Origin of the sequence: Fulvimarina endophytica, assembly GCF_003403015.1 — a bacterium.
GTDB classification, from domain to species: Bacteria; Pseudomonadota; Alphaproteobacteria; order Rhizobiales; family Rhizobiaceae; genus Fulvimarina; species Fulvimarina endophytica.
Genome location: NZ_QURL01000006.1, coordinates 169,513 through 224,410, shown reverse-complemented (window position 1 = coordinate 224,410; position 54,898 = coordinate 169,513). Strand labels below are relative to the sequence as shown.

At 66.0% G+C, this 54,898-nt stretch carries 57 protein-coding genes, 1 tRNA gene, 1 other RNA gene and 2 pseudogenes (2 of these 61 running past the window's edge); 28 read left to right on the top strand and 33 right to left on the bottom strand.

What is annotated here, in order from left to right; genetic code table 11:
* From DYI37_RS15655 to DYI37_RS15645, 3 genes are all read left to right on the top strand, one after another.
* Positions 1-303, top strand: partial view of a hypothetical protein gene (locus DYI37_RS15655; RefSeq protein WP_116684185.1) — the 3' portion only. The gene continues 297 nt to the left of window position 1, outside the view; 303 of the gene's 600 nt are visible here — the last part of the coding sequence; its start codon lies beyond the left edge, outside the window; the stop codon is at positions 301-303.
* A 187-nt stretch (positions 304-490) separates the two neighbouring features.
* The gene (locus DYI37_RS15650) at positions 491-1,945 is read left to right on the top strand and encodes an MFS transporter (protein ID WP_116684184.1); all 1,455 of its coding nucleotides are present in this window, start codon (positions 491-493) and stop codon (positions 1,943-1,945) included.
* Positions 1,946-2,198: 253 nt separating this feature from the next.
* Entirely contained in the window at positions 2,199-3,734 is a 1,536-nt protein-coding gene (locus tag DYI37_RS15645) for an SLC13 family permease (RefSeq protein ID WP_116684183.1), read from the top strand.
* A gap of 280 nt (positions 3,735-4,014) precedes the next feature.
* On the opposite strand, the gene DYI37_RS15640 is transcribed toward DYI37_RS15645, so the two are convergent.
* Positions 4,015-4,617: a superoxide dismutase gene (locus DYI37_RS15640; protein WP_116684182.1), complete on the bottom strand. Its 603-nt coding sequence runs from the start codon at positions 4,615-4,617 to the stop codon at positions 4,015-4,017.
* A gap of 207 nt (positions 4,618-4,824) precedes the next feature.
* A complete protein-coding gene (locus tag DYI37_RS15635) occupies positions 4,825-5,718 on the bottom strand; it encodes a branched-chain amino acid aminotransferase (RefSeq protein WP_116684181.1) in 894 nt (297 codons plus the stop codon).
* A 312-nt stretch (positions 5,719-6,030) separates the two neighbouring features.
* Between DYI37_RS15635 and DYI37_RS15630 the strand changes: the two genes are divergently transcribed.
* Together DYI37_RS15630 and DYI37_RS15625 are read left to right on the top strand one after the other, a co-directional pair.
* Positions 6,031-6,777, top strand: coding sequence for a L,D-transpeptidase (locus DYI37_RS15630; RefSeq protein WP_116684180.1), 747 nt, complete (start codon positions 6,031-6,033; stop codon positions 6,775-6,777).
* Positions 6,778-6,987: 210 nt separating this feature from the next.
* Complete coding sequence (locus DYI37_RS15625; RefSeq protein WP_245413954.1) at positions 6,988-8,571, top strand: FAD-dependent oxidoreductase; 1,584 nt, start codon at positions 6,988-6,990, stop codon at positions 8,569-8,571.
* Between the two features lie 91 nt (positions 8,572-8,662).
* On the opposite strand, the gene DYI37_RS15620 is transcribed toward DYI37_RS15625, so the two are convergent.
* Both DYI37_RS15620 and DYI37_RS15615 read right to left on the bottom strand, forming a co-directional pair.
* Positions 8,663-8,914 (bottom strand): TM2 domain-containing protein, encoded by a 252-nt coding sequence (locus tag DYI37_RS15620; RefSeq protein WP_116684179.1) that lies wholly within the window; start codon positions 8,912-8,914, stop codon positions 8,663-8,665.
* Complete coding sequence (locus DYI37_RS15615; protein ID WP_116684178.1) at positions 8,911-9,150, bottom strand: TM2 domain-containing protein; 240 nt, start codon at positions 9,148-9,150, stop codon at positions 8,911-8,913. The genes DYI37_RS15620 and DYI37_RS15615 overlap by 4 nt, the downstream gene beginning before the upstream one ends.
* Before the next feature lie 469 nt (positions 9,151-9,619).
* On the opposite strand from DYI37_RS15615, the gene DYI37_RS15610 reads away from it, so the two are divergent.
* The gene (locus tag DYI37_RS15610) at positions 9,620-11,356 is read left to right on the top strand and encodes an HWE histidine kinase domain-containing protein (protein WP_158555192.1); all 1,737 of its coding nucleotides are present in this window, start codon (positions 9,620-9,622) and stop codon (positions 11,354-11,356) included.
* Positions 11,357-11,522: 166 nt separating this feature from the next.
* Positions 11,523-12,569, top strand: coding sequence for a magnesium transporter CorA family protein (locus DYI37_RS15605; protein WP_245413953.1), 1,047 nt, complete (start codon positions 11,523-11,525; stop codon positions 12,567-12,569).
* A gap of 100 nt (positions 12,570-12,669) precedes the next feature.
* On the opposite strand, the gene DYI37_RS15600 is transcribed toward DYI37_RS15605, so the two are convergent.
* The 4 genes from DYI37_RS15600 to DYI37_RS15585 all read right to left on the bottom strand — a co-directional run bounded on the left by DYI37_RS15600 (position 12,670) and on the right by DYI37_RS15585 (position 15,780).
* Positions 12,670-13,866, bottom strand: a complete 1,197-nt coding sequence (locus DYI37_RS15600; RefSeq protein WP_245413952.1) for an extensin-like domain-containing protein — start codon at positions 13,864-13,866, stop codon at positions 12,670-12,672.
* 131 nt (positions 13,867-13,997) lie between these two features.
* Entirely contained in the window at positions 13,998-15,068 is a 1,071-nt protein-coding gene (locus tag DYI37_RS15595) for a 5-(carboxyamino)imidazole ribonucleotide synthase (RefSeq protein ID WP_116684174.1), read from the bottom strand.
* Complete coding sequence (gene purE, locus DYI37_RS15590; protein WP_116684236.1) at positions 15,065-15,538, bottom strand: 5-(carboxyamino)imidazole ribonucleotide mutase; 474 nt, start codon at positions 15,536-15,538, stop codon at positions 15,065-15,067. The genes DYI37_RS15595 and purE overlap by 4 nt, the downstream gene beginning before the upstream one ends.
* Before the next feature lie 38 nt (positions 15,539-15,576).
* Positions 15,577-15,780: a YdcH family protein gene (locus DYI37_RS15585; protein ID WP_116684173.1), complete on the bottom strand. Its 204-nt coding sequence runs from the start codon at positions 15,778-15,780 to the stop codon at positions 15,577-15,579.
* A 232-nt stretch (positions 15,781-16,012) separates the two neighbouring features.
* On the opposite strand from DYI37_RS15585, the gene DYI37_RS15580 reads away from it, so the two are divergent.
* A complete protein-coding gene (locus tag DYI37_RS15580) occupies positions 16,013-16,189 on the top strand; it encodes a YdcH family protein (protein ID WP_116684172.1) in 177 nt (58 codons plus the stop codon).
* Positions 16,190-16,458: 269 nt separating this feature from the next.
* Here DYI37_RS15580 and sciP read toward each other — a convergent pair whose 3' ends face one another.
* Complete coding sequence (gene sciP / locus DYI37_RS15575; protein ID WP_116684171.1) at positions 16,459-16,749, bottom strand: CtrA inhibitor SciP; 291 nt, start codon at positions 16,747-16,749, stop codon at positions 16,459-16,461.
* A gap of 289 nt (positions 16,750-17,038) precedes the next feature.
* Here sciP and mnmA point away from each other — a divergent pair, with 289 nt between their 5' ends.
* The 4 genes from mnmA (at position 17,039) to DYI37_RS15555 (ending at position 20,610) form a co-directional block, all read left to right on the top strand.
* On the top strand, positions 17,039-18,211 hold the full coding sequence (gene mnmA / locus DYI37_RS15570) for a tRNA 2-thiouridine(34) synthase MnmA (protein WP_199520174.1): 1,173 nt from the start codon (positions 17,039-17,041) through the stop codon (positions 18,209-18,211).
* A 181-nt stretch (positions 18,212-18,392) separates the two neighbouring features.
* The gene (locus DYI37_RS15565; RefSeq protein ID WP_158555191.1) at positions 18,393-19,337 is read left to right on the top strand and encodes a DUF547 domain-containing protein; all 945 of its coding nucleotides are present in this window, start codon (positions 18,393-18,395) and stop codon (positions 19,335-19,337) included.
* Positions 19,338-19,572: 235 nt separating this feature from the next.
* A complete protein-coding gene (gene ykgO / locus DYI37_RS15560; RefSeq protein WP_083590251.1) occupies positions 19,573-19,698 on the top strand; it encodes a type B 50S ribosomal protein L36 in 126 nt (41 codons plus the stop codon).
* 99 nt (positions 19,699-19,797) lie between these two features.
* Positions 19,798-20,610: a tetratricopeptide repeat protein gene (locus DYI37_RS15555; RefSeq protein WP_245413951.1), complete on the top strand. Its 813-nt coding sequence runs from the start codon at positions 19,798-19,800 to the stop codon at positions 20,608-20,610.
* A gap of 126 nt (positions 20,611-20,736) precedes the next feature.
* On the opposite strand, the gene DYI37_RS15550 is transcribed toward DYI37_RS15555, so the two are convergent.
* The 3 genes from DYI37_RS15550 to DYI37_RS15540 all read right to left on the bottom strand — a co-directional run bounded on the left by DYI37_RS15550 (position 20,737) and on the right by DYI37_RS15540 (position 22,753).
* A complete protein-coding gene (locus DYI37_RS15550) occupies positions 20,737-22,026 on the bottom strand; it encodes an NAD(P)/FAD-dependent oxidoreductase (RefSeq protein WP_116684169.1) in 1,290 nt (429 codons plus the stop codon).
* 4 nt (positions 22,027-22,030) lie between these two features.
* Entirely contained in the window at positions 22,031-22,198 is a 168-nt protein-coding gene (locus DYI37_RS15545) for a DUF3096 domain-containing protein (protein WP_245413950.1), read from the bottom strand.
* Positions 22,199-22,327: 129 nt separating this feature from the next.
* Positions 22,328-22,753, bottom strand: a complete 426-nt coding sequence (locus DYI37_RS15540; protein ID WP_116684167.1) for a secondary thiamine-phosphate synthase enzyme YjbQ — start codon at positions 22,751-22,753, stop codon at positions 22,328-22,330.
* 205 nt (positions 22,754-22,958) lie between these two features.
* On the opposite strand from DYI37_RS15540, the gene DYI37_RS15535 reads away from it, so the two are divergent.
* The 3 genes from DYI37_RS15535 (at position 22,959) to DYI37_RS15525 (ending at position 25,734) form a co-directional block, all read left to right on the top strand.
* On the top strand, positions 22,959-23,939 hold the full coding sequence (locus tag DYI37_RS15535) for an alpha/beta hydrolase (RefSeq protein ID WP_116684166.1): 981 nt from the start codon (positions 22,959-22,961) through the stop codon (positions 23,937-23,939).
* A gap of 155 nt (positions 23,940-24,094) precedes the next feature.
* A complete protein-coding gene (locus DYI37_RS15530) occupies positions 24,095-24,928 on the top strand; it encodes a L,D-transpeptidase (protein WP_116684165.1) in 834 nt (277 codons plus the stop codon).
* Between the two features lie 119 nt (positions 24,929-25,047).
* Positions 25,048-25,734 carry a L,D-transpeptidase gene (locus DYI37_RS15525; protein ID WP_342634946.1) on the top strand — a complete coding sequence of 229 codons (687 nt, stop codon included), beginning with the start codon at positions 25,048-25,050 and terminating at the stop codon, positions 25,732-25,734.
* A 125-nt stretch (positions 25,735-25,859) separates the two neighbouring features.
* Here DYI37_RS15525 and DYI37_RS15520 read toward each other — a convergent pair whose 3' ends face one another.
* From DYI37_RS15520 to flhA, 6 genes are all read right to left on the bottom strand, one after another.
* The gene (locus DYI37_RS15520) at positions 25,860-26,324 is read right to left on the bottom strand and encodes a hypothetical protein (RefSeq protein ID WP_116684164.1); all 465 of its coding nucleotides are present in this window, start codon (positions 26,322-26,324) and stop codon (positions 25,860-25,862) included.
* On the bottom strand, positions 26,321-26,674 hold the full coding sequence (locus tag DYI37_RS15515; RefSeq protein ID WP_116684163.1) for a flagellar protein FlgN: 354 nt from the start codon (positions 26,672-26,674) through the stop codon (positions 26,321-26,323). The genes DYI37_RS15520 and DYI37_RS15515 overlap by 4 nt, the downstream gene beginning before the upstream one ends.
* A gap of 22 nt (positions 26,675-26,696) precedes the next feature.
* Positions 26,697-27,101 (bottom strand): rod-binding protein, encoded by a 405-nt coding sequence (locus DYI37_RS15510; protein ID WP_116684162.1) that lies wholly within the window; start codon positions 27,099-27,101, stop codon positions 26,697-26,699.
* A gap of 61 nt (positions 27,102-27,162) precedes the next feature.
* Positions 27,163-27,570 carry a hypothetical protein gene (locus tag DYI37_RS15505; RefSeq protein WP_116684161.1) on the bottom strand — a complete coding sequence of 136 codons (408 nt, stop codon included), beginning with the start codon at positions 27,568-27,570 and terminating at the stop codon, positions 27,163-27,165.
* Entirely contained in the window at positions 27,567-28,319 is a 753-nt protein-coding gene (locus tag DYI37_RS15500) for a flagellar biosynthetic protein FliR (protein ID WP_116684160.1), read from the bottom strand. The genes DYI37_RS15505 and DYI37_RS15500 overlap by 4 nt, the downstream gene beginning before the upstream one ends.
* The gene (gene flhA / locus DYI37_RS15495) at positions 28,316-30,415 is read right to left on the bottom strand and encodes a flagellar biosynthesis protein FlhA (RefSeq protein ID WP_245413958.1); all 2,100 of its coding nucleotides are present in this window, start codon (positions 30,413-30,415) and stop codon (positions 28,316-28,318) included. The genes DYI37_RS15500 and flhA overlap by 4 nt, the downstream gene beginning before the upstream one ends.
* Positions 30,416-30,822: 407 nt before the next feature.
* Between flhA and pqqA the strand changes: the two genes are divergently transcribed.
* From pqqA to DYI37_RS15465, 5 genes and pseudogenes are all read left to right on the top strand, one after another.
* Positions 30,823-30,906 (top strand): pyrroloquinoline quinone precursor peptide PqqA, encoded by an 84-nt coding sequence (gene pqqA / locus DYI37_RS20585; RefSeq protein ID WP_199520178.1) that lies wholly within the window; start codon positions 30,823-30,825, stop codon positions 30,904-30,906.
* A gap of 45 nt (positions 30,907-30,951) precedes the next feature.
* Complete coding sequence (gene pqqB, locus DYI37_RS15485; protein ID WP_116684231.1) at positions 30,952-31,872, top strand: pyrroloquinoline quinone biosynthesis protein PqqB; 921 nt, start codon at positions 30,952-30,954, stop codon at positions 31,870-31,872.
* Positions 31,869-32,899 (top strand): annotated as a pseudogene (pqqC, locus tag DYI37_RS15480) (pyrroloquinoline-quinone synthase PqqC). The gene pqqB and the pseudogene pqqC overlap by 4 nt, the downstream one beginning before the upstream one ends.
* A complete protein-coding gene (gene pqqE, locus DYI37_RS15470; protein WP_116684157.1) occupies positions 32,896-34,041 on the top strand; it encodes a pyrroloquinoline quinone biosynthesis protein PqqE in 1,146 nt (381 codons plus the stop codon). The pseudogene pqqC and the gene pqqE overlap by 4 nt, the downstream one beginning before the upstream one ends.
* Before the next feature lie 210 nt (positions 34,042-34,251).
* The gene (locus DYI37_RS15465; protein WP_425365056.1) at positions 34,252-35,568 is read left to right on the top strand and encodes a PQQ-dependent sugar dehydrogenase; all 1,317 of its coding nucleotides are present in this window, start codon (positions 34,252-34,254) and stop codon (positions 35,566-35,568) included.
* Positions 35,569-35,663: 95 nt separating this feature from the next.
* Here DYI37_RS15465 and DYI37_RS15460 read toward each other — a convergent pair whose 3' ends face one another.
* On the bottom strand, positions 35,664-36,506 hold the full coding sequence (locus DYI37_RS15460; RefSeq protein WP_116684156.1) for a tetratricopeptide repeat protein: 843 nt from the start codon (positions 36,504-36,506) through the stop codon (positions 35,664-35,666).
* A 391-nt stretch (positions 36,507-36,897) separates the two neighbouring features.
* Positions 36,898-37,119 carry a 30S ribosomal protein S21 gene (gene rpsU / locus DYI37_RS15450; RefSeq protein WP_116684154.1) on the bottom strand — a complete coding sequence of 74 codons (222 nt, stop codon included), beginning with the start codon at positions 37,117-37,119 and terminating at the stop codon, positions 36,898-36,900.
* Between the two features lie 301 nt (positions 37,120-37,420).
* Between rpsU and DYI37_RS15445 the strand changes: the two genes are divergently transcribed.
* Positions 37,421-38,275 carry a hypothetical protein gene (locus DYI37_RS15445; RefSeq protein WP_147307935.1) on the top strand — a complete coding sequence of 285 codons (855 nt, stop codon included), beginning with the start codon at positions 37,421-37,423 and terminating at the stop codon, positions 38,273-38,275.
* A gap of 81 nt (positions 38,276-38,356) precedes the next feature.
* Here DYI37_RS15445 and DYI37_RS15440 read toward each other — a convergent pair whose 3' ends face one another.
* Positions 38,357-39,130, bottom strand: a complete 774-nt coding sequence (locus tag DYI37_RS15440; protein WP_116684152.1) for an NAD kinase — start codon at positions 39,128-39,130, stop codon at positions 38,357-38,359.
* Positions 39,131-39,289: 159 nt separating this feature from the next.
* On the opposite strand from DYI37_RS15440, the gene DYI37_RS15435 reads away from it, so the two are divergent.
* A tRNA-Thr gene (locus DYI37_RS15435) sits at positions 39,290-39,364 on the top strand.
* A gap of 242 nt (positions 39,365-39,606) precedes the next feature.
* Here the strand turns inward: DYI37_RS15435 and DYI37_RS15430 are convergent.
* Genes DYI37_RS15430 through aztA form a run of 3 tightly spaced genes read right to left on the bottom strand, consistent with a single transcriptional unit; the run spans position 39,607 to position 42,425 of the window.
* Complete coding sequence (locus tag DYI37_RS15430; RefSeq protein ID WP_116684229.1) at positions 39,607-40,731, bottom strand: metal ABC transporter solute-binding protein, Zn/Mn family; 1,125 nt, start codon at positions 40,729-40,731, stop codon at positions 39,607-39,609.
* Positions 40,732-40,752: 21 nt separating this feature from the next.
* Positions 40,753-41,628: a zinc ABC transporter permease AztB gene (gene aztB, locus DYI37_RS15425; protein ID WP_116684151.1), complete on the bottom strand. Its 876-nt coding sequence runs from the start codon at positions 41,626-41,628 to the stop codon at positions 40,753-40,755.
* On the bottom strand, positions 41,628-42,425 hold the full coding sequence (gene aztA / locus DYI37_RS15420) for a zinc ABC transporter ATP-binding protein AztA (protein ID WP_116684150.1): 798 nt from the start codon (positions 42,423-42,425) through the stop codon (positions 41,628-41,630). The genes aztB and aztA overlap by 1 nt, the downstream gene beginning before the upstream one ends.
* Positions 42,426-42,766: 341 nt before the next feature.
* Here aztA and DYI37_RS19820 point away from each other — a divergent pair, with 341 nt between their 5' ends.
* Positions 42,767-42,967, top strand: coding sequence for a hypothetical protein (locus DYI37_RS19820; RefSeq protein ID WP_147307934.1), 201 nt, complete (start codon positions 42,767-42,769; stop codon positions 42,965-42,967).
* Between the two features lie 79 nt (positions 42,968-43,046).
* Here the strand turns inward: DYI37_RS19820 and DYI37_RS15415 are convergent, their stop codons facing one another.
* The 5 genes and pseudogenes from DYI37_RS15415 to cyoA all read right to left on the bottom strand — a co-directional run bounded on the left by DYI37_RS15415 (position 43,047) and on the right by cyoA (position 48,309).
* The gene (locus tag DYI37_RS15415; protein ID WP_116684149.1) at positions 43,047-43,850 is read right to left on the bottom strand and encodes an SURF1 family protein; all 804 of its coding nucleotides are present in this window, start codon (positions 43,848-43,850) and stop codon (positions 43,047-43,049) included.
* Between the two features lie 229 nt (positions 43,851-44,079).
* Positions 44,080-44,487 (bottom strand): annotated as a pseudogene (gene cyoD / locus DYI37_RS15410) (cytochrome o ubiquinol oxidase subunit IV); the annotation flags it as partial.
* Positions 44,487-45,113, bottom strand: a complete 627-nt coding sequence (gene cyoC / locus DYI37_RS15405) for a cytochrome o ubiquinol oxidase subunit III (RefSeq protein ID WP_116684147.1) — start codon at positions 45,111-45,113, stop codon at positions 44,487-44,489. The pseudogene cyoD and the gene cyoC, both read right to left, overlap by 1 nt.
* Before the next feature lie 3 nt (positions 45,114-45,116).
* Complete coding sequence (gene cyoB / locus DYI37_RS15400) at positions 45,117-47,120, bottom strand: cytochrome o ubiquinol oxidase subunit I (RefSeq protein WP_116684146.1); 2,004 nt, start codon at positions 47,118-47,120, stop codon at positions 45,117-45,119.
* 70 nt (positions 47,121-47,190) lie between these two features.
* Positions 47,191-48,309, bottom strand: a complete 1,119-nt coding sequence (gene cyoA, locus DYI37_RS15395; protein WP_116684145.1) for a ubiquinol oxidase subunit II — start codon at positions 48,307-48,309, stop codon at positions 47,191-47,193.
* A 188-nt stretch (positions 48,310-48,497) separates the two neighbouring features.
* Between cyoA and DYI37_RS15390 the strand changes: the two genes are divergently transcribed.
* Positions 48,498-49,811 (top strand): MFS transporter, encoded by a 1,314-nt coding sequence (locus tag DYI37_RS15390; protein ID WP_116684144.1) that lies wholly within the window; start codon positions 48,498-48,500, stop codon positions 49,809-49,811.
* Positions 49,812-50,089: 278 nt separating this feature from the next.
* Here DYI37_RS15390 and DYI37_RS15385 read toward each other — a convergent pair whose 3' ends face one another.
* The 4 genes from DYI37_RS15385 to ssrA form a co-directional block, all read right to left on the bottom strand.
* Complete coding sequence (locus DYI37_RS15385; protein ID WP_116684143.1) at positions 50,090-50,338, bottom strand: ribbon-helix-helix domain-containing protein; 249 nt, start codon at positions 50,336-50,338, stop codon at positions 50,090-50,092.
* Positions 50,335-50,598, bottom strand: a complete 264-nt coding sequence (locus DYI37_RS15380) for a DUF4169 family protein (RefSeq protein ID WP_116684142.1) — start codon at positions 50,596-50,598, stop codon at positions 50,335-50,337. The genes DYI37_RS15385 and DYI37_RS15380 overlap by 4 nt, the downstream gene beginning before the upstream one ends.
* 15 nt (positions 50,599-50,613) lie before the next feature.
* Positions 50,614-51,177, bottom strand: coding sequence for an SspB family protein (locus tag DYI37_RS15375; protein ID WP_116684141.1), 564 nt, complete (start codon positions 51,175-51,177; stop codon positions 50,614-50,616).
* Between the two features lie 55 nt (positions 51,178-51,232).
* Positions 51,233-51,605: a transfer-messenger RNA gene (gene ssrA / locus DYI37_RS15370) on the bottom strand.
* A 180-nt stretch (positions 51,606-51,785) separates the two neighbouring features.
* Between ssrA and DYI37_RS15365 the strand changes: the two genes are divergently transcribed.
* From DYI37_RS15365 to hflC, 4 genes are all read left to right on the top strand, one after another.
* Positions 51,786-52,616, top strand: coding sequence for a thymidylate synthase (locus DYI37_RS15365; RefSeq protein WP_116684228.1), 831 nt, complete (start codon positions 51,786-51,788; stop codon positions 52,614-52,616).
* A complete protein-coding gene (locus DYI37_RS15360; protein WP_116684140.1) occupies positions 52,613-53,146 on the top strand; it encodes a dihydrofolate reductase in 534 nt (177 codons plus the stop codon). The genes DYI37_RS15365 and DYI37_RS15360 overlap by 4 nt, the downstream gene beginning before the upstream one ends.
* 222 nt (positions 53,147-53,368) lie before the next feature.
* Complete coding sequence (hflK, locus tag DYI37_RS15355) at positions 53,369-54,631, top strand: FtsH protease activity modulator HflK (protein ID WP_116684139.1); 1,263 nt, start codon at positions 53,369-53,371, stop codon at positions 54,629-54,631.
* Positions 54,631-54,898, top strand: the beginning of a protein-coding gene (gene hflC, locus DYI37_RS15350) for a protease modulator HflC (protein ID WP_116684138.1). The gene runs 839 nt beyond the window's last position; the window shows 268 of its 1,107 coding nt (coding positions 1-268); it begins with the start codon at positions 54,631-54,633; the stop codon falls past the right edge of the window. The genes hflK and hflC overlap by 1 nt, the downstream gene beginning before the upstream one ends.

Genomic DNA, 54,898 nt, shown 5'->3' with positions numbered 1-54,898 from the left:
GACGAAATCGAGCGTTTCGCCAGCGAGTGGAACAAGGTGAAGGAGATGGCCCAGGGCCTGACCACCTATTCGCGCGACAATCTCGCCCCGGTCGAAGAGATCCAGACCTACGCGAACGCCGTTCTCGAACTCGACGATTACATCGATGCCGCCCTCGTCGCGGCCGGTCTGCCGGACGATGACGACGGCCCCGATGCAACCGGCGCGACCGGTGCAGCCTCGGGTTCCGAGGCCATGCCCCAGGGATCGGCTTCTGGGTCGGCTTCTGGATCGGCCACGACCGGAACCGGCACGACGAACTAAGCGCTCTCCCTTCCGCGACCTTGAAGACGGGTCGCTTCTCGTGAACGGCCATGGCGATCGGTTCGATCGTCATGGCCGCTTCGTTTCGGGATTTCGTCCGACTGCCCGAACGGCACCTCGGCGATCGGCACTTGCGCCCGGTCGGCGCGGGGCTCATGGGTTCCCCGATACGAAGGGACCCGACCGAATGAGCCAGACCTCGCCTTCCGAGTCTTCGAGCCTTGCCGACGACCCGCGCCGCTGGATCGTCCTCGGCGTCCTTCTCCTCGCCGGTTTCATGAACCTGATCGACGTGACGATCGTCAACGTCGCGATCCCGAGCCTCACGCGGGATTTCTCCGCGACGAGCGCCGAGATCGAATGGGTCGTCGCCGCCTATATCCTGTCCTTCGCGCTCGGCCTCCTGCCCTTCGGGCGGCTCGGCGACGTCGTCGGGCGCAAGCGGATGTTTCTCCTCGGCATTTCCGGCTTCACCCTCGGCTCGGCGCTTTGCGGCATCGCCCCCTCGATCGAATTCCTCATCGCAGCGCGCATCGTCCAGGGCGTGTCGGGAGCGATGATGATGCCGCAGGTGCTCGCCCTCGTGCAGGTGACGTTCACCCGCGAGGAGCGCGGCTTCGCCTTCTCCCTCTTCGGCGTCACTGCGGGCATGGCCGCCGTCACCGGGCCGCTCGCGGGCGGAACCCTGATCGCGGCCGACATCTACGGCCTCGTCTGGCGACCCATCTTCCTCGTCAACATCCCGATCGGCCTCTTCGCCCTGTTCATGGGATGGCGCCTCATTCCGGCAACGAGACGGGGGGCCTATCAGCCGATCGATTTCGGCGGCGTCCTGCTCGCCGCCCTGACGGTGCTCTTCGTCGTTTTCCCGCTCGTGGAGGGGCGCGAACTCGGCTGGCCGCTCTGGTGTTTCGCCATGATGATCGCCGCCCTGCCCCTTGCCGCCGGTTTCGTGCGCTGGGAGCGCCGGCGCGAGCGGCTGAACAAGACCCAGCTTCTTCCCGTCTCGCTCCTCACCAACCGGCATTTCCTGCTCGGTCTCACCATGACGGCGGCGCTCTTTGCCGGCATTCCGGGCTTCTTCTTCGTGATCGCGATCTTCCTGCAGGTCGGCTTCGACTTCACCCCGCTCCAGTCCGGCCTGACGACCGTGCCGTTCTCGGTCGGCGTCTTCCTCGCCTCTCTCGTCTCCGGGCGGTTCGGCTCGTCCTATGCCAAGGAGCGGCTGGTCGCCGGCCCCCTCGTTCTTGCGGCCGGCATGGCCTCGCTGCTTTTCGTCGTCTCAACCGTCGGCGACGGGTTCGACCACTGGGCCTTCACCGCGCCCCTGATCCTCGCGGGGCTCGGCATGGGCACGACCGTCGCACCGCTGTTTGCGACGATCCTCACCGTGGTCGAGGACCGGGACGCGGGGTCGGGGTCCGGCGCGCTGCAGACCTTCCAGCAGATCGGCGGCGCACTGGGCGTCGCGCTTCTCGGGCAGATCTTCTTCTCCAGCTTGGGCGACGCCACCACTGCCGATGCCTATCGATCGAGCTTCAGGGCCGCCCTGTTTCTCCAGATCGCGCTCTTCCTGGTGCTCGCCTGTCTCGCAAGCCGCCTGCCGGCACGGGCCGGCGAGGCGAAGCGGGCGGCAGAATGAGCGAGGCGCCCGCTCCCTGATCGGACAGGAGCCGTGGCGGCGGCCTCTCTAGGATCGGGCCGGAAAGTGGAGCCGGTTTTCACACCATCCGATGAGCCAGCATGAAAGCCGGGCCGAGGATCCGGTCCTTGCATGGGGTCCGAGGGTCCGGCCATCGGGCCTACCTGCGATAAAGCGAATGTGTTTTCCGCGAGCGCGCCGCCGCAGCCGGCCGGTCTATAAAAATGACTGGACCGATGAGATGGGAGGGCACATGGCGAAGGGGCACGAGGCACCGGCGGCGCAGGGCGCACCGCAGGAAGGCAAGGCAGTCGCGGAGCGGCCGTTTTCGGTGATCGGCCTGATCGGTCTCGTGGCCGGACCACTCGTCGCCTTCGCGTTCTTCATGACCGAGCCGAGGATTGCCGTCTCCGCGCCGGCCTGGTCGATGATCGGTTTCACCTTGTGGATGGTGATCTGGTGGCTCACCGAAGCGGTGCCGATTCCCATCACCTCGCTTCTGCCCCTTCCAGTGATGCCGCTGGTCGGCCTGCTGCCGATGGACGAGGTTGCCCCGTCCTATTCCGATCCGTTGATCCTTCTGTTTCTGGGCGGCTTCATTCTGGCGGGTGGCCTGGAGCAGGTGGGCCTGCACCGGCGCATCGCCATCAATATCGTGCATCGCATCGGCACGACGCCCAATCTGATCGTGCTCGGCTTCATGCTGGCCTCGGCCTTCCTGTCGATGTGGATCTCCAACGTCGCCACCACCATCATGATGTTCGCCGTCGCCATGAGCGTGATCGGCTTCATTTCCGAGCGCACCGGCGACGAGCGCATCACGCGCAATTTCGGGGTGGCCCTGCTTCTGGCGGTCGCCTATGCCGCCTCGATCGGCGGCGTCGGCACCATCATCGGCTCCATTCCCAACGGACTGATGGTCAGCTTCCTGCGCAACAATCACGGCATCGAGATCGGCTTCTTCGATTGGATGCTGCTGGGCATCCCGATCGTGGCGCTGATGATCCCGATCGTCTGGCTGATCCTGACGCGGCTTCTGTTTCCTGCCGCCATGGACGGCGTGGAGGGGCTCGGGGCGGTGATCGAGCGCGAGTATTGTGCACTCGGCCGCTGGAGCCGGGGGGAGGTCGTGGTGGCCTGCGTGTTCGGCGCGGCGGCCACCCTCTGGGTGCTGCGGCCAGCCATCAACGCTCAGTTCGGCCTCGGCGTGAGCGACACCATGATCGCGATCTTCGCGGCGATCATGATCTTCGTCGTGCCGACGCGCCTGTCGCGCGGCGAGAGGGCGAGCGATGCTTTCGCGGTGAACTGGCAGGTGTCGAGAAAGGTGCCCTGGGGCGTCCTGCTCCTGTTCGGCGGCGGTCTCGCGCTCGCGGCCGGCTTTGCCGCAACGGGGCTGGCCGATGCCATCGGAACGGCTGTCTCCGGCCTGCCGGTGCCGACCTATGTGCTGGTTCTCGTTGCGCTGGCCTCGGTGATGCTGCTGACCGAAGTCACCTCCAACACGGCCACGACCGCAACCTTTCTACCGATCCTCGGCGCGGTCGCGGTGGGGCTCGGCCTGCCCGCCGTCACCCTCGCCATTCCGGTGGCGATCGCTGCCTCCATGGCGTTCATGATGCCGGTGGCCACACCCCCCAACGCCATCGTCTTCGCCTATGACAAGATGCGTCTGGCCGACATGGTGCACGCCGGCGCGCTGGTGAACCTCACGGGTATCGCCGTGAGCTACATCCTGATCCTGCTGCTGGCGCCGTCCCTGTTCGGCGCCACGATATTCGATCGCTGAAGGCCAAGGACCGCTTCGGCCGGTATGTGCGAAGGAAAGCGGACGCCACCTCGCTTCCTCTCGCCGAAGTTACCGTTGCGTCTACTCGACAGGCCCGTCATGGCGGCCCACGCTTCGCCGGCCCGTCATGGACGGTAGCCTGGCGACATCGCCCGCCTCGGACCGGATCATCGCCTTCCGCGATCATGGCCAAGCTTAACACGGACCACATACGAAAACGCGCGACCGGTTTCCCGGCCGCGCGTCGTCACATTCGTCCGAGCATCGAGGCGTTAAGCCCTCAGGCGGTCGCCTTGCGGTACATTTCCTCGACATAGTCCCAGTTGATCAGGTTGTCGACGAAGGCCGAAAGGTATTTCGGGCGGGCATTGCGGTAGTCGATGTAGTAGGAGTGCTCCCACACGTCGACGCCGAGGATCGGGGTCGCGCCGTGGACGAGCGGGTTCTCGCCGTTCGGCGTCTTCATGATCTCGAGCTTGCCGTTCTTCACCGCGACCCAGGCCCAGCCCGAGCCGAACTGGCCGGCGCCGGCGGCCTCGAAATCCGACTTGAACTTGTCGTAGCCGCCGAGATCGCTCTGGAACGCCTTTTCGAGCGAGCCCGGCAGGCTCTTGCCGCCGCCGTTCGGCTTCATCCAGTTCCAGAAGTGGATATGGTTGTAGTGCTGGGCGGCGTTGTTGAAGAGCGCCTGGTTCGAGCCGTGGGAGGCCTTGACCACCTCCTCGACGGACTTGCCGTCCATGCCCGCTTCCTTGGCAAGCTCGTTGCCCTTCGTCACATAGGCATTGTGGTGCTTGTCGTGATGATATTCGAGCGTCTCCTTCGACATATAGGGGTCGAGGGCGTCGTAGGCATAGGGAAGATCGGGAAGTTCGAAAGCCATGAAGGTCTCCTGTGCTTGTCCGTTGACGATGTCGCCCGGCGCCGGGCCCGTCCGAGGGCCCCGCGCGGGTTCGTGCGTCAGAACCTAGAGGCTGAACGAGCGACGGCTACCGATCGCGAACGGCAAAATATCCCGATACGAGCCCTGTTTCGCGCGTTCGCCGGATCTCTCGCTCGCGCCCCGGATCGGCAGCGGTCTGCCCCGCTCTCAAACCGCGTTCGCCTCAGCCGTCCGCTTCGCATAGGCCCAGTAGAGTTCGCGCGCCCGGCGATAGACCGAGCCCGCCGCGAATGTGCGATCCTCGAACCGGGTCACCGGCACAACCTTGGAGTGATTGCCGGTCGAGAAGACCTCGTCCGCCTCCAGGAAATGACGTGGGCGCAGCACCGTCTCGACCACCTCGGCACCATCGGCGCGCAGGAGCTCGATGATGCGCGCGCGCGTGATGCCGGACAGGAAGGTGCCGTTCGCGATCGGCGTCATCACCACGCCGTCCTTGACCAGGAACACGTTGGAGGTCGCCGTCTCGGCCACATTTCCCAGCATGTCGCACAGAAGCGCGTTGTCGAAGCCGCGATTGCGGGCCTCCGTGATCGCGCGGCCGGAATTGGGATAGAGGCAGCCGGCCTTCGCATCCGTCATCGCGACGTCGGGGCTCGGCCTTCGGAACGGCGAGAGACCGAGGGTGAAGCCGCTCGGCTCCATCATCGCGGACTCGAAGAGATAGAGGCAGAACACGGTGCTGGCCGGGTCGGGCGGCACCCCCATGAAGCCGCCATCGGTCGCCCAGTACATGGGCTTGACGTAGATCGCGGTGCGTCCGTCGAACATCGCGCAGCCTTCGTGGACGAGCGCCACGATCTCGTCCGGCGTCATGGTGGGCTTAAGGCCCATCGCGATGGCGGAACGGTTCACCCGGGCGGCGTGAAGATGAAGGTCCGGCGCCATGCCCTCGAAGAAGCGCGCGCCGTCGAAGACGGAGCTTCCGAGCCAGAGCCCGTGGGTCGCGGGACTGACGCAGGCGAACGCGCCCTCATGCCAGGTTCCGTCGAACCAGGTCCGCGCCGCGCGGCCCGCGGGCATTTCGGCTGTCTCACTCATCGCCTTCTCCCTTTCGAGGACGGCCCCATGCTTGAAGCTTTGGACCCGATTCAACGACGGGGTCCGCGGCTCCGGTTTCTGCGTGACGCGTCGGATGGTCCGAAACCGGGCCCCTCTTTCGGTCCGATGCTGTAAGCCCGACAGCGCTTAACTGTAAATCGCCGGACGACGACAACCTGTCCGATCTTCACATGGGCGTGATCGGATGGTGAAGAGCCGGAACCCCCGATGCCTGCCGCCGCTTATGTCCGAAACAATCGCGGATCAGCGCCGCCAAGAGCGCGGTCCGAACATGGCTGGAGAACGACAACAATGGTGTCCCACCAAACGCGCCGCAGATTTCTCATGGGGCTCGGTCTCACCGCGGGTGCGGCGCTGACGGGCTGTGCCTCGTCGGGCTCGCGCGCCCGCATCGTCGGCATGTCCGCCTTCGATGCCCAGGGTGGGCCGAGCGGCTACGACAGCCGCGCGACGGCCTATGATTCCGGTATCGAGCCGCGTTATCGCGAGATGTACGATGCGATGTATGACGGCGGCTTCCGCATTCCCGCGGTCGACCTCTCGCGCGTCAATCCGATCTATTACCGGCAGGAAGTCGCCGATCCGACGGGCGAGGCGCCCGGCACGGTGGTCGTCGATGCCGCCAACAAGTTCGCCTATGTGGTCCAGCCGGGCGGCCGGGCCATGCGCTACGGCGTCGGCGTCGGCCGTGCCGGCATGGACTGGGCAGGCCGCGCCAAGATCCAGTTCAAGCGCAAGTGGCCGACCTGGACGCCGCCGGCCGAAATGATCGACCGCAAGCCGGAGCTTTCCGAATATTCGGCCGCGAACGGCGGCATGGAGCCGGGTGTCGGAAACCCGCTCGGGGCCCGCGCGCTCTACCTCTTCCAGAACGGCAAGGACACGCTCTACCGCCTGCACGGCTCGCCGGAATACTGGACGATCGGCACGAACAGTTCCTCCGGCTGCATCCGCTTCATGAATCAGGACATCATCGATCTCTACAACCGCGTGCCCTCGGGCGCGCAGGTTCTCGTGCGCCAGGGCGGCATCGCCTGAGACAAGGACTGAGACGTGAAGGATGGTCCGGGCGCCGATGGCGGACCGGACCATCACCCCGATCGAATGGCCGCCTCGAGCGGCCATTTTCGTATCCCGTGCCCCGTGTCGGGCTTCTTCGCCCCATCGTTCTGGAACGGGCAGGCGTTCCTCGCAGTTTGGAAAGGATCAAGGATTTCAAAGTGCCGCGAGGCGCGGCACGGATATGGGATGGCGACCATGCAGCACGACGTTCTGGCACTCGATGACCTCGGCGCGGACGAGTTGAAGGAGGTCGAGGTCGGCGAGACCAAGCTGCTGCTTGCGCGCGACGGCGACCGGGTCTTCGCCACCAGCGCGAAGTGCACCCATAAGGGCGCGCCGCTGAAGAACGGAACGCGGGTCGGAAACTCCGTCATCTGCCCGTGGCATCACGCGATCTTCGACCTCAAGACCGGCGATCACCGCGAACCGCCCGGCCAGGGATGCCTCGCCCGCTTCACCGTCTCGGTCGAGGATGGCCGGATCCTGGTCGAGGTTCCGGGCGACGCCCCATCCCAGCGGCCGGAAGTGGACCCTTCAAGCCGCAAGACCGGCGGAGACCGGGTCTTCGCCATTATCGGCACCGGCGCGGCGGGTCTTGCCTGTGCCCAGGAGCTCGTGCGTGCCGGCTTCGACGGCCGCATCGTGATGATCGGAACGGAAGGCGCGCCGCCCTATGACCGGACCGACCTGTCGAAGGCGGTGCTGAAGGGCGAAAAGAAGCCCGGCGAGACGGTCCTCGTCGAGACGGACGATCTCCACGAACTCGGCATCGAACGCGTCCATGCGCGCGTCACGCGGATCGAGGCCGGGGAGCGGCTTCTCGTTCTGGAAGGCAGGGGCGCACCGACGGAGCTCCATTACGACGCCTGCTTCGCGGCCCCCGGCAGCGCCGCGGCCGAGCTTCCCATGGACAATACCGATCTGCCCAACGTCTTCGTCCTGCGCAGCATCGAGGATGCCAAGGCGCTGATGGACGCGGTCGCCGTCGAAACCGAGATCGCCATCGTCGGATCGGGCTTCATCGGCATGGAAGCGGCCGCGGCCCTTGCAGGCGACAAGCGCTCGGTGACGGTGATCACACCCGAGGAGGTGCCGTTCGCATCCAAATGGGGCGAGAAGGTCGGCCGCCAGATCACCGAACAGCACCGCTCGAACGGCGTGACGGTGAAGACCGGGGCGAAGGTCGCCAGCATCGACGCCTCCGACGGCATGGCGTGGAGCGTGACGACCGAAGACGGCGAATCCGTCCGCACGGGGCTCGTTCTCCTCGGCGTCGGCGCCAAGCCCAATCTGGACCTCTTCGGCGATCTGGCGAAGGACGGAAAGGTTCCGGTCGATGGAAGCCTGAAGGCGTCGGACGGTCTCTGGGTCGGCGGCGACGTCGCGGCCTTTCCCCTCGCCGGCCGGGACTACTCGGCGCGCATCGAACACTGGCGGGTCGCCGAGCAGCACGGCCGGCACGCCGCACGCGCGATGCTCGGAGACGACAAGCCGTTTTCCGGCGTTCCCTTCTTCTGGTCGGCCCAGTACGGCCCGATCCATTATGTCGGCCATGCCGAGAGCTATGACGACATCCACTATCTGGGGGATCTGTCCAAGGGCAGCTATACGGCCTTCTACCTGAAGGATGGCAAGGTGGTGGCCGCCATCGGGCGGGGCGAGGACGACGTGACGGCCGACCTCCACGCGGTGATGCTCACGGACCCGACGCCGTCTGCCGAGGCGCTGGAAGGGGCCGGCTGGCGGCCGAAATCGCTCATCCGAGGCTGAACAACAGGCTCCGGCGCGCCATGGCGCGTCGGAGCTTCGCCTTGCGGATTGATGATCCGCCCGCCGGAGCCACCGGACCGGGCCGGCGGTTTCAGCGCAGGCCGCGTTCGCGCCGTGCGATCCGCCGTTCGAGGTTCTGCTCGCGCACATGGCCCGGGATCAGGAACAGGTCGATGATCTGTCCGATGAACAGGAGCCCGAGCGTCAGGAGCCAGATCGTGCCCGAGATCGGGCGTCCGTTGTAGAAGCGGTGAATGCCGCAGACCCCGAAGAAGCACGAGCACCAGAGAAGATAGGAGACCGCCGCCGACTTCTCCTCTTCGATCGGACGCTCAAGGCTCATCGGTCGAGCCGATCGCGATAGGAGGAGGAGAGCTGGCGCTGCATGTTCTGCTCCCGGACCATGCCGGGAATGAGGAACAGGTCGATGAGCTGGCCGATGCCCAGAAGACCGCCGGTCAGCAGCCAGAGAAGACCCGTCCAGGGCCGTCCGAGATAGAACCGGTGAAGCCCGCAGACGATGAACAGGCAACAGAACCACAGGATGTAGGAGGTGGCTTGAGATTTCTCGCCGCTCATCGATGCATACTCCACTGAAAGATCGGGAAACGCCCTGCCGCGAGGCGTGTTCCGGGACTTGATGTGGGATGCCGCCGCGAACAATCAAAGACCGGGATTCGAAGGCCGCGATGCAGGCAGAGACGGCATCCGGGGAGGCGGCGGGGGAATGGCGGGGCGGCCGGCTTCGGTAGCCGGCCACGCAGACGCGGCAACACCCCGTCACAAAAATGGTACAGTCTGGGCAATCTCGGCGGATCGGCGCGATTCCGTGTCGTTTCCCGCGCCGCCGATGCATAATGCTGACGTGATCGCCAGGTAGCGAACCTCTCCCGAGAGGCGTCGATCGCCCTCCCGCCCGACCAGCTCCCGCGTTTCATGGCGGATGGGAGCCGACAACCCTGGATTGACCGTTGACGCGTTCCGCCCTGCCAGTATCCAAGCCGAACGGTCGCGGACCGCGCGTGTCCGATGGGGGAGCGGCGCGCGCATGACCGTCTCCCGGAACGGCGGACCGACCAGACGCAGCCTTCCATGGGGCAAGATGCCGTTCACCGGCACGCGCCTTCGCCCGAGCCGGCTCGTCCATCTCGTGCTGCGCCCGTCCCTGTTCGTCCATCTGACGATGCTGACGCTGATCGTCCTCCTGCCGGCGCTCCTGTTCAGCGCCTTCCTGATCTTCCGCTTCTCCAGCCAGCAGCAGGAACTCGCCCAGAGCCAGGTGGCCGACATGGCCGAGATCGTGTCGAACGCCTTCGATCGCGAGGTCGTCGGATTGATGGCGACGGCGCAGGTCCTCGCCACCTCCGGCACGGTCGAGCGCGGTGAATTCGAGGTGTTCCGCGAGCGTTCCGTGCGCGCGGTGAAGAATACCGGCATCGTCGCCGACCTGATCGACCCGGCCGGCAATCTCGTCGTCTCCACCTCCGACGACCTGACGATCCCCGAGCACGAGCGGGCCGTGATCGCGGCCGCCCGGCGGTCCGGCCAGGCGGGCGTCTCCGGGGTCTCCTACGATCCGAGACTGCGGCGCCTCGTCTTCCTCGTCGCCGCACCCACGACCCAGCTCGTCGGCGAGCCCTATGTCGTCGTTCTCTCCCAGCCGCTCAAAAGCCTGAAAACCATCATCGACGACCGCAACCTGCCGCCCTCCTGGTCGGTCATGGTCGAGGATGCCGACAGCGAGGAGATTTTCTCGGTCGGCGCAAGGAATGGCCGGCTGGTCGGGGTGAGCGGCGCAACGCCGGTCCGCCCGCAGGAGCGGATCTTCGAGACCGACGATCTTCTCGAAGCCTCGAAGATTTCCGAACTCACGGGCTGGCGCTCGACGGTGACCGTTTCCAACGCGATGATCGACCGGCCGATCACCCGCTCGTGGTACGCGCTGCTTCTCGCCGGCCTCGTCCTCACAGCCTTCAGCATCCTCCTCGGCGTTCTGATGGCACGGCGGATCGTCCGGCCGATCCATGCGCTCTCCCAGCAGGCGAGCGCGATCGGGCGCGGCGAGCCGGCCAAGACCGTCACCACCGATATCGCGGAGATCGGCGAGGTCTCCAAGGTTCTGAACCGGGCCTCCCGCGACCGGATCGAAGCCGAGACGCAGACCCAGCTCCTGATGCGCGAGATGACCCACCGCGCGAAGAACCAGTACGCGCTCGTTGCGGCCATCGCCCGCCGCGCGGCCCGCGAGAGCGCCGATACCGGCGAATTTCTCGCAACGCTCTCCGATGCCCTCGCCTCGCTCGCCCGTTCGGCCGAACTCCTGTCCAATCAGGGATGGGAGAGCGTCGAGCTTTCCGCCCTCGTCGAAAACCAGCTCTCCGCCTTCGGTGTCCAGAGCGGCCGTATCCGGCATGACGGCCCGCCTTTGCGCATCAACGCATCGGTCGCCCAGACCATCGGTCTCGCCTTGCACGAGCTCGCGACGAATGCCGCGAAATACGGCGCGCTTTCGGTCGAGGAAGGCATAGTGACGATCGAATGGTCCTATGGCGAGGCCTTCGAGATGACGTGGCGCGAGAGCGGCGGCCCGAAGGTCCGGAAGCCGACGAGGTCGGGCTTCGGCAGCCTCGTCACCCAGAAGATGACCTCGCGCGGCCTCGGCGGGACGGTGGAGATGGCCTTCGAGGAAACCGGCGTCGTCTGGAGCCTCAAGGCGCCCGCGACCAGCGCCGAGCCGATCACGGGCGCCGGCACGGCCGAGCAGCCGTCGGACAAGCCGGCCTGACCGGTCCCGGCCGGGCTGTCGGCGCCTTCCGTCACGCCTATGTCATGCACCGCGCCGATGACCGCTCCGCCGTCATCGGTGCAGCATGGCCCTCGAGGCATTGGGTGCGAGAAGAGGACGAAGGCGACGTGACGACAGCGATCGGTTCGAAAAGCGGGGTCTTCAGGTGATCGCGGTCTATCGCCGGGACGGCCAGCAATTCAGCCGTGAGGTGATCGGGCAGGAGGATATCGCCGAGGACGTGGTCTGGATCGATCTCTTCGAGCCCGGACAGGACGAGATCGCGAAAGTCGAGGCCGTCATCGGCGCCTCGATCCCCTCGCGCGCCGAGATGATGGAGATCGAGATCTCCAGCCGCCTCTACCGCGACGATGCGGCCGAGGTCATGAACATCCCGATCATCCACGGGCTGCACAGCGATACGCCGTCCTTCGCCCCGATCACCTTCATGCTGGCGGCCGGCCGCCTCGTGACGATCCGCTACACCGATCCGGCGAGTTTCCGCATCTTCGCCGCCCGGCTTTGTCACGATCCCCTGCTCGTCGGCATCGAGGACAGCGACAAGCCGCTTCCCGGAACCGCCTACGCGCTCTCGGGGATCGGCGAGGCGCATATCGCCGAGAATCTCCTCATCGGCATTCTCGAAACCGTGGTCGACCGCATCGCCGATCTCCTGGAGACGATTTCCGTCGATCTCGACAAGATCGCGTCCGACATCTTCTCGTCTTCGGCCCGCAAGAAGCCCATCGGGACCGAGGATTTCAAGCGCATCCTCCAGCGCATCGGCGCGGCAGGCGACCTTGCCTCGCGCGCCCGCGAGACGCTGGCGATCTTCGACCGGCTGGTGCCGTTCCTTCAGCTCATCCTGGAGGAACGGGACAAGTCGGCGGCGAACCTTCGCCGGCGCCTGAAGATCGTCGCGCGGGACGTGCGCTCCCTCAACGATTTCTGCTCGTTCCTGTCCAACAAGACCACGTTTCTCCTCGACACCACCGTCGGCATGATCTCCATCGAGCAGAACGGCATCATCAAGATCTTCTCGGTCGCCTCTGTCGCCTTCCTGCCGCCGACCCTGATCGCCTCGATCTACGGCATGAACTTCCGCCTGATGCCCGAGCTCGACTGGTCGTTCGGCTATCCGATGGCGATCGTCATGATGGTGATGTCGGCGCTCCTGCCGACGCTCTACTTCCGCAGCAAGGGCTGGTTCTGACACCCTCTCCGGCTTGCGAGGCCCTTGCGCCCCGGCCGTAAGCCGGACGCGGGATGCGGCGCCCGCACGATGCGAGCGCCGGTGGCGCGGCCATCCGAAGTCAGCGGCAGAACTTCTTCTCGCGCTCTCTGGCATCGAGATGGAAGTGGTTGCGGTGCAGGAAGTCGTAGCCCGGACCGAGGACGGTTCCGAACCAGCGGCAGGCCGAGCGCCGGATTTCGTCCTGGAAGCCCTTCTCGCCGCCCGAGAAGGTGCCCTTCTTCTCCACGTCGATATACTGGCCGTTCGCCATCACGAAGCCCGCCACATCGAGGGCGTTACCCGTGGCGTGCTGGGAAATGCCGCCGCTGCCGGCCACCCGCGAGCAGCGATAGGAGGACGAGTTCTTGAGCGTCGTCACATGGGTGCCGAGATTGGAGCGCGAAGCCGGCTTCACCTCCTGGTCCACCCAGCGCGAGATGCGGAAGGCCGCGTCGCAGTTGAGGGTGGCGGCCGGCGACATCGCCACGCCCTTGGCGATCTTCGTCACCCGAACGGGATGGGGCACGCCGCAGGATTTGCCGGCGCGGATCGGCGAGGGCTCGGTGAACTCCACGCCGAGCTGCAGAAGGGCGGCCCGGCACAGGGCCTCCTTTTGCGACAGGTTGCGCCACCCCGGCGAGGGTTGCCGCGGAACGGACGGGGACTGCTCGACCGGTTCCGGAATGCGCGGCCGGGACTGGGGCTCCAGCGAGGCGAGAGACTGGGTCCGTTTCGGCAAGGCCTGCCTGATCCGCTGCCGGTCGGCCTCGGTGACCGCTCCTGGCGTCACCGATTTGAGTGTCGCCCAAGGGTCGGGGCGCGGCGGCTCGGACATGCTGGTTCCGCCGAACACGCTGTCGGCGCCCGGAACCGGCACCGGCGGGATGGCCGCGACGGCGGGAGCCGGAGCCGGCTCGGGCCGGCGGGCCGCGGAATTCGGGATCGGCGTCGGCACGAGGGTTTCGAGCACCGGTGGCTCGATCGCCTGCGGCGAGGCCTGGGGCATGATCAGATCGTTCGCGAGCGCCCGGGCCGCGTTCGTGGGAGCCGGCGCTTCGCTGGAACGCGGCACCATCGCCTGGGGCGCGGTCGAGCCGGTTCCGATATTGTCCACGGCCGAGGGGCTCGGGCGATAGGCTTCGCCGGGTGCCGGCATCGCGCCGCCCCATACCAGTGTTCCATTGGCCTGTGCCAAGGAGGGCATCGCGACCTCGAGGCTGGCGGTCCCCACCATGCCCCAGGCTACGAGCGCCCCGACGCCTATCCGCAATACCATGCCCCGGGTCCTTCAGAACTGATCGAAGTCCGGTGTCTAGAGCAACGCGGTTAGCGAACTCTGAATCGCATGGTCACGAGAACGTCAGCGCGGCTTCCGGGAGGCCCCGGCGGCGGCCTTCCGAGGCCGCCTCATGCACGGACGAGACGCGTCACATGGCCCATCTTGCGGCCCTGGCGCACCTCGCCCTTGCCGTAGAGATGGACTAGGCAGCCGGGCTCGCGCAGAAGCTCCGGCACCCTTACGACGTCGTTGCCGATAAGGTTCTCCATCACGCAGTCGGAATGGCGGACAGGATCGCCGAGCGGCAGCCCGCAGATCGCGCGGATATGCTGCTCGAACTGGGAGACGACGCAGGCCGCCTCTGTCCAGTGGCCGGAATTGTGGACCCTCGGCGCGATCTCGTTGACGAGGACGCTCTCGTCCTCGCGCACGAAGAATTCGACGCCGATGACGCCCACATAGGCGAGCTTGGCGAGGATCGTGGCGCCGATCTCGCGCATGGCATCCGCCACCTTCGGCGTCACGCGGCCCGGGACGAGCGAGCGGCGCAGGATGCCGAGGCTGTGTTCGTTGTCGGCCGGGTCGAACGCCGCCACCGCGCCGTCGCGGCCCCGCGCGGCGATCAGCGAGGCCTCGTAGACGAACGGAACCTTGCCTTCGAGGATCGCGGGCTTGGAGCCGAGGCTCTCGAAGGCGTCGGCGACCGGTCCCTCGCGGCGGATATTGGCCTGCCCCTTGCCGTCATAGCCGAACCGGCGCGTCTTCAGGATGCAGTCGGTGCCGATGTCGACCAGCGCATGGCCGAGTTCCTCGACGCTGTCGATGGCGCGCCAGGGCGCGGTTTCCACGCCGATGCCGTTGAGGAACGCCTTCTCGACCACCCGGTCCTGGGCGACCTCCAGCGCTTCGGGCGGCGGGAACAGATCCGCGTCGACGATCGCCTGGCGGGCGGGGCCCACCGGCACGTTCTCGAATTCGTAGGTGACGACGTCGCAGCGCCCGGTGAGTTCGGCGAGCGCCTTGCGGTCGTCATAGGCCGCGACGATCGCCTCGTTCGCGACCTGGAAGGCCGGCGCCTCCCGCGAGGGATCGAGGACGACCGTGCGATAGCCGAGGCGGGCGGCCGCCATCGCCAGCATCCGGGCGAGCTGTCCGCCGCCGAGAATGCCGATGGTCGATCCCGGTTGAAGCGCCGTCATTTCGGGTCCTCCTCGTCCGAGGGGAAGATTGCGACGCTCTCGCTCTGGGCCTTGCGGAACGCGTCGAGCCGTTCGGCGAGCGCTGCATCGGACAAGGCAAGCACGCTTGCGGCGAGAAGGGCGGCATTGACCGCGCCCGCCCTGCCGATCGCGAGCGTCCCCACCGGAATGCCGGCCGGCATCTGGACGATGGACAGAAGGCTGTCCTGCCCCTTCAGGGCCTTGCTCTCGATCGGAACGCCGAAGACCGGCAACGGCGTCATCGAGGCGGCCATGCCGGGCAGATGGGCCGCGCCCCCTGCCCCGGCGATCACCACATGGAAGCCTTCCGCCTTGGCGCCGTTCGCAAATTCGTAGAGGCGGTCGGGCGTGCGATGGGCCGAGACGATCCGCGCTTCGAAGGCGATGTCGAGGGATGCGAGGGTGTCGGCGGCGTTCTTCATGATCGGCCAGTCCGACTGGCTGCCCATGATGACGGCGACCCGTGGAGCGGTTGCGGGCTTCTCGGTCACGCGATGATATCCGGGATGATCTGGTCCTCGAGTTCCTGAAGGCGGTCCTTGATCAGGAGCTTCTTCTTCTTCATGCGCTGAATTCTCAGCTTGTCGCATCCGTGCGCCTGCATCGCGTCGATCGCGGCGTCGTAATCGGCGTGCTCCATGCGCAGTTTCGCGGCCTGAAGTCTCAGCCCCGCCTGTTCCTGATCCGCCATCGCGTCTCCTTCGCGTGAGGTCCCCGGCTTTCGCGAATCGGTCGCGAAATCGTGTTCGCGCCGTTTCCCGCGCGCTGTTTAGCAAAAGCCCGGCATTCCCGATAGCGCCGCCCTTGCGAGCCCCCCGCCGCAACCCGATTCGGCGTCGACAAGACTACGGATTTATGACACGCTCCTCCCGTTCTGCCCGGTCGGGTGAGCCCCCCGGGCTTCCAACGGAAGGAGATCACACATGTCCTTGGAAAACCATATCGCGACGCTCGAGCAGCGCCATTCGGCCCTCGACAACGAACTGGTTTCGGCGATGACGAGCCGTCCGGCGATGAGCGATGCGGAGATCAAGGAGATGAAGGTCCGAAAGCTCCAGCTGAAGGAACAGATCGAGCGGCTGCGCGGATCGTCCCAATAGAGGGTGAGCCGGTCCGCAGGACCGCCGAAGACCGATGTTTTTCGGGAGGGGCCGCGGCGCATGTCGCGGCCTTTTCCATTTCAAAGCCCTTCCTCTCAAGAGCTTCGGGCTGTCGCGCCTGTCCGGGACCACGCCCGTCCGCCAGGTTTGCCCCGAAAGATGTCGCGAGGCCGAAAGCAATGTCCGCGTCCCGGCGCTCGAACGAGAAAGGCCGGCGCGAGGGCCGGCCTTTTTTAAATGGCGGGGAAGCCCTACGCTTCCCGGATGGTTCAGTGGAAGTCGTTCTTGCTACGATATTCCTGGATCTGCGTCGTGCGCAGCCCTGCAAGGCCGTGCTGATCGATCGACATCTGCCAGGACAGGAACTCCTCGACCGTCAGCGTGTACTTGCTGCAGGCTTCGTCCAAACTCAGGAGGCCACCGCGAACGGCCGCCACCACTTCCGCCTTGCGGCGAATGACCCAGCGTCTGGTATTGCCCGGCGGAAGGTCCGCCAGCGTCAGCGGCGACCCATCGGGGCCGATGACGTATTTTATTCTTGATCTAACCTGATCGGCCATTGGACTCTCTACTCTACACAGCGACCCAATCGAGACCGAAGTTAGCCAGCGCATCCTAAGAAAGCGTCAAGCCCGGCGTAAGCTTTCGTTGACGCTTCGCCTCTGGTGAACGCACGCCTTCGATTTTGCTTCGCATTGTCGGAAATGTCCGGCGAGGAGAGCCCGGAAGGCGGCCCGCAGCGCCTCTCCTGAGAGCCGGCGGAGCCTTGGCTTTGCGCAGGACGGGCAAAGCACATAGATAGAAGCGTCCGACCCCTCGTTGAAAAGCCGGCGGAGCGCCCGCACCCCCATGACCCAGACCCTGAACAGCCTCGATCTTCCCAAGGCTCCGGAGGATACCCGCGTCATCGTCGCCATGTCCGGCGGGGTCGACTCGTCCGTCTGCGCCGCGCTCCTGAAGGAAGAGGGCTACGACGTCGTGGGCATCACGCTGCAGCTCTACGATGCGGGCGACACGCCGGCCCGGGCCGGCGCCTGCTGTGCCGGTCAGGACATCCGCGATGCCCGGCGGGTCTGCGACATGCTGTCCATCCCCCATTACGTTCTCGACTACGAGGAGAACTTCCGCGAGGCGGTGATCGACCCCTTCGCCGATGCCTATGTGGCCGGCGAGACGCCGATCCCCTGCGTCGCCTGCAATCAGACGGTGAAGTTCCGCGATCTCCTGAAGACGGCGATGGATCTCGGTGCCGATGCCTTGGCGACCGGCCACTATATCGAGAGCCGGGCGAACGGCGCCCATCGCAGCCTTCACCGCCCGTTCGATCTCGACCGCGACCAGAGCTACTTCCTGTATGGCACGACCCAGGCCCAGGTCGACTTCCTGCGCTTTCCCCTCGCCCGCCTCACCAAGGACGAGACCCGGGCGATCGCGGCGCGGCACGGGCTCGCGATCGCTTCGAAGCCGGACAGCCAGGACATCTGCTTCGTTCCGGCCGGGCGCTATTCCGATCTCGTGCGCAAGCTGCGCCCGGAAGCCGGCGATCCGGGCGAGATCGTCCATGTGGACGGCCGGGTTCTCGGCGCCCATGAGGGGATCATCCACTTCACCATCGGCCAGCGTCGGGGTCTGGGGGTTGCGACCGGGGATCCGCTCTATGTCGTGCGGCTCGATCCTGAGACCCGCCGCGTGATCGTCGGCCCGCGTTCGGCGCTTGCGACGAGAGCCGTGCGGCTCCGCGACGTGAACTGGCTCGGCACCCGGTCTCCCGAGGCCTACATGGCCGATGGCGGCGACCTCTTCGTGAAGCTGCGCTCGACGCGGCCTCCGAGCCCCGCGCGGATCGCGTTCGATTCGGACGAGGGCTGGCGGGTGGATCTTCTCGCCGCCGAATACGGTGTTGCCCGGGGCCAGGCCTGCGTCTTCTACGCGGGCGAAGGCGCGGGGGCCGAAGTTCTCGGCGGCGGCGTCATCGCGGGGTCGGTCGAGGCCGGCGAAGCCCGTCTGGCGGCCGCGGAGTAGCGCGGGAGGCAACTGCCTTCCGGCCGTTCGCCGCGAAACCTGCGGGCTCTTCATTCGTAGCTTCGTTCAGGACGCGCCGCAGCCTCCCTGCCTGCCCGGGCCGAAGAGGGGAAGCGACGGCGCGAAGGCGAGACCCAAGGACCGAGGATCCCGAGCCATGTCGCAATGCCCGAGCCGCCGGATGACAGATGACGGGCGATCAGCCCGAAAGACCACTTTCGGCGCCCTCCTCCTCGGCGCGGCGCTTCTCGCACCGTCCATGCCGGGCGCCGCCTTCGAGGCCAAACCTTTCGATGCGGCATCGCTCAACGACCGGGCGGACGCCAGGGTCGCAGAGACCTTTGCCGGCAATGCCGAAAACGCGACGATCGATCTCGACTGGCAGCCCTATCGGCAGTTTCTTGAGCGCTACGTGGTCGACGATCCCGAAGGCCTCAACCGCGTGCGCTATTCGGACGTGAGCGCCGAGGACCACCAGGGCCTCAAGGACATGATCGCGGCCTGGGCGAGGACCGATGTGGCGGCGCTGACGGCGGCCCAGAAATTCGCCTTCTTCACCAATCTCTACAACGCGCTCACCCTCGACGTGGTGCTGGATCATTATCCGGTGAAGACGATCCGCGACATCAAGCCCGAGGAGGACGCCGAGAAGGGCCTCTTCGCCTCGCTTTCGGACGCCTTCACCATCGGCCCCTGGTCCAGCGACCTCGTCACCATCCATGGCACGGGGCTATCGCTCGACGAGATCGAGCATTCCATCCTGCGCCCCATGGGCGACGAGCGGGTGCATTACGCGGTGAACTGCGCCTCGATCGGCTGCCCCGATCTCAAGGCGACGCCCTGGACCGCCGAGACCCTCGACGAGGATCTCGACGAGGCCGCAAAAGGCTACATCAATTCCGATCGCGGGCTCTTTCGCTCGGGATCGGGCGCCCTTCTCGCCTCGAAGATCTTCGACTGGTATGCCGGCGACTTCGGCGGGGCGGGCGCGATCACGGCCTATATGAAACCCTATGCGAGCGGCGAGCGGGCCGAATGGCTGGCCGAGCCGGATGCCTCGATCTCGGGCTATCGCTACGACTGGTCGCTCAACGATGCGACCGAGGATCGGGCCGCAGCGAACTGACGGGCCTTCGCCGGCATTTCTCGCAACCGGCTTCGCCGTGATCGTCGAGCGCCTATGAGGGGGCCGGAGGCCGGATTTGCGACCTGCCATCCGATCCGTTGACAAAACCGGCTTTGCTGGCTACATCGCTCGTCAACATATTCGAATGGACGAGCGCGTCTTATGGCGCGTTTTTTGTTTGAGCGGCGGCAGGCATCTTCGATCCCGTCGCATGAAGAGACGTCTGGAGATCGCCATGAAGATCAAGAACTCGCTGAAATCCCTCAAGGGTCGTCACCGCGCCAACCGCATGGTTCGCCGCAAGGGCCGTATCTACATCATCAACAAGGAAGCCCCGCGCTTCAAGGCCCGCCAGGGCTGAAGCCCGGCGCCTGAGAGGACACGCGGTCGCATAGCCTGCCGCGTGCCTCACGGTATTTTCAGTTTGACGGCTCTCACGAGGTCGGTAATCTCCGGCCTCATGAGAGCCGTTTTTCGTCATGTCACCGCCCTTCTCGTCCTGGGCGCCGCAGGCCTCGGGCTTCAGGCCCTGCCGGCCGGCGCGCAGGAGCCCGGCGACCGGTCGGTCATCGATCCCGATTCCGGACCGCCCGGCACGATGCCGCAGGTGCCCCTGCCGCCCGATCTTTCGCCCGGCGAGGAAGGCCCGATGGTACGCCCGGCGCCCGATGGCGATCTCGACGTGCCGCCCGAGGCCTTCGGCGGACCGCTGAGCGAAGAGAACGAACCGGCGGATGGCACGGCTCCCGGCGCGGCCCCTTCGACCGATCTCGCGGAACCGGGGGAGGCTGGGCCCAGGACCCTCGACGATCTCTTCGCCGAACTGCGCAAGGTCTCCAAGGAAACGGATGCCAAGCGGATCGCGCGCCAGATCCAGCGGCGCTGGCAGGACAGCGGCAGCGCGACGGTCGATCTTCTGATGGGCCGCGCGACCCAGGCCATGGGACACGAACAGGGCGAGACGGCCTTCGATCTCCTCGATCAGGTCCTGGTTCTCGATCCCGATTATGCCGAAGCCTGGAACCGCAGGGCGACCGCCCATTTCGGCAGCGGCGACTACGGCAAGTCGATCTCCGATATCGAGCAGACCCTCGCGCGCGAACCGCGACACTGGGGAGCGCTCATGGGGCTCGCCCTGATCCTGGAGCGCACCGACCGCGAGGAGGACGCGCTCACGGTCTATTCGCGGGTTCTCGAGGTCTATCCCGCCCTCAAATCGGCGCAGGACGCCGTCGGCCGCCTGTCGGAGGATCTCACGGGACCTGCGATCTGATCGCTCCCGCACCGTGTATCGAGAGCCTTGGACCCGATCTCGAAACCGGGTCCGAGGCTCCGCGTCCTCGACGAGACATCTGACGATCCGAAAGCCGGACCCGATTTGTCGTCCGATTCTCCCGCCTCATCCGTGCAGCTTGAGCGCCGGGCCTTTGGTGGGCGAGATCGCGTCGGCGAAGATGGCGACGGTCCCGAGAAGATAGCCGAGCACCGCCCATTGGTGGCGGCGCTGGATGCTGTGATAGGCCGCCGTCGCGAACTGGCCGCGAACGAGAAGATCCTGCTTCGAACGAAAGAGGTTGATGCTGCCGACCGAGCCTCCGCTCGCAAACGAGAGCAGCCGTCCCTGGTCGTTGAACTCGAACTGGCCGGGCCTGCCGCCCGCGACCGCCTCCGGTATCGCTTTTGCGAGATAGGCGGCCTGCTGGCTGGCGCACTGGGCGGTGGGCGGCAGGGGATCTGAATCGGGCGACGGCCTGAAGCTCGCCGCATCCCCCATCACGTAGATGCGCTCGTCGTTCGGCACCTTGAGGCAGGGATCGACGACGATGCGCTGCTTCTTGTCCATCTCGAAATCGCACAGGTCCTTCAGGCACGGATTGCCGACGAGCCCGGCCGCCCAGACCGCGATATCCGTCGGCCAGCGCTCGCCATCCTCGGCAAGGACCGCCTCGGCCTCGATGCCGGCGATCTTGGCGCCCGAGCGGGTCGCGATGTCGAGCGTGCCGAGCCGTTCGAGGACCGCACGGCGCAACTCGGACGATGCGCCAGGCATGATCTCGGGCGCGGCCTCGAGGATGAGGATGTCGAGCAGTCTCTGGTCGCGGCTGAGAACCGCTTCGGTGATGAACCCGCGCTCGGCCATGCGCAGATGGGCGGCGAGTTCCGTTCCGGTCGCGCCCGAGCCGATGATGGAGATGCGCGCCGGCTCCCCCGTCTCGCGCGCCTTCAGAAGCGAGGCGACGAAGCGGTCGCGGAAGATCTCCGCATCCTCCTTCCGGTCGAGCCGGATCGCGTATTCCTTGACGCCCTCGGTGCCGAAGTCTGGCGTGACACCGCCGAGCGCGATCACCAGGCGATCATAGGGAATGCTGCGCCCGGGTCCCTCGATCGCGCCGTCATGGCTCGTCACGGGTGCGAGGCGCACGGTCTGCGCCTTCCGGTCGATGGTCGTGACGCAGCCCTGCTCGAAGCGGAAGCCGCGCTTGGCGGCGAGGAGGTAGAAGCTCATCTCCGACAGCGTCGAGCTCACCGTGCCGGCGGCAAATTCGTGCAGACGCGGCTTCCAGATATGGGTGCCGCAGACATCGACCAGCGTGACGTCGAGCCCGCTCTTCTCGGACAGGGCGCAGACGAGTTCGAGCCCGCCTGCCCCGCCGCCGAGAACGACGATCCGTTCGCGTGAGCGCGCCATCGGCCTAGCTCACGGATCCGGAGGTCAATTGGGCGATGAGATCGGGAAACAGCCCCGTCAGCCCGATGAAGATCAGATAGAGCGCCACGATGTAGCTGAGAAGACGCGGAATGATGAGGATGAGAATGCCGGCGACGAGCGCGACGATCGGCTGAAGGGTGATGATTTCCACGAAAAGACCTTTCGCAAACCGGTTCGGGATCGGGCGAACCAACGGCATCGATATAGAGCGCTTCGCAGGACTGTCGCGCCGGTGGCCGGACGATCCTTGAGCCGGCCCCGCAGGCGGTCGTGCCCCCTCTCAGCCGGCGAGTTCGCCGATGAAATTAACGACGACCTCGCGCCGGTGCGGGCGCGCCCGGTGTTCGGCGAGATAGATGCCCTGCCAGGTTCCGAGCATCATGCGGCCCCTGTCGAAGGGAACCTGGAGGTCGGTGCCGGTCAGCATGGTCTTGATATGGGCCGGCATGTCGTCGGGGCCCTCGATCGTGTGGACATAGTCCCCGCCTTCGGGCGCGAGCCGGTCGAGGGCTGCGAGAAGGTCGTGCCGGACATCGGGATCGGCGTTTTCCTGGATCGTGAGGGAGGCCGAGGTGTGCCGAATGAAGAGGGTGACGAGGCCTTTGACGGCACCGGCGGCCTCAAGTTCTGAGGCAACCTGCCGCGTGATGTCGGTCAGTCCGCGCCCGCGTGTCTCCACCGTGAGGGTCCCGATATGATGCTGCATGCGAACTCCTGCGAAGGCTGCTCGGACACGGGGCGAGGCATGACGCGTGGCCGGCGCACCGCGCGCCTCCTGCCCCCAGGGCCGGATGCGCGGCCCGCTCCTCTTCCAAACTGGCCGCGCGAAGGCCGAGGTCTAGTTCCAGCCTCGTGCGGGCACCTCCCGTCCCGCAGCCCCGCAAGCCCGATGCCGACGAACAGGTCACGCCATGCCGGTCTCACTCCCCATCGATCCATCCGCCTTCGACCCGGCCCGCATCCCGGCCGATCTCGCGAGGCTCAACGAGCACCTGCGGGCCGAGCACGCCAAGCGCCCGGACACCTGGTCCATGCCGATCGATGTCGTTCGCAAGGCGCGCCTCGAGGGCAAGGGGATCTTTCCCTTTCGCGATCCAGACCCCGATGCCGAGACGATCGCGATCGAGGGCGGTGACGGCAGGCGGATCGAACTGCGTGTCCTGAGGCCGAGGACCCGGGAGGCGCGCGGCACCTTCCTTCACATCCACGGCGGCGGCTGGGTGTTCGGCAATGCCGCCGAGAACGATCAGCGCCTTCGAAGGCTTGCCGAGGCGACCGGCCTCGTCACCGTCTCCGTCGAATACCGGCTCGCCCCCGAACACCCCTTCCCCGCCGCCGGCGACGACTGCTTCGAGGCCGCGCTCTTCGTCTCTGCCGGCAAGGTCGACGGCGCTCCGACACGCATGCTCGCCATCGGCGGCGAATCGGCCGGCGCCCATCTGGCGAGCCTCACCCTGTTGAGGCTGCGCGACGAGACCGGACGCCAGCCCTTCGCCGCAGCCCTCCTCGTCGCCGGCTGCTACGATCTGTCGATGACGCCGAGCGTCGCCAATTTCGGGGAGGAGCGTCTGGTGCTCAACACCCGCGACGTGAAGACCTTCGCCTCCCTCGCAATACCCGACGAGAGCCGCATCGCCGATCCCGTGAACTCTCCGCTCAACGCCGATCTCGCCGGCCTGCCGCCGGCCTACTTCTCCTGCGGCACGAAGGATCTTCTCCTCGACGATACGCTCTTCATGGCCATGCGCTGGGCGGCGGCGGGAAATCCGTGCGAGCTCGTCCTCACCAATGGCGGCTGCCACGTCTTCGAGGTGTTCGGAACGGCGAGCGGCGAGGCCTCGCTCGCCCGGGCCGAGGCCTTTCTCAATCAGGAGATCGCCAGGATCCCGTGACCTGAGGCAGGAGGCCTGAGAGCCCGCGGCGCAAAGAAGTATTAACCCTTCGTGACGATGAACCCGGCAGCTTTAAGTTTTCGCATCGAAAATCGAGTCACGTTCGACCCATCCGGCCGGCCGATCAAGCCGGCCCGTTCAAAGGGATCGTTCGCATGCTCCGTCGAACTTCGAAACTCTCGGGCCTCCTCGCCGCAGTCGTCCTTGCGGCCTCGGGTGCCAGTCTCACCATGCCGGCCGAGGCCGGCCAGCGCTATGTCGGACACCAGCCCGTCGAGGTGCCCGCCCATGTGAGGGCGGAGTGGCTGCGCCAGCTGCAGCACGCACCGCGCGTGAACGCGGCGGGCGTCGTCTTCGCCCGTCCCGCTCCCGGTGTCGCGGTGCGCACGCAGGCGCGGACCATCTTCTCACCCTACCCCTTCGGCCAGCCGCCGGTGGCCGAGCCGCGTTATCACCGCGCCGCTCCGCCGCCGCCCGTGCCGCCGGTCGCCCATTACGCACCGCGGCGCGAAGTGGTGCGCTCCGCCGGCATCAGCCCCGAATATCTTCCCCAGCGCGTCGCCTACGCGACCAGCCAGAAGCCGGGGACCATCGTCGTCGATACGCGAGCCCGCTTCCTCTACCACGTCCAGCCGGGCGGCATGGCCATGCGCTACGGCGTCGGCGTCGGCAAGGAGGGCTTTTCCTGGCGCGGCACCCACAACATCACGGCCAAGAAGCAGTGGCCGGGCTGGACGCCGCCCAAGGAGATGATCGCCCGCGAGCGCAAGAAGGGCCGCATCCTGCCCGCCCACATGCCGGGCGGCGAGGCCAACCCGCTGGGCGCGCGCGCCCTCTATCTCGGCTCCACCCTCTATCGCATCCACGGCACCAACCAGCCCTGGACCATCGGACAGGCCGTCTCCTCGGGCTGCATCCGCATGCGCAACGAGGATGTGGAAGCGCTCTACGAGAATGTCGGCGTCGGCACCAAGGTCGTCGTTCTCTAGGGGACACCGCACCCCCGCAGAGCACGGCATCCGCCCCCGCCTTCGGGCCGAGGGCGGCGCCCTTTGGAAAGCACCTCAAGGACCGGGCGACCCGGTCGCTCATCGTTTGGAGAAACCCCATGAGAACTCATGCGAAATGGCTCGCCGGGGCCGCCGTCTGCGCGGTGATGGCCCTGTCCTCGACCGGGGCCGTCATGGCGCAGGAACGGGTCTACAACTACGCGTCCGGAACCTGGGAATCGGCCGACAACCCGCGCGTCATGCAGCGGCTGATCAAGCAGCAGCGCCGGCCGGATGCCCGCTTCAACCGGGCCGAGGTGCGGATCGAGACGCGCGAGCGACCCGGAACGATCATCGTCGATTCCCGCTCGCGCTATCTCTATCTCGTCGGCGCGAACGGGCGGGCCACCCGCTACGGCGTCGGGGTCGGCAAGGAGGGCTTCGGCTGGTCGGGCGCCATGTCCGTGCAGCGCAAGGCCGAGTGGCCGAGCTGGGTGCCGCCGAAGGAGATGGTCGCGCGCGAGCGCCGCAAGGGCCACATCCTGCCTGCCCGCATGGAGGGCGGCCCGAACAATCCGCTCGGCGCGCGCGCCCTCTACCTCTATCGCGACGGGCGCGACTCCCTGTTCCGCATCCATGGCACGAACCAGCCCTGGACCATCGGCAAGCGCCTCTCCTCCGGGTGCATCCGCATGATGAACGAGGACGTGGCCGATCTCTACGCGCGGGTGCCGCGTGGCACCAAGGTGGTCGTCATCGGACCGGAGGGCCAGGGAGGACGCGGCGTCTATCGCGATCTCGGCTGATCGCGGACCCGACCGGCTCGCATTCGAGAATCGAAAGAAAGGCCCGGGACGCGAAGCGTTCCGGGCCATTTCGTCGTGGAAGCGAAGATCTGCCGGTCGCCGCGCGCGGGCGCCATGCGGGCCGGTCAGGTTCCCGAGCGCACCTGGCCCTTCGCGATGTAGTCGAACTGCTGGATCAGCACCTCGTGGATCATCGTATCGCCGTAGCGTTCGTTGACGGCGGTCTTGATGGCACCGAGGAGGCTCGGAAGATCGTAGCGGGCCGGATTGTCGAAGTCGAAATCCTCGCTCGCATAGAGCCGGCGGAAGGCCGCATCGAGGACGAAGGGCTCGGGCGGCACGGCCAGCTTGTCGGCCACCGTGCCGTCGATGGTGTAGACGAAGCGGGCGATGATGTAGCCCTTGATCTTCTCGTCGGCGATCATCGGCACCGTGATCGGATTGGTCGAGCGGTAGTCGAGGCCGGCGTAATAGGTCGGCTCCTTCTCCTCCTCGTGCGCCTCGCCGCCCCCCGTCATGGACATGGCGACGTAGCTCGAGCCGAGGGCGACGAGAACGGCCCATATGCCCACAGCGAGGAGCTTGATCACCGGATGCGTCCTGCAAATTCGGGCCGGCTGGAATAGGTGCCGTCGGATTCGGCGTCCTCGATGGCCTTCGCCATGACACCGGAGACCTCGTGGCTCGCCTTCACATGGCGGGCAAGGATCGACTGGTTCGTCTGAAGGGCATCACGCAGGAGCGCGAGGCGCGTGCGCGTCTCCGCGTCCAGGCTTTCGGCCGGCACGCCGCGCGCAAGGCGCGACAGTTCCAGAAGCGACTGGTTCTTGCGGCCCGTCGTCTCCATCAGATCGATGGCGAGGCCGTTCTCCAGCGCATGGGTCTCACGGGCAAGGACGGCCTCCAGACGATCGAAGGCGTTCGAAAATGCGGTCTGCATCAGCTGTTTCCGTCTCGGGGTTTCAAGGTTTTCCGATCCCGGCGAGCATGGCGCCGAAGCGTGTGCGGGCGCTTTCGCCCGCCTGTGCCTTCGTCTCGGCCGCGGTCTGCGGCTCCATCGCGCGATCGGCCGAGATCATGTCGGCGATGCCGATGCCGCCGTCGCGGGCGAGCTGCTCGCCCAGCTGCTCGGCCATCATCGAGCGCCAGATATTGCCGGCGGTGCCGCCGCCGAAGAAATTGGAGGCCTCGGAGGGCAGCATCTCCTCGACGAAGCTGCGCAGCGCGAAGGCCTCGAATTCCTGGGCCGGCGCCAGCTTGTCGACCTCGTGCTTGACGAGCGCAGAGGAGCGCGGCGCCGGTCCGACGTCTTTGCCGCTCGCCTCGGGGCGCACGGCGGCGGTCCCTGCGATGGGTGCGATCGTCATGGCGGACGGCTCCTCCTTTAGTCTCGAAAGGTCCGGTTCGCCTCAATCTAGAGGGGCCGGCTTATCCGAGACTGTTGGCGAGCCGCGCGAGGAAGCTCTCCACATGGCTTTCGAGGGCTGCCGCCTCCACATCGCTCGCCGCCTCCCGGCTCGCCGCCTTCATCCGCCGCTCGATGCCCTTTTCCTGCAGCCGCACTTCGGCAAGGCGCGCCTCGCCGAGCTTCTGCTCCTCCTCGTTGCGGCGGCGCTCCACGTCGTTGCGCCGCAGCGACTTCACCTTGGCCTCCACGAAGAGGCCGTGCAGCCGATGCTCGGGGTCGAGACTGTCGAGGATCTCGCGATCGGAGCGGTCGATCTCGTCGTGCTTCTGCTTGAGCTGGGCGAGCGCCCATTCCTCGATCTGCCGCTTCTGGGCCTGAACCTTCAGAACCCGCTCGAGGCGCTTCTTCTTCCTTGCGGCATCGCTCATCCGGCCAGCACCCAGTCCTCGAAGGCGTTCATGAAGATGATGAGGAAGTCGCCGACCACATAGCCGAACAGGAAGAGGCCGCCGGCCAGAACGAAGGGAAGGGAGATGAAGTAGATCGGGATCTGCGGCGTCAGCTTGTTGGCGAGGCCGACGGCGAAGTTGACGATGACGGCGTAGAGGACGAAGGGGCTCGCGATGCGCAGGCACAGCACGAAGGCGAGATCCAGATTGTCGGTGAGGCTGATGAGGCTCGGCTGGATGCCGAAGCCGGCCGAAGCCGGCATCGCGGTGTAGGAGGCGACGAGGGCCCGGGCGATCTCGGCATGCAGATTGGTCACGAAGATGAGGACGGTCGCCGTCAGCGTGATCATGGTGCCGATCACCGGATCGGGCGCGTCCTCGTAGACCGGCCCCATCTGCTGGCCCATGCCGACGGCATTGGCGACCACATGGCCGAAGAAGGACAGGGCGATCAGGAAGCTTCGGCCGAGAAGGCCGATGAAGAAGCCGATCATGATCTCCGAGATCATCAGCTTCAGTCGCACCGCGTCGCTCGCGCCCTCGACGAGCGGCCGAAGCACCGGCAGAAGCACCGGCGCCAAAGCGAGCGAGATCGCGAAGGCGAGGAACAGGCGGATCTGGGGCGGGATGCGATTCGAGGAGAAGCCGGGCAGGAGCATCAGGCAGGTCCCGATCCGGCAGAACACCAGGAACAGGGCGAAGACGATGGTCGAGGCGGCGTCGCTCACGAGATCGAGCCGATGGTCTTCAGGTCGACGCCCCGGGCGATCTCCACATGGCTGAGGACCGGCAGGTTGACGAAGATCCGCTCGATCATCATCCGCACATAGGGGCGGGCATCGGGCGCGGCGACGAGGGCGAAGACCTCGCCCTGGTCCATCTTGTCGCGAATGATCTTGGTCGCCTCCTGGGCGAACTGCTCGACGAGGCGCGGATCGATGTCGAACTCCACCACATCGCCCTTGGCATCGCGCTTCAGCGCCTGATGGAAGGCGAGATCCCACTGATTGCCGAGGCGCAGGACCGAAAGCGTGCCGTTGTGCAGAAGGTCGCCGCAGATCTGCTGGGCCATGCGCATGCGCACGTGCTCGACGATCTGTTCGGATCGCCGGACATGGGGCGCGATCTCCGCGATCGCCTCGAGGATGAGGTTGAGATTGCGGATGGAGACCCGTTCGGCAAGGAGCAGCTTCAGCACCGCCTGGAGTCCCGAATAGGACATGTGGGCGGGGATGATCTCCTCGATGAGGCGCTTGTATTCCGGCTCCAGCCGGTCGACCAGCGCGCGCATGTCCTTGTAGGACAGAAGCTGGGCGAGGTTGTTGCGCAGGATCTCCGACAGGTGGGTGAGGACGATCGTCAGGGTGTCGATCGGCTGGTGGCCCTGGCGGCGCACCTCGGAGGCGAAGCTCTCCGAGATCCAGGCGGCCTTCATGCCGAAGGCCGGCTCCTTGGTGAGATCGTGCGGGACTTCCGGCGCCGGCGTCTCGCCGAGGACGATCATCAGCTCGCCGATCCGCATCTCCTGGGTGGCGACGGTGGTTCCGTGGACCTTGATCTCGTAGCTCTTCGGACCGATCGCCAGATCGTCGGACAGCTTGATCTCGGGAACGACGAAGCCGTAGCGCGAGGCGAAGCGGCGGCGCATCTTCTGGACCCGGTGGCCGAGTTCGTCGCGCTGGAGCATCAGCGATGCCGACATCTGCTTGCCGAGCACGAGTTCGATCTCGACGATCTTGAGGCTCTCCTTGACCGAATTCTTCTCGCTCTGGGCGGCCGCCGCCTGCTGGGCCGTCTCCTCGGCATCCTCCTTCGCCTTCTCCTCGGCCCGCTTCTTCGGAATGACGTAGGCGACGAAGGCGAGCATCAGGCCGAGGGCCGAGAACGGCACGAAGGGCAGGCCCGGGAGGATCGCGAGGATCATCATCAGTCCGGCCGAGACCGAGAGGGCGAGCGGATATTTTCCGAGCTGGCCGACGACGGCGAGCTGGGCAGCGCCGCGCGTGCCGCCCTTGGAGACAAGGAGACCGGCCGCCAGCGAGATGATGAGGGCGGGGATTTGGCTGACGAGGCCGTCGCCGACCGACAGCTTGGTGAAGACGTCGGCGGCCGAGGCGGCATCCATGCCGTGGCGCAGGATGCCGATGCAGATGCCGCCGAAGATGTTGACGGCGGTGATGATGAGACCGGCGATCGCATCGCCGCGCACGAATTTGGAGGCACCGTCCATGGCGCCGAAGAAGGAGGATTCCTCCTCCAGTTCCTTGCGCCGCGACTGGGCCTCCTTCTCGTTGATGAGGCCGGCCGAAAGATCGGCGTCGATCGCCATCTGCTTGCCGGGGATCGCATCGAGGGTGAAGCGCGCGCCGACTTCCGCGATACGGGTCGCGCCCTTGGTGATCACCATGAAGTTGACGATGATCAGGATGGCGAAGACCACGAGGCCGATGAAGAAGTCGCCGCCCATGACGAAGTTCGAGAAGCCGCCGATCACGTGACCGGCCGCATTCACGCCCTCATGACCCTGGGACAGGATCACGCGGGTCGTCGCGATGTTGAGCGACAGGCGCAGCATCGTGGCGAGCAGGAGAACGGTTGGAAAGGCGGAGAATTCGAGGGGCTTCTCGATCCAGAGGGCCACCATCAGGATGAGGATCGAGAGAGCCACCGACAGAGCGAGGCCCATGTCGATCAGGATCGGCGGGATCGGAATGAAGAGGACCGTCAGGACGAAGACGATCGCGATCGCAAAGCCGATCTCGCGCCCGCCCTTGGTGCCGTTCGCGCCCTTGGATCCGATGGCGCCGACCGGCGCACTCTTCATGATGTCGATCGCCATGGCTGCGCCCCCGCTCGGTTCCCGGAAAGCCGGTCGGATCGGGTCCGTGCGGGCCGGCCGCACCCATCGTCGCGGTGCCGAGGCCGGTCCGTTAAGGATCCGTTAAGGGCTTATCCGTCCTGCAGCTTGCGCAGGGATGAAGAGCGCCGCGAGCGGGTCCGGTCCGTCCCGTGCCGTACCGCCCCATGCCTTGGAGCGTGCGGGATCCGTGGTGGATCAGCTGCCGGCAGAGACAACCCGCAGCACGTCTGGGACTTTTTCCCATTCTATAGGAGAATTACACTCACGCGTGAACGACCCTTCACCAAATGTCCGGGATTTGCTATGTAAGGTCCGGCTGGGCACTGCCGTAGCAAACGTCGGTAGACCCGACACAACCATATCTTGGGAGAATGAACATGGCCTGGAACAAGCCCGTCATCACCGAAGTCTGCGTCGCGATGGAAATCAACGGCTATATGCCGATCGAATTCTAAGACTTGCAGACCGACTTCGATAGCCGTGGGCGGGGGAAACCCCGCCTGCGGCTTTTGGTTCTTGGGGCGGCTGCGGGAGGCGGCTTTCCCCAATGGAACTGTCTCTGCGAGACCTGTCGCCTCTTTTGGGAGGGAGACGAGAGGGTTCGCGCCAGCACGCAGTCGTCCATCGCCGTCACGGCCGATGACGAGAACTGGCTTCTCCTCAACGCATCCCCGGATCTGCGCCAGCAGATCGTCGATCGCGCGGCCATGCGCCCGAGCGCGACCGCGAAGGCCCGTGCCGGCGCCCTGCGCTCCTCGCCGATCGCCTCCGTCCTCATCACCAATGGCGATGTCGACCATACCGCAGGTCTCCTGACGATCCGCGAGAAGCAGAACTTCACCCTTTATGCCACGGGCGGCGTCCACGACATCATCGCCGCCAATCCGGTGTTTCAGGTCCTCGATCCCGATCACGTGACGAAGACCCGCATCGTGCCGGGCTCGCCCTTCGAACCGGTTCCGGGCCTTACCGCTGAACTCTTCTCCGTTCCCGGCAAGGTGCCGCTTTATCTGGAGACCGGCACCGTGGATGTGGGCGAGGAGAGCGAGATGACGGTCGGCGTCAGGCTCAGCGCCCACGGGCGGACGATCTACTACATTCCCGGATGCGCCCATGTGCCGGACAGCCTGAAGGAGCGCGTGGCCGGCGCCGACGCGCTTCTCTTCGACGGCACGGTCTTCGTGGACGAGGAGATGAAGGAGGCCGGCGTCGGCGTGAAGACCGGGCGCCGCATGGGCCATATGCCGATCTCGGGCGAAGGGGGAAGTCTCTCCATTTTCGACGATGCGAAGATCGGCCGACGGGTCTATATTCACATCAACAACACCAATCCGATCTGGATCGACGGATCGGAGGCAAAGAAGACAGTCGAAGCGGCCGGGTGGGAGGTCGCCTATGACGGGATGGACCTCAGCCTATGACCGAGATGCTTTCCAAGGCCGACCTCGAAGCCCGTCTGCGTGAGATCGGGCGCACGCGCTATCATTCGAACCATCCGTTCCAGATCATGCTCCAGGAGGGCCGGCTGTCGAAGCCGCAGGTCCAGGCCTGGGCGCTCAACCGCTATTATTACCAGTCGATGATCCCGGTGAAGGATGCCCATATCCTCGCCCGCCTCGGCAGCGTGGAGCTGCGCCGGGAATGGCGCGAGCGCATCATCGACCATGACGGCACCGAGACCGAGCGCGGCGGCATCGTCAAGTGGATCGCGCTCGCGGAAGGCGTGGGGCTCGACCGGGATTATGTGATGTCCGGCAAGGGCATCCTGCCGGCGACGCGCTTTTCCGTCGACGCCTATGTGAATTTCGTGCGCGACCGCACGCTCCTTGAGGCCATCGCCTCTTCGCTGACCGAACTCTTCTCCCCGAACGTCATCGGCGTGCGCACCAAGGGCATGCTGGAGCACTACGATTTCATCACCCCCGAGACCCTGGCCTATTTCGACAAGCGGCCGGTCCAGGCCAAGCGCGACAGCGATTTCGCCCTCACCTACTGCCTCGAAAACGCTCGGCGCCCAGAAGAGCAGCAGGCCGTGATCGACGCCCTCACCTTCAAGTGTCAGGTGCTCTGGACGCAGCTCGACGCCCTTCACCACGCCTATGTGGAACCGCGCCACCTGCCCTTCGACGCATGGGCACCGGACGCCGCCCAGGCGACGAAGGCGGCGTGATGGGCGAGCTTCCCGACGCCACCGTCCCCAAACTGCCCCACGGCGTGAGGTTTCGTGCCGACAAGGCGCGGGGCGGCCATATCCTCGTCGGCCCCGAGCGCATCTTCAACATCGACGGGGTCTCCGTGGAGATCCTGAAGCGCGTCGACGGGCAGACCGACATCGCCGGCATCGTCGCCGATCTCGCGAGCGTCTTCACCGCCGAGCCGGCCGTGATCCGTCCCGATGTGGAAGCCTTCCTGATCGACCTGCGCGACAAGCAGATGGTGACCCTATGAGCGAGACCCTTCTCGACGATCGCCCCCGCCCTTCGAGCGCGCCGAAACCGAAGCCGCAGCCGCCCATCGGCCTCCTCGCCGAACTCACCCATCGCTGCCCGCTGCGCTGCACCTACTGCTCGAACCCGATCGAACTCGAAAGCCGCTCGGCCGAGCTCGACACCGAGACCTGGAAGCGCGTCTTCAGCGAGGCCGCCGATCTCGGCGTGATCCATCTCCACCTGTCGGGCGGAGAGCCCTGCTCTCGCAAGGACATCGTGGAACTGACGCGGCATGCGGCCGAGGTCGGGCTCTACACCAATCTCATCACCTCCGGCGTCGGCGTGAAGGAAAGCCAGCTCGACGCCCTGTTCGAGGCGGGCTGCGACCACATCCAGCTCTCCATGCAAGGGGCCGACGAGGAGATCACCGTCGCGGTCGCCGGCATGAAGGGCGCCTTCGAGCGCAAGCAGGAATTTGCCCGTCAGGTGGTCGCCCGCGGCTTCCCCCTCACCCTCAATTCCGTGATCCATCGCCAGAACATCCATCAGGTTCCGGTGATGATCGAGAAGGCGGTGGAGTTCGGCGCCAAGCGCATCGAGATCGCCCATACCCAGTATTATGGCTGGGCGCTGCGCAACCGGGCCCATCTCATGCCGACCAAGGCGGATGTCGACCGCACCATCGAGCAGGTGGAGGAAGCACGCGAGCGCCTGAAGGGCGTGCTCGTCATCGACGCCGTCTTCCCGGACTATTACGCGAAATATCCCAAGCTCTGTAACGGTGGCTGGGGCACGCGCACGCTCTCCGTCACGCCGTCCGGCAAGGTTCTGCCCTGCCATGCGGCCGAGACGATCGAGCATCTCGACTTCTGGTCCGTGCGCGACCATTCCCTCGCCGATGTCTGGGATCATGGCCCCGCCTTCGAAGCCTATCGCGGCACGGACTGGATGCAGGAGCCCTGCCGCTCCTGCGAGCGCAAGCATATCGATTACGGAGGCTGCCGATGCCAGGCGCTCGCGCTCGTCGGGGATGCGAGCGCCACGGACCCGGCCTGCGTGAAGTCGCCCCATCACGACCGGATGGGCGATCTCGCACGCTCCGAGTCGGCCTTCGCGCCCGATCCCGACAAGGTGAGCTATCGTCTGATCGGCGCGGCCTGATACCCCCCAGGCCGTCAATCCTCTGACGCGCCCGCGGGTGTTCCGCCCCGGAACGCGAAAACACCTTTCGATCGCAGGGAGTTGAGCGGAAGGGGCATGGACGTGAAGAGCACGCCCCTGCCTCTATCGCACCGCCCGCCCATCTTCATCGGGACGCGAACAGCGGGACATGTCGAGCCCGCGCGACGATGGAGATCTTCCACGATGAGAATGACCCGCCTTCTGGCCGGTAGCGCCCTCTCCCTGTTGCTGATGGCCGGCGGCACCGCGCTCGCCCAGAATTCCGGCGCCTCCACCGGCGACAGCTCGCCGCTCGATCATGTCGAGGGCGAAGTGCCCGCCACCGGTGGTGACGACGCCCCGGCCGGCGGACAGCCTGTCGAGGACGGAGAGGCCAACGCCCCCGATCAGCAGCCAGCTTTCGAGGGCCAGACGCGCGCGGCCCAGCCTGAAAACCCGGTCGAGGTCTCGACCGAGGTGATCGCCGAGGGCCTGCCGCAGCTTTGGTCGATGGAATTCCTGCCCGATAACCGCATGCTCGTCGCGACCAAGGCCGGCGACATGCACATCCTCTCGCAGGACGGCGAGCCGGGCCCGGCCATCGAGGGCGTGCCCGAGGTCATGTCCGAAGGCCAGGGCGGCCTTCTCGACATCGCGCTCGCACCCGATTTCGAGCAGTCGAACACGATCTACTTCTCCTTCTCCGAGCCGCGCGAGGACGGCAACGGCACCTCCGTCGCCAAGGCCACCCTGACGGAGAGCGGCGAGAACGGCGGCGCGCTCGATAATGTCGAGGTCATCTTCCAGCAGATGCCGAGCTATGACGGCGACAAGCATTTCGGCTCGCGCCTGGTGTTCTCGCCCGAGGGCCATCTCTTCGTGACCGTCGGCGAGCGCTCCGATACGCCGATCCGCGACGAGGCGCAGGACCTCACCTCGGGCCTCGGCAAGGTCTTCCGCATCGATCCCGCGACGGGCGAGGCGATCGAGGACAATCCGTTCTACGGCCATGCCAAGATCCAGCCGGAGATCTTCTCCTACGGCCACCGTAACCTCCAGTCCGCGGCCCTCGACGCCGAGGGCCGGTTGTGGACCGTCGAGCACGGCCCGGCGGGCGGCGACGAGCTCAACCGCCCGGAAAGCGGCATCAATTACGGCTGGCCGGCGATCACCTACGGCGTCGCCTATTCCGGCGAGGAGATCGGCCCGGGCCGCACCGCCCAGGAAGGCATGGCCCAGCCGGTCTATTACTGGGACCCGGTGATCGGCCCCTCGGGCATGGCGCTCTATCAGGGCGACCAGTTCCCGGACTGGCAGGACGCCATGATCATCGGCGGCCTCGTGACGGAGGGTCTCGTCGTCGTGCGCCTCGACGATGCGGGAGAGCGTGTCGCAACCGAGGAGCGCATCCCGCTCGGCGAGCGCATCCGCGACGTGAAGGTCGGATCGGACGGCGCGATCTATGCCGTCTCCGAAATTCCCGATTCCGATGCCTCGACCATCATCAAGGTGACGGCCGCCGAGTAAAGGCGCCCTCAAAATCATGGTGCACGAACGAAAGGGGCGGCTCGTCGAGCCGCCCCTTCTCTTATCGGGATCGATGGTGCCGCCGGAGCGTCCGCTCAGGCGCGGGTGCGGCTCATGCCGTCCTTGGCCGGCGCATAGGTCGGATCGAGCTGGGCGGCCCGGGCATAGGAACGGTAGGCCTTCTGCCGGTCGCCCTGGCGCTCGAGAAGGATCGCCTGATTGACCCAGTACTCGGCCTTGGTCTGATCGATCCGCAGAGCGGCCGAGAAATCGCTCGCCGCGTTCTCGACATCGCCGAGGGCGAGATAGGACACGCCCCGTCCCGAATAGGGTTCGGCGGCGGTGGACTGCAGCGAGATCGCCCGGGAGAAGTCCTCGATCGCCTGGTTGTGCTGGCCGTCGAGCTGATAGAGCAGGCCGCGATTGTGATAGGCGCGCGGATCGGTGGTGTTGAGATCGATCGCCCGCTGGAAATCGACCAGGGCTTCCCGGTTCCGGCCGGCGAGCCGGTAGATGTTGCCGCGACCGATATAGGCCGAATCATAGTTCGGATTGATCTGGAGAGCGCGGTTGTAGTCCTCGACGGCCTTCAGCCGCTCGCCGGTCTGCCGGAAGATCAGCGCCCGGTTCGCATAGGCCTGATAGAAGTTCGGATCGAGCGAGATCGCCGTCGTGAAGTCCTGGATCGCCGCCGCGTTCTGCCCCGAACGACCGAAAGCTGTACCGCGTACGTTGTAGGCTTCGGGATCGCGCGGATTGGCGTTCACCGCCGCCGTCAGCGAGGCGAGATTCTGGTCCGATCCCTGATCGGCATCGAGGGCGATGGCGTTCACCATCGGCTCCGAACCGGTCTGGCAGCCCGCCAGAACGAGGCCGGCGGCCAGAAGGACCGGCGCCGTGCGGGCGATCGTCGACGAGAGAAAAGCGGAATGAACCATCACCGGTCGTACAGGCTCCGTGGGTCGCGCGAAAACGAGATGAGGACTTCCTGACTAAAGCATCGGACCGAAAAATGGACCCGGTTTTCGGTCCATCCGATGCGTCAGCAAAAAACAGGAGCCTCGGGCCCGATTCTTGGATCGGGTCCGAGACCCTAGAGCGGGAGGCGGCCGAATTGGAGGCCGGCGCCGTCATCGGCGATATCGGACCGCCGACTGTGATCGCCGGACCACACTCGGCCGGCCTCCATTGACCCCGACGATCCGGAAACCGGGCCGGATTTTCAGCCCGATGCCCCAGACGCGAAAAGCCGACCCCCCGCGGGATCGGCTTCTCGAAACTCTCGAACAGATACCGTGATCCGACCGTCCCGGACGGATCGCGGGCGTCTCAGTGGCCGCGGCCGGGCATCACGCCTTCGCGCTGGGCCTGCTTGCGGGCGAGCTTGCGAGCGCGGCGAACACCCTCTGCCTTCTCGCGCACGCGCTTCTCGGACGGCTTTTCGTAGAAGCTGCGCTGCTTCATTTCACGGAAGACGCCCTCGCGCTGAAGCTTCTTCTTGAGCGCGCGAAGGGCCTGATCGACATTGTTGTCTCGGACGATGATCTGCAAGGACGGTTCCGCCAGTCTGAACGTGTTGTGGTTTGATGCTCGCCCGGAACGATAGATCGGCCGCAGGCTCTTGCTTTTCGGTCGCGCGCCCTTAGCAAAGTCCTTCACGGTTGTCGATATGCCGAGGCCGCGAAAAGCGGCCAGTGGCATCCTCCGCCCCATATAGGCGGGACGGGCAACCCTCGACGACGGCACCCTAGGCCCAAACGAAGCGCTAAGCACACGGAAGTTCGCAACTATGGCAATCGGCGAAATTCGCAGAGAACGTTACACGCCGGGCATGGGGCCGAAGGGCCGGACCATGTCCTGGGGCGCAGTCATCGCCGGGGTGATCCTCGCCATCGCGATCCAGCTGATGCTCGGCCTTCTCGGCCTCGGCATCGGGCTCGCGAGCCTTCCGGGAAGCGAGGGTTCCGCGACTGCGCTGGCCTCCACCGCCGGCATCTACTCCCTCGTCGCGGCTCTCGTCGGGCTCTTCGTCGGCGCCTATGCCTGCGGCCGCCTCGCCGGGCTCGCAGATCGCATGGACGCCGTCCTCCACGGGCTCGTGACTTGGGCCGTCGCCACCCTCCTCGTGGTCCTCGTTCTCGGCGGCACAGCCTCCTCGGTCCTCGGCGGTGCCTTCGGGGCGGTCGGGGCCTCGGTCAGCAGCCTGACGAATGCCGCAGGCGCACTCGGTCAGTCCGCCTCCCCTACCGCCGGCGGCCTTCCCGATGGTGTCGCCTCCGATCTGCGCTCGCTCCTGTCGCCCGGCCAGGGCGGCGGCGGCGCGGCCGCCGATCAGGCGGGCGATAGCGCCGACGCTTCGGCAAGCGGCGAGGCCGGCAATGGCGGAGGCGTCGATCCGACGGCACTCGGCGCCCGCTTCGCCGAGATCGCGGGCGGCCTCTCCGAGACGGCGAGCCCCGAAGAGCGCGATGCGGCGATCCGCGCGATCCAGGAGGCGGGCGGGCTCTCGCGCTCGGCGGCCGAACAGCGGCTCGCCAGCTATCAGCAGGCCGTCGATCAGATGGCCCGCGAGGCGCGCCAGCTCGCGGACGATGCCGCGCGCTCGGTCTCGTCTGCCTCCTTCGCCGCCTTCATCGCACTTCTTCTCGGAGCGATCGTCGCCGTCATCGGCGGCGTTCTCGGCCGGGCGGGCAGCGCGAGGGCGTAAGGCGGACATCGCAACGGCGCATCCGGTCTTCGCGGGATCGGGCGCGTCACCGGATGGGCGGACAGCCCGCCCGCCCCGCCCTCAATAACGGAACTGCTCGGCGAGAATCCGCTCGTCCCAGGAATGGGTCTCGTCGAACAGGATCAGCGCCTTGTCCTTGCCGCTCTCGCGGATCTGCACCCGGCGCACGGACTTCACCTCCTGGGCATCAGCGACGGCATTGACCGGGCGCTTGCCCGGCTCGAGAACCGTGATCTCCACGACCTGATGGTTCGCCAGAAGCGCACCGCGCCAGCGACGCGGACGGAAGGGGCTGACCGGCGTCAAGGCGAGAAGCGGCGCTTCGATCGGAATGATCGGGCCCTGTGCGGACAGGTTGTAGGCCGTCGAGCCGGTGGGGGTCGCCACCATAACGCCGTCGCAGACGAGTTCCTCCAGCCGCACCGTCCCGCCGACGGCGATCCTCAGCCGCGCCGCCTGGAAGGACTGGCGGAAGACCGAGACCTCGTTGATCGCCAGTTCCTCGCGGATCTCGCCGTTCTCGTCCTCCGCCGTCATGGTCAGCGGATGGATCCAGTTCTCGACGGCGGCCTCGAGCCGTTCGCGCAGGTTCGCTTCCGAATAGTCGTTCATCAGGAAGCCGACCGTTCCCCGGTTCATCCCGTAGATCGGCGTGCCCGTATTCATGAAGCGATGCAGCGTCTGCAGCATGAAGCCGTCGCCGCCGAGCGCGACGACCACATCGGCCCGGTTCGGATCGTCCTGCCCGTAGATCGCCTTCAACCGGTTCGCCGCCTCCAGCGCGCCGGGGGTCGCGCTTGCGAGAAAGCTGATCGAATGAACGGATTTGGACATCGGTATCGCAAGGCTCGCCGGCTTCGAACGGGACGGAAAAAGGCTCGTCTGTCCCGAGACTTCGCCGGTTTCGTTTCGAGACACAAGGCGAAATCGCGCACCGCCCGGACGCCGCGAAGATTGCGAGCCGCCCCCGCCTGATGTAAGGACGGCGCCGGGGCCGGCGTAGCACAGCGGTAGTGCAGCGGTTTTGTAAACCGAAGGTCGGGAGTTCGATCCTCTCCGCCGGCACCATCTTCGCGATCCCCTTCGTGGTCTCTCCCCAAGACCCGGGACGCCACCGGGCGCTACCAGGGCCACCCTTTTCATTTCCAGCGCGCAAGCGGCGACAGCGCCGCCGTGTTTCGGCGTTCAGGCCGATCTCTTCCCCTCACGGTCCCCGAACGCGGAAACGCCCCGGTCGGCGCAACCGATCAGGGCGTTCTTCGCGAACTCAAGTGGTCGTCAGTTCGGGCGCGGCCCTGCCATCGGCCGCGTCAGCTTCCCATGACGTCGGATTTGATGGTGTCGATGTTGTGCCGCATCATGTCGATATAGGTCGATGCCGGCCCGCTCCCGTCGGAGAGGGCGTCGGAATAGAGTTCGCCGCCGACCTTGAGGCCGGTCTCGCTGGCGATCTGCTCGATCAGGCGCGGATTGGTGACGTTCTCGACGAACACCGCCGAAGCATCGTCCGCCCGGATCTGCCGCACGAGGGCTGCGACGTCCGCGGCGGAGGCTTCCGATTCCGTCGAGACGCCCTCGGGCGCCAGGAAGTCGATGCCGTACTCGTGTTCGAAATAGCCGAAGGCGTCGTGGGAGGTGATGATCGCGCGTTTGGTCTCGGGGATCTCGGCGACCGAGCGCCGGATATAGGCGTCGAGGTCGTCGAGCTTCTTGTCATAGGCCTCGGCATTGGCGCGATAGGTCGTGCAACCCGCCTCGTCGGCCGCGCAGAAGGCGTCGGCGATATTGGCCACATAGACCTTGGCATTGGCGACCGACTGCCAGGCATGGGGATCGTATTCCCCGTGATGATGATGGCCATGGCCGCCGGCTGAGGCGGCATCGGCGGTCTCCTCGTGGTCGTGGGAATGGCCGCCCTCTTCGGCCGCATGATCATGGCCTTCATGGTCATGGTCATGGCCTTGCCCATCGCCGTGCCCGTCGCCATGATCGTGCGCGTCAGCGGCTGCCTGGTCGTGGCCGTGGTCCTCACGCCCGTCCTCGGCCGCACCGTGATGCCCGTCATGCCCCTCTTCGGAGCTTCGCAGCATCTCGCCCCCCTTCGTCAGTTCGACGACCGGCGCCGTGGTGCCGCTCGCCTCGATGAGGCGCGGCAGGAAGCCTTCGAGCTGGAGACCGTTCGCGAGGATCACATCGGCTTGCGACAGCGCCGCCGCATCGGCCGGACGCGGCTCGTAGACATGGGCGTCCCCGTTCGGCCCGACGAGCGTGGTGATGTCGACCCGGTCGCCCCCGACATTCTTCGCGAGATCCGCGATGATCGAGAAGCTCGCGACGACGTCGAGCTTCTTCTCCTCGGCCGAAGCGGGAGACAGGGCGGTTCCCGCCAGGAGAAGCGCGGTAACGGCGGCGGAAAGCGTCAGGGTTCTGGACATGGCCATGGTCCTTTCGTGAGTTCAGGCGGTGCGGTGGCGTTGCGGCCGGATGCGCGAGCCGAGAATGCCGCGCGGACCGGCCAGGGTGGAGAGGATGTAGATCGCGCCCGCGACGAGGATGATCGACGGCCCCGAGGCGAGCGAGGCGTGGTAGGACATTAGGAGCCCGCCCACGCAGGAGACGAGACCGATGACGATGGCAAGGAGGACCATCGGCATCACGCGGGAGGTCCAGAACCGGGCCGCGGCGGCAGGCAGCATCATCAGGCCGACGGCAAGCAGCGTCCCGAGGGCCTGGAAGCCGCCCACGAGGTTGAGGACGACGAGCCCCAGGAAGACGAAATGGACCGGCGGCCCGAGCCGCGAGACCGAGCGCAGGAAGAGCGGGTCGAGACATTCGGCAACGAGGGCCCGCCAGAAGATCGCGAGGGTCACCAGCGTCGTTCCCGTGATGATCCCGATCAGCGTCAGCGCCTCGTCGTTGAGAGCGAGGACCGTGCCGAACAGGACGTGCATCAGGTCGACATTGGAGCCGCGCAGGGAGACGATGAGAACGCCGAGCGCGAGGGAGATCAGATAGAAGGCCGCCATGGACGCGTCCTCCTTCTGCACCGTGAGGCGCGAGACGAAGCCCGCGCCCAGCGCGACCACGACGCCGGCGACGAGGCCGCCGAGGGTCATCGGCACGATGGCGAGGCCATAGAACAAGAAGCCGATCGCAGCGCCCGGCAGGATGGCGTGGGCCATCGCATCGCCGGTCAGGCTCATGCGCCGCAGCATCAGGAACACGCCGACGGGACAGGCGCTGAGGGACAGAAGGATAGCGCCGCCGAGCGCGCGCTGCATGAAGCCGAATTCGGCGAAGGGGGCGATCAGCCCGTCATAGAGGGCGCTCATCACGCAGCGTCCCGCGACCGGGAGGAACCGCCTGCGCCGAGGGCCGGGCCCTGCGGCGCCAATATGTCGTCGCTTGCGCACCAGCCGGCATTCTCGTTCCAGGCTTCGTGAAAGCGGCGGGCGCGAAGAAGGTTCTCGGCCGAAAGGGTCTGCCGCGCCTCGCCCCAGGCGACGGGCTCGCGCGCCAGAAGCAGCGCCTCGGGGAAGTGGTCCCGCACGAGGTCCATGTCGTGAACGACCACCATCACCGTGCGCCGCTCGTCGTGCCAGCGGCCGATCAGGGCGATGAGATCGGTGATCGTGCGCGCATCGATCGCATTGAAGGGCTCGTCGAGGAGAATGAGGTCGGCATCCTGGACCAGAACCCGCGCAAACAGCGTGCGCTGCAACTGCCCGCCCGAGAGGGAATCGATCGGCCGCTTCTCGAAATTCTGAAGACCGACCGCCGAAAGGGCGTTCGCCACCGCCTCGCGATCCTCGGCCAGGTGACGCCCCAGAAGTCCGCGCCTCGGCCACAGACCGAGCGAGACGAGATCGCTGACGCGCGCGGGAAAGGTCCGATCGATCTCCGACTGCTGGGGCAGATAAGCGAGCCTCGTGCCGGGCGAAACCATGCACTCGCCCGAGATCGGCTTCAGGATGCCGGTAATGCCCTTCATCAGGGTGGACTTGCCGGATCCGTTGGCACCCACCACCGCCGTCAGCGAGCCGGCGCGCACGGTTCCGTCGAGATGATGGACCGCCGGATGGCTGTTATAGCCGAGCGTCAGGTCCCGAAATGTGATGCAATTGGACATGCAGAGTTCCGCTGACAGCGCGGACGCCTCGGCGCCCGCTCTCTCCGTCATTGGGTATGTTATGTTATAACGTCAGTCAACCAGGGAAAGGACATCCGTCCGCAGACCTCCGCATGCGAGCCGTGCCGCGCCGCGATCGAAGCCGATGCGCCGGTCTCCTTTCTGACGGATCGATCCCTCAACAATCCCGAACCAGCGAATTGGGCCAGACCATGCTCCTCGCTTCCATCCCCTCGGCGGCTTCAACATTCCTTGAAACACTCGCGAGCCGGGCAACGGAATGGGGCGAAACCGCATTGGTTACCTTGGGAGAGTAAAATGCGGAGGCGGCTAAGGTCAGGATGGAACCAGAAGAACGATATTCACAGCGCCGGAAATCGGTCACCGACCGGATGCTCATCGCCTTGTGCCTGATCGCCGCCGTCATGGCGGTGATACTCGTGACGGCCGATATCGGCCGCGATATCGATCATGGACCCACGCAGTTGACGCGGGCCGGTGATCAGGCTGGTCCGGTTCTCGACAACCCGGCGCAGCAATAAGCGAGGCCGGTCCTGCCGGGTCGGATATGGGATCGACGTGCCGACCTGATTGCGCGCCTCGTTCGGCGAGGCCCGGATGTCAGTCCCGCTTCGCCCGGCGCAGCTGTCGCCGGACCAGAAATCCGGTCGCACCGAGTGTGAGCGCCGCGAGCGAAAACCATGTGATCGCATAGACGAGGTGCTCGTTCCGGAAGGCGATATTCGTCAGCCCCTCGACGGGTTCTTCGCCACTCGGCTCTCCCATCAGCGCACGCTCGGCGCCGACGCCTGCATCGATGAAATAGGGTGCGACGGGCCCGGGAACGTCGTTCGCAGCCGCCATCGCGGCCGTATCGCGCGAATACCATCGTCCGGCCTGCGGATCGTTCGACCGCAGAAACGCGCCATCCGGCTGGCTCATGCGCAGAAGGCCCTCGACCCGGACCTCGCCATCCGGCGGGGCGAAGTCGTCGCCGCCATCCCGTCGGGAGACGTAACCGCGATTGACGAATACGGTGAACCCGTCAGCGGTGCCGAGGGGCGTCATCAGCCAGTAGCCGGACCCGTAATCGGTCACGGCCTGGGCATAGGCGTCCCGGCCCTCAAGGTAGCGGCCGGTGATCGCGACATGCTGATATTCGTCGCCTTCGAGGGTCAGATCCGGCCATTCGGCGGGCCCCGGCGCGGCAATGGCCTCTTCCGTGACCCGCGCCTCGACGGCTGCGATCAGATCCAGCTTCCAGGCCCGGCGCTCGATCTGCCAGACACCGAGCGAACAGAAGAGAAGCGTCAGGACGCCTCCGAGGAGAACGATGACGGCGAGCCCCGAGCGGCTCGCGCCGCCGCGTCTTCCACGATCCGCGCCGGAGCTATCGGGACTGTCGGAGCTGCCGTTCTCGTTCATCGTCTTTCGCAAGGCTTCTGCCCGAGGCGGAGCGCGTGTGCGCCGGACACCGGATCGCTTGGCGCCAGCCGATGCCGGCGGCCGGGCGCCGCTCTCGCCGCCGCCTCAGAAACCCCCGACCTCAGTTGGACGGCGCGGACGGCGTCTGACCGGCCGGCTCTGCGGCGGTGCCTGCGGCCTCGCCGCCCGTCACGCCGCCGAGGGGAGCGGGCGTCGGAAGGCCCGTCTCGCTCTCCATCACCTGGCCGCTCGTGGGCATCATATTGGTGTTGAGGTGGTACATGACCCAGAGCGAGCCCGAGATCGTGATGATCACCAGAACGCCGGTGAAGATCAGCGCCATGATCGTCCAGCCGTTCTCGGACTTGGAATCCATATGGAGGAAATAGACCATGTGGACGAAGATCTGCGCCAGCGCGAAGCCGATGACGAGGAGCGCCGTGATGACGCTGCTCTCGATCGGCCGGGCCATGACCAGCCAGAACGGGATCGCCGTCATGATGACCGACAGGACGAAGCCGGTCAGATAGCCCTTCAGCGTCGCATGGGCCTCGCCGCCCTCCATGTGGCCGGCATGGTCGTGATCGACCTGCGCGGCGCTGTGCGGGTCGTTCTTGGCGGTTGTCGAATGGGCCATCAGATCACCCTGACGAGATAGACGAAGGTAAAGACGCCGATCCAGACGACATCGAGGAAGTGCCAGAACATCGACAGGCACATGACGCGGCGCCTGTTGTCGTCGATGAGACCGGTCCGGGCGATCTGGACCATCAGGACGACGAGCCAGAGGATGCCGAAGGTCACGTGCAGACCGTGTGTTCCGACGAGCGCGAAGAAGGCCGACAGGAATCCGCTGCGCTGGGGCGGCGCGCCCTCGGCGAAGAAATGGGCGAACTCGTAGAGCTCGACGCCGACGAAGGCTATGCCGAGCAGCCCGGTGATCCCGAGCCAGAACAGGACCTGCCCCTGCTTGCGGGCCTGCATCGCGATGACGGCGAAGCCGTAGGTGATCGACGAGAAGAGCAGGAAGCCCGTATTGATCGCGACGAGCCACAGGTCGAACAGGTCGGACGGCCGGGGGCCGGCCGCATAGCTCGTGGCGAGGACGCCGTATGTGGCGAACAGGACCGCAAAGATGAGGCAGTCGCTCATCAGATAGATCCAGAACCCGAGCATGGTGCTCGAGCCGGTCTCGTGTTCGTGCTCGTCGAGTTCGAAGAACGCCTCGGGCGGGGCGCTCATCGTGGCCGTCGTCTGCGCCATGTCTTATCCTTTCGCGCCCAGCATGGAAGCTGCCTTGCGCTCCGTCTTCGCCACTTCGTCGGCCGTGATGTAGTAGTCCCGGTCGTAGTCGAAGGTGTGGTAGATCGCATAGCCGATCAGGCCGACGAACGAGACCGCCGCGAGCCACCAGATATACCAGACCAGCGCGAAGCCGCAGAGGGTGGACAGTCCGGCGAGGATGACGCCGGCGCCCGTGTTCCTCGGCATGTGGATCGACCGGAAGCCCTTTTCCGGACGCGAAAAGCCGGCCCGCTTCATGTCCGTGAAGGCGTCGATGTCGCGCACCATGGGCGAGAAGGCGAAGTTGTAGTGGGGCGGGGGCGAGGTGGTCGCCCATTCGAGCGTGCGCCCGTTCCACGGATCGCCCGTCGTGTCGGCAAGCGCCTCGCGATCGCGGATCGAGACGTAGATCTGCATGAGGAGCGCGCCGATGCCGATCGCGATGAGCCCGGCCCCTGCGGCCGCGATCACGAACCAGATCTGGAGCGAGGGATCGTCGAACTCGCGAAGGCGCCGCGTGACGCCCATCAGGCCGAGAAGGTAGAGCGGCATGAAGGCGAGGTAGAAGCCGCTGACCCAGGTCCAGAAGCTGACCTTGCCCCAGAACTCGTTGAGCTTGAAGCCGAAGGCTTTCGGGAACCAGTAGTTGATCGCCGCGAACGCGCCGAAGAGCACGCCGCCGATGATCACGTTGTGGAAGTGGGCGACGAGGAAGAGCGAATTGTGGACGGTGAAGTCGACGGGGGGCACCGCGAGGAGAACGCCCGTCATGCCGCCGATCGTGAACGTCACGATGAAGGCGATCGTCCACATCATCGGCAGTTCGAAGCGGATGCGGCCCTCGTACATGGTCAACAGCCAGTTGAAGATCTTCACGCCCGTCGGGATCGAGATGATCATCGTGGTGATGCCGAAGAACGAGTTCACGCTCGCCCCGTTGCCCATCGTGAAGAAGTGATGGAGCCAGACGAGATAGGCGAGGATGGTGATGACCACCAGCGCGTAGACCATGGACGTGTAGCCGAAGAGCCGCTTGCCGGAGAAGGTGGAGGTGACCTCCGAGAAGACGCCGAACAGCGGCAGGATGAGGATGTAGACCTCCGGATGGCCCCAGATCCAGATGAGGTTGAAATACATCATCGAATTGCCGCCCATGTCGTTGGTGAAGAAATGGGTTCCGACATAGCGATCGAGGCCGAGCAGCACGAGAACGGCCGTCAGCACGGGGAAGGAGGCGACGATGAGCACGTTCGTGCACAGGGCCGACCAGGTAAAGATCGGCATGCGCATCATGCTCATGCCGGGCGCGCGCATCTTGACGATGGTCACGAGCAGGTTGACGCCGGAGAGCAGCGTTCCGACGCCGGCGACCTGCAGGCCCCATATGTAATAGTCGACGCCGACGCCCGGACTGTAGTCCGCGCCGGAGAGCGGCGGGAAGGCGAGCCAGCCCGTGCGCGCGAACTCGCCGATGAACAGCGAGGCCATGATCAGGATCGCGCCGCCAGCCGTCATCCAGAACGAGAAGTTGTTGAGGAACGGGAAGGAGACGTCGCGCGCGCCGATCTGCAGCGGCACCACATAGTTCATGATGCCGGTGATCAGCGGCATCGCCACGAAGAAGATCATGATCACGCCGTGGGCGGTGAAGATCTGGTCGTAGTGATGGGCGGGGAGAAAGCCTTCGGACCCGTTGAAGGCGATCGCCTGCTGGGTCCGCATGAGGATCGCGTCGGCAAAGCCGCGCAGCAGCATCACGATCGCGAGGATCATGTACATGATGCCGATCTTCTTGTGGTCGACGGTGGTGAACCACTCGTGCCACAGATAGCCCCACCAGCGATAATAGGTGATGGCCGACAGAAGACCGATGCCTCCGATCGCCACGACGATGAAGGTCACGACGAGGATCGGATCGTAATAGGGAATGGCGTCCAGCGTCAGACGGCCGAACAGGAACCGGGAGAGGTCGAGATTGGCTAGCATGTGAAGGCAGCTCCGAAGGGATGAGCTTCAAGACGGATGGACGGGCCCTTCGCGGGCGAAGGGCCGCGGGTCATTCTGTCCGATTGAGTTGGGGCGGCGCGATGCTTCCCTCGCCGTCCTGCGGACCCGCACCCTCCCGCGTGCTGTCCGAACGGGGCGCCCGGTCCGAAGCCGGAGCGGTCGCACCCTGGGCGTCCTCGCCATGGCCCCCGCCATAGCCGAAGCCATCGATAATGCTGTGATCGTAGGTCAGCTGATCGAGGCTGATATCCGTCGGCGGCTCGGCATGGCCGGCGTCGATATGGTGGATCTCCTGCATGCACAGCTTGCCCTCGGCCACGCACATTCCGACGATCCGGGTATAGAGCATCGGATCGATCGCGCCGAAATAGCGCACGGGATCGGCCTGCGAGGGCTGGGCGAGATCGAGATAGGTGTCGCGGTCGAGCGTGTCGCCGGATTCGCGGACCTTCGAAACCCAGGCGTCGAACTCCTCCGGCGACTGGCCGTGGAACTTGAAGCGCATGTTGGAGAAGCCGGCGCCGTTATAGTGCGAGGCGAAGCCGTCGTAGACGCCCGCCTTGTTCACCACCGCATGCAGCTTCGTCTCCATGCCGGGCATCGCGTAGATCATCCCGGCAAGGGTCGGGACGTAGAAGGCGTTCATCACCGATTCGGCCGTCAGTTCGAAGCGGATCGGACGGTTCACCGGCGCCGCGAGCTCGTTGACGGTCGCGATCCCATATTCGGGATAGACGAACATCCATTTCCAGTTGAGCGCGACCACCTCGACGACCAGCGGCTCCTGATCGGTGTCCACCTCGGCGCTCGTCGTGATCGAATCGAGCGGGCGATAGGGGTCGAGGAGGTGCGTGCCCACCCAGGTGACGGCACCGAGAAGAATGATGATCAGCAGCGGCGCGGCCCAGATCGCGAGTTCCACCTTGGTGGAATGATCCCAGTCGGCACGGTAGTTCGAGGCCTTGTTGCTGGCCCGGTAGCGCCAGGCGAAGACGAAGGTCATCACCAGAACGGGAATGATGATGAGAAGCATCAGCCCGGTGGCGATCAGGAGCATGTCCCGCTGGCGCGCCGCGATGTCCCCGTTCGGGAACAGGACGACGAGATCACCGCATCCACCGAGGAGGAGAAGCAGCGGCGTGAGGAGGAGGAAGCGTGGCAATCGCAAGAGATCGAACTCGTTGGGTGTGATGGCCTGGCCTGCGGCCTTGCCGACAGGGAACGAACGTTGACTGGGCTATGGAACTCGTATTCAACAATTTGGGTCATCCCTCAATCCCCTACATGTAGGCAGGATGTCACGGCGGGTGCTTTTCTCGCCCCAATCGGTCACGTTTTGGTTCGGAACGAGTTGATATGAGCGATACGACGAGCGGCAGCTTCAGCCAGTTGGTCGGGGATGACGTCACGGACGATCACCGCCTGGATCCCGGCGACATCGCCATCGGCGTGATCATCGGACGCACGGCGGAGTTCTTCCACTTCTTCGTCTTCGCGATCGCCTCGGTCATCGTGTTCCCGCGACTGGTCTTTCCCTTCGTCGACCCGCTGACCGCCACGCTCTATTCCTTCGCCGTCTTCGCCCTCGCCTATGTGGCCCGACCCTTCGGCTCGTGGATGTTCATGGCGGTGGACAGGCGCTTCGGCAAGGGCACCAAGCTGACCACGGCGCTCTTCCTGCTCGGCACCTCGACGGTCGCCGTCGCCTTCCTGCCGACCTATGAGCAGGCCGGCATGTATTCGGTCTGGCTGCTCGTCATCCTGCGGATCGGCCAGGGCGTCGGCCTCGGCGGAAGCTGGGACGGGCTGGCCTCGCTCTTGGCCATGAACGCGCCGAAGGAACAGGACGGCTGGTGGGCCATGGTGCCGCAGATCGGTGCACCCTTCGGTCTCGCCCTCGCCTCCGGCCTGTTCGCCTTCTTCCACGGCTTCCTTCCCGAGGCGGAATTCTACGCCTGGGGATGGCAGTTCCCGTTTTTCGTCGCGTTCGCCGTTAACGTCGTGGCCCTGTTCTGCCGTCTTCGCATCGTGGCGACTCCGGAATATGTCCACCAGTTCGAACGGCGCGAGTTGCAGGCCGCCGGCGTGCGCGACACGGTGCGCCGGTTCCCGCGCTTCATCATGGTCGGCACCTTCGCGCCGCTCGCCAGCTTCGCCATGTTCCACATGGTCACGGTCTACCCCCTCTCCTGGGTCGAGCTCTTCACGGAAGAGAACGTGACGCACTTCCTCATCATCGAGAGCATCGGCGCCGTCATCGGAACCCTTGCGATCGTCGTCTCGGGCCTCCTTGCCGATCGCTACGGCCGGCGCACGCTTCTCGCCGCGACCGCGGGCGGAATGATCGTCTTCAGCGCCCTCGCGCCCTCGCTCCTGGGCATGGGCGAAACCGGCGAGATCATCTATATGGGCCTCGGCTTCGCGCTGCTCGGCCTCGCCTTCGGACAGAGCTCGGGCGCCGTCGCCTCGAACTTCCCGACGCGCTACCGCTATACGGGCTCGGCGATCGTCTCGGACCTCGCCTGGATGTTCGGCGCGGGCGCGGCGCCCTTCGTCGCCCTGTTCCTCTCGGCGCAGTTCGGCCTCGTCGCGGGCGGCCTCTACCTCTTCTCCGGCGCGGTTTGCACGCTTCTCGCCCTGCGCTACAACCAGCTTCTCGTCCAGCGCTGACGCAAAAGCTGCGCCCCGCGGCGAGTTGCGCGGCGGGGCGCGCACGTCCCTTTCGGCTTGTCAGCCTTTTTCCTGCCGGCACTCAGCGGCCGGAACATCGGAACTGGAATCGAAGACGCAGTCTATCGAGGTTCAGGAAGGGATGCGAAACGCCGGTGCCGCGTTCGCGTGCCGGCCATCCCGCCTCGGTCGATGCGACACGGGCAGCCGACGACACGAGGATCCGAAGACGATCCGGGTCGCCCCCGGTCGGAGGGTCCGCAGTCCACCCTGACCCATCAGGCGTTCGGGTCCGCCCGCGATCCTGCCACTTCGTCGAGCCGCGACAAGACCGTTTCGAACAGGGCGACGCGGATGGCGGAGGAGAGATTGACGTCTGGATCGCGCGCGGCATCCATCTCGGCGACGAGGCTGGCGACGCTCGTCCCGCGTTCCTCGGCAAGGTGGCCGAGATGGCGCCAGAAGGGCTCTTCGAGAGTGATCGAGGTTCGGTGGCCGCGGATCGAAAGCGAGCGCTTGACGGTCACGACGAGGATTCGGTGTCGCGTCTGGAACCCGCGTCCTCGATGGCATCGGTCCGGCGCGAAGACGGACCGTCTTCGGACCCGCCTGCTTCGGCAAGGCGATGGCCGTCGAGGACCTGATCGGCGCGCTCGCGGCGCGCCGCCTCGGCCGATCGAACCGCGCCCGGCAATCCGTGGAGAATGCGGTTCTCGGCTGCTGCCGCTTCACGCTCGCTGCGGGCTTTCGCCTTTCGGGCACGCCGGAGATTGACGATCTCGGCCATCGAGAACCCTTCGGATCAGGGCTTCTTGCGGAACGCGTCGAGAGAGACGACCTGAGCGTCGGCGCGCTCTTCCTTCGCGCCCTCGTCGGACCCGGCGGCTTCGGAGACCGCGACCTTCTCGCGCGCGGGCAGCGGGGTCGGCGACAGGGCCCCGACCGGTGCCGGCGCCTCGCCCTCGGACGCCAGATCCTCTTCGGAGGCGTCGGAATTGGCGGCTTCGGCGCCGCGCACGTCGAATTCCAGTTCGAAATTCACCGATGGATCGTAGAAGCCTCGCACGGCGGAGAAGGGAACCAGAAGCTTCTCCGGGATGTCGGAGAAGGAGAGGCCGATCTCGAACGCGTTCTCGGTGACGCTCAGATCCCAGTACTGGTGCTGGACGACGATCGTCATCAGATCGGGATACTTCTCGCGCAGCCGCGAGGAAATCCGCACGCCCGATGCCGAGGTCAGGAAGGTGATGAAGAAGTGATGCTCACCGGGCAGGCCCGTCTTCGCGACTTCCCCGAGAACCTTGCGGATCACGCCGCGAAGGGCGTCCTGCGCGAGCACGTCGTAGCGAATGAGGTCTTGGCTCATGCCGGGGTCCCGATTTCGAAGTCCTTCGCGACGCCATAGCAGGCACCGATAAAAAAGTGGAGGCTTCTGTTGCCAGGCGCCTCCGGGCCCCGCCTAGGAGTGCGAACCCCCAGGGCTTGATTCGAAGCTATCGCACCGCTTACGCGGCGAGACGTGCTTCCGCATAGTTGTCGTTTGCAACTATTGTTACGGCCCGATGACGGCGGAACCATTCCGAGCAAAAATCCGATCTTTACGCCCTCGTCGATCCTATTTCGCCCCCGCCGGATCCCATCGCGGCGCCGTTATCGGCACGGATGGGATCGGGTGGAGGCGCCGGGTACCGCCCCCGGGTCCGAAAGGTTTATTGCATCGAACGTTTATCGCCATAGCCGGACGAATGCCCGGCACCGCTGAATATAGGGGCGATCGCCGCATCGCGAAAGGGCCAATTTTCGCGGACTTTCCGCGCAGCTTTCCAACCGACCCCGCCCCGTGCGGCACCCGGTTTTCAACAGGTATTCGGGGCGCGGGCGAAGCGAACATGGAAATGTCGGGAAGAGGGCGCGACAATGGGCAGACCGTCCCCGTCGGCGCGCGCCGCCAGAACGCTCGATCCGGAGCATGCCATGCTTGACCGACCCCGGGTGCCCGACACCCATGTCGACCGCCAATATCTCGCCCTCCTCGCCCATGTCCTCGACAAGGGCACCGATCGGGGCGACCGGACGGGCACGGGGACGCGATCCGTCTTCGGCCACCAGATGCGCTTCGATCTGGCCGAGGGCTTTCCGCTGCTGACCACGAAGAAGCTGCATATCCGCTCGATCGTGCACGAACTGCTCTGGTTCCTGAAGGGGGACACGAACATCGCCTATCTGAAGGCGAACGGCGTGACGATCTGGGACGAATGGGCCGACGAGAACGGGGATTTGGGTCCCGTCTACGGCTCCCAGTGGCGCTCCTGGCCCGATTACGCGGGCGGCCATGTGGACCAGATCGCCGATGTCGTCCATGCGATCCGCACGAAGCCCGAATCGCGCCGCCTCGTCGTGTCGGCCTGGAACCCGGCGCTCGTCGACGAGATGGCGCTGCCGCCCTGCCACTGTCTGTTCCAGTTCTACGTCGCAAACGGCAGGCTCTCCTGCCAGCTCTATCAGCGCTCGGCCGACATCTTCCTCGGCGTTCCCTTCAACATCGCCTCCTACGCCCTCCTCACCCACATGGTGGCGCAGGCCTGCGATCTCGGCGTCGGGGATTTCGTCCACACGCTGGGCGATGCCCATCTCTACCACAACCATTTCGAGCAGGCCCGCCTGCAGCTGTCGCGCGAACCGGGCCCGCTTCCCGCACTGCGGCTGAACCCGGATGTGACGGATCTCTTCGCCTTCACCTTCGAGGACATCGCGATCGAGAACTACGAGGCGGCACCGAGCATCAAGGCGCCCATCGCGGTATGATCGACGGACTGACCATCGTCGCCGTCGTCGCGGCCGCCCGCAACCGGGTCATCGGGGCCGATGGCGGCATGCCGTGGTCGATCCCGAGCGACCTGAAGCGCTATCGCCGGCTGACCATGGGAAAGCCGATGATCATGGGCCGCAAGACGCTGCAATCCATCGGCAAGGCGCTCGACGGCCGAGACACGATCGTTCTGACGCGATCGGGCGATGTGGACGTCGAGGGCGTTCTCGTCGCCCGTGACCGGGACGAATCGCTGCGGATCGCCGCGGCATGCGCAAAGGAGCGCGGCGCAGGCGAGATCACCGTCGTCGGCGGGGCGGAGATCTACCGTCTGCTCTGGTCCGCGATCGATCGCATCGAAATGACCGAGATCGACGCCGAACCGGGCGGCGACACCCTGTTTCCCGAGATCGATCCGGCCGCGTTCAACCTTTTGTCAGAAGAGCCGTGGAGTCGCGGGGAGAAGGATTCGGCCGCGACACGGCTCAAGACTTACGCGGCAAGATCGGTTTGCGATCAAGATTAACGCCTGCCGATACAGTCTTCCCATCCCTCTTTGAAAGTCGTTCCAAATCTCCCGGCGCGCTCTGCGGGCCGGCAGGTCTTGACTGTTCACGCCCGCAGGCGCGCGAAACGGTCGCGGATGCGTTGAAAGGAGAATTTCCAGCTCTTATAAGGGTGTCCAGACGGTTTATCGCGATCGAACCCTCGGGTTCCCTCGCTTTTTTCACCAATCGAAAGGACTTCGATGCCTTGGAGCAATCAGACCGGTAACGGTGGCTGGAAGGGTAGCGGCGGACAAGGCGGCGGCGGCCCCTGGGGTCAGCGTCCGCAGGGCCCGCGTCCAGGCGGCGGCGGCGGCGGCGGCAACGGCCCCAACAACAGCCCCGATCTGGAGGACATCCTGCGCCGTGGCGGCGACCGGCTGAAGCGGGCGATGCCCGGGGGTGGCGGAGGAGCTGCCGGCGGCGGCGCCATCGCCCTGCTCGTGGTCGCAGCTCTCGGAGCGCTCTGGCTCTACAAGTCCGTCTACACCGTCCAGCCGGACGAGGTCGGCGTCGAAATGCTGTTCGGCAAGCCCAAGCAGGAACTCGCACAGCCCGGCCTGCACTTCATTCTCTGGCCGATCGAGACCGTCGATACCGTTCCGGTGGTGGAAAGCCAGATCACGCTCGGCTCGGCCCAGCGCGGCGACAATTCCGGCCTGATGCTCTCGGGCGACCAAAACATCGTCGACGTCCAGTTCGCGGTCCTCTACCAGATCGACGAGCCGGCGAACTTCCTGTTCAACGTCCAGGATCCGGTCGCGATGGTCCAGCAGGTGTCGGAAAGCGCCATGCGCGAGGTCGTCGGCCGACGCCCCGTGCAGGACGTCTTCCGCGACGACCGCGCCGGCATCGCCGAGGAGGTGCGCGGCATCACCCAGCAGACCCTCAACGAGTACGGTGCGGGCATTCGCGTCAACGCCATCTCGATCGAGGACGCGGCGCCGCCGCCCCAGGTTGCGGACGCCTTCGACGAGGTCCAGCGCGCCGAGCAGGACGAGGACCGCTTCATCGAGGAGGCCAACCGCTACCGCAACAACCGCGTCGGCCAGGCCCGAGGCGAGGCAGCCCAGATCCGCGAGGACGCGGCGGCCTACAAGAACCGCGTCGTTCAGGAAGCCGAGGGTGAGGCGCAGCGCTTCTCCGCGATCCTTCGCGAATACGAGACCGCGCCCGAGGTGACGCGCAAGCGCCTGTTCCTCGAGACGATGGAGAACGTGCTGCGCGACTCCAACAAGATCATCATGCAGGAAGGCGCCGGCGGCGGACAGGGCGTCGTTCCCTACCTGCCGCTTACCGAACTGCAGCGCCAGTCGACCGGAGCCGGAGCCGGAGCCGGCAACAACGGCAACGGCAATTCGGGCGCCACCGGGCCGCTCGCCCAGGGCTCCACTCTCAATCTCGGCGGCGCAGGCGGAACGAGCGCCCGCTCCAATGCCGGCTCCAATGCCGGGGGGCAGAACTGATGACCAAACTCTACGCTCTCATCGCCGTCGTCGCGGTCGCGGTCCTGATCGTCTACAACTCGCTCTTCGTCGTGAACGAGAAGGAGCAGGCCATCGTCCTTCGGTTCGGCGAGATCCAGCGGGTGGTCGAGGAACCGGGGCTCTACGCCAAGCTTCCCTTCGGCTTCGCCGGCGCCGACACGGTGCAGATGCTGCCCGACCGCCTGCTGCGCTTCGACCTCGACGACATCCGCGTTCAGGTCTCGGGCGGACGCTTCTACGTGGTCG

Coding starts and splice junctions, on each gene's coding strand:
- aztA (WP_116684150.1), bottom strand. CDS start 42,425: ATGTCCAATTGCATCACATTTCGGGACCTGACGCTCGGCTATAACAGC.
- DYI37_RS19820 (WP_147307934.1), top strand. CDS start 42,767: ATGGAACCAGAAGAACGATATTCACAGCGCCGGAAATCGGTCACCGAC.
- DYI37_RS15600 (WP_245413952.1), bottom strand. CDS start 13,866: ATGGTATTGCGGATAGGCGTCGGGGCGCTCGTAGCCTGGGGCATGGTG.
- cyoB (WP_116684146.1), bottom strand. CDS start 47,120: ATGCTAGCCAATCTCGACCTCTCCCGGTTCCTGTTCGGCCGTCTGACG.
- DYI37_RS15555 (WP_245413951.1), top strand. CDS start 19,798: ATGAGAGCCGTTTTTCGTCATGTCACCGCCCTTCTCGTCCTGGGCGCC.
- DYI37_RS15635 (WP_116684181.1), bottom strand. CDS start 5,718: ATGAGTGAGACAGCCGAAATGCCCGCGGGCCGCGCGGCGCGGACCTGG.
- aztB (WP_116684151.1), bottom strand. CDS start 41,628: ATGAGCGCCCTCTATGACGGGCTGATCGCCCCCTTCGCCGAATTCGGC.
- DYI37_RS15565 (WP_158555191.1), top strand. CDS start 18,393: ATGACAGATGACGGGCGATCAGCCCGAAAGACCACTTTCGGCGCCCTC.
- DYI37_RS15585 (WP_116684173.1), bottom strand. CDS start 15,780: ATGGCGGATCAGGAACAGGCGGGGCTGAGACTTCAGGCCGCGAAACTG.
- ykgO (WP_083590251.1), top strand. CDS start 19,573: ATGAAGATCAAGAACTCGCTGAAATCCCTCAAGGGTCGTCACCGCGCC.
- DYI37_RS15390 (WP_116684144.1), top strand. CDS start 48,498: ATGAGCGATACGACGAGCGGCAGCTTCAGCCAGTTGGTCGGGGATGAC.
- flhA (WP_245413958.1), bottom strand. CDS start 30,415: ATGAAGAGTGCGCCGGTCGGCGCCATCGGATCCAAGGGCGCGAACGGC.
- DYI37_RS15530 (WP_116684165.1), top strand. CDS start 24,095: ATGCTCCGTCGAACTTCGAAACTCTCGGGCCTCCTCGCCGCAGTCGTC.
- DYI37_RS15525 (WP_342634946.1), top strand. CDS start 25,048: ATGAGAACTCATGCGAAATGGCTCGCCGGGGCCGCCGTCTGCGCGGTG.
- DYI37_RS15580 (WP_116684172.1), top strand. CDS start 16,013: ATGTCCTTGGAAAACCATATCGCGACGCTCGAGCAGCGCCATTCGGCC.
- DYI37_RS15360 (WP_116684140.1), top strand. CDS start 52,613: ATGATCGACGGACTGACCATCGTCGCCGTCGTCGCGGCCGCCCGCAAC.
- DYI37_RS15550 (WP_116684169.1), bottom strand. CDS start 22,026: ATGGCGCGCTCACGCGAACGGATCGTCGTTCTCGGCGGCGGGGCAGGC.
- DYI37_RS15505 (WP_116684161.1), bottom strand. CDS start 27,570: ATGAGCGATGCCGCAAGGAAGAAGAAGCGCCTCGAGCGGGTTCTGAAG.
- DYI37_RS15540 (WP_116684167.1), bottom strand. CDS start 22,753: ATGCAGCATCATATCGGGACCCTCACGGTGGAGACACGCGGGCGCGGA.
- DYI37_RS15640 (WP_116684182.1), bottom strand. CDS start 4,617: ATGGCTTTCGAACTTCCCGATCTTCCCTATGCCTACGACGCCCTCGAC.
- DYI37_RS15465 (WP_425365056.1), top strand. CDS start 34,252: ATGACCCGCCTTCTGGCCGGTAGCGCCCTCTCCCTGTTGCTGATGGCC.
- sciP (WP_116684171.1), bottom strand. CDS start 16,749: ATGGCCGATCAGGTTAGATCAAGAATAAAATACGTCATCGGCCCCGAT.
- DYI37_RS15510 (WP_116684162.1), bottom strand. CDS start 27,101: ATGACGATCGCACCCATCGCAGGGACCGCCGCCGTGCGCCCCGAGGCG.
- DYI37_RS15615 (WP_116684178.1), bottom strand. CDS start 9,150: ATGAGCGGCGAGAAATCTCAAGCCACCTCCTACATCCTGTGGTTCTGT.
- purE (WP_116684236.1), bottom strand. CDS start 15,538: ATGGGCAGCCAGTCGGACTGGCCGATCATGAAGAACGCCGCCGACACC.
- DYI37_RS15645 (WP_116684183.1), top strand. CDS start 2,199: ATGGCGAAGGGGCACGAGGCACCGGCGGCGCAGGGCGCACCGCAGGAA.
- DYI37_RS15630 (WP_116684180.1), top strand. CDS start 6,031: ATGGTGTCCCACCAAACGCGCCGCAGATTTCTCATGGGGCTCGGTCTC.
- DYI37_RS15595 (WP_116684174.1), bottom strand. CDS start 15,068: ATGACGGCGCTTCAACCGGGATCGACCATCGGCATTCTCGGCGGCGGA.
- DYI37_RS15620 (WP_116684179.1), bottom strand. CDS start 8,914: ATGAGCCTTGAGCGTCCGATCGAAGAGGAGAAGTCGGCGGCGGTCTCC.
- DYI37_RS15460 (WP_116684156.1), bottom strand. CDS start 36,506: ATGGTTCATTCCGCTTTTCTCTCGTCGACGATCGCCCGCACGGCGCCG.
- DYI37_RS15515 (WP_116684163.1), bottom strand. CDS start 26,674: ATGCAGACCGCATTTTCGAACGCCTTCGATCGTCTGGAGGCCGTCCTT.
- pqqE (WP_116684157.1), top strand. CDS start 32,896: ATGAGCGAGACCCTTCTCGACGATCGCCCCCGCCCTTCGAGCGCGCCG.
- DYI37_RS15650 (WP_116684184.1), top strand. CDS start 491: ATGAGCCAGACCTCGCCTTCCGAGTCTTCGAGCCTTGCCGACGACCCG.
- DYI37_RS15535 (WP_116684166.1), top strand. CDS start 22,959: ATGCCGGTCTCACTCCCCATCGATCCATCCGCCTTCGACCCGGCCCGC.
- hflK (WP_116684139.1), top strand. CDS start 53,369: ATGCCTTGGAGCAATCAGACCGGTAACGGTGGCTGGAAGGGTAGCGGC.
- DYI37_RS15440 (WP_116684152.1), bottom strand. CDS start 39,130: ATGTCCAAATCCGTTCATTCGATCAGCTTTCTCGCAAGCGCGACCCCC.
- pqqA (WP_199520178.1), top strand. CDS start 30,823: ATGAACATGGCCTGGAACAAGCCCGTCATCACCGAAGTCTGCGTCGCG.
- DYI37_RS15415 (WP_116684149.1), bottom strand. CDS start 43,850: ATGAACGAGAACGGCAGCTCCGACAGTCCCGATAGCTCCGGCGCGGAT.
- DYI37_RS15610 (WP_158555192.1), top strand. CDS start 9,620: ATGACCGTCTCCCGGAACGGCGGACCGACCAGACGCAGCCTTCCATGG.
- DYI37_RS15625 (WP_245413954.1), top strand. CDS start 6,988: ATGGCGACCATGCAGCACGACGTTCTGGCACTCGATGACCTCGGCGCG.
- DYI37_RS15375 (WP_116684141.1), bottom strand. CDS start 51,177: ATGAGCCAAGACCTCATTCGCTACGACGTGCTCGCGCAGGACGCCCTT.
- cyoC (WP_116684147.1), bottom strand. CDS start 45,113: ATGGCGCAGACGACGGCCACGATGAGCGCCCCGCCCGAGGCGTTCTTC.
- DYI37_RS15380 (WP_116684142.1), bottom strand. CDS start 50,598: ATGGCCGAGATCGTCAATCTCCGGCGTGCCCGAAAGGCGAAAGCCCGC.
- mnmA (WP_199520174.1), top strand. CDS start 17,039: ATGACCCAGACCCTGAACAGCCTCGATCTTCCCAAGGCTCCGGAGGAT.
- DYI37_RS15445 (WP_147307935.1), top strand. CDS start 37,421: ATGTCCTGGGGCGCAGTCATCGCCGGGGTGATCCTCGCCATCGCGATC.
- DYI37_RS15430 (WP_116684229.1), bottom strand. CDS start 40,731: ATGTCCAGAACCCTGACGCTTTCCGCCGCCGTTACCGCGCTTCTCCTG.
- DYI37_RS15365 (WP_116684228.1), top strand. CDS start 51,786: ATGCTTGACCGACCCCGGGTGCCCGACACCCATGTCGACCGCCAATAT.